The 42439-nt window shown below is 67.2% G+C and carries 48 protein-coding genes and 1 tRNA gene (1 of these 49 only partly in view); 19 read left to right on the top strand and 30 right to left on the bottom strand.

Translation table 11 applies throughout. The annotated features are described in order from the left end of the window. The 5 genes from ACP2AH_RS09270 to ACP2AH_RS09250 form a co-directional block, all read right to left on the bottom strand. Positions 1-199, bottom strand: a 199-nt coding sequence (locus ACP2AH_RS09270; RefSeq protein WP_425105533.1) for an RNA polymerase sigma factor region1.1 domain-containing protein, incomplete at its 3' end; no start/stop codon positions are given. Between the two features lie 175 nt (positions 200-374). Beyond that, complete coding sequence (gene dnaG, locus ACP2AH_RS09265; protein WP_425105532.1) at positions 375-2315, bottom strand: DNA primase; 1941 nt, start codon at positions 2313-2315, stop codon at positions 375-377. Positions 2316-2422: 107 nt separating this feature from the next. Continuing rightward, complete coding sequence (locus ACP2AH_RS09260; RefSeq protein WP_425105531.1) at positions 2423-2731, bottom strand: AzlD family protein; 309 nt, start codon at positions 2729-2731, stop codon at positions 2423-2425. Further along, positions 2728-3450: an AzlC family ABC transporter permease gene (locus tag ACP2AH_RS09255; RefSeq protein WP_425105530.1), complete on the bottom strand. Its 723-nt coding sequence runs from the start codon at positions 3448-3450 to the stop codon at positions 2728-2730. The genes ACP2AH_RS09260 and ACP2AH_RS09255 overlap by 4 nt, the downstream gene beginning before the upstream one ends. 41 nt (positions 3451-3491) lie before the next feature. Next, on the bottom strand, positions 3492-3947 hold the full coding sequence (locus ACP2AH_RS09250) for a GatB/YqeY domain-containing protein (protein WP_425105529.1): 456 nt from the start codon (positions 3945-3947) through the stop codon (positions 3492-3494). A gap of 253 nt (positions 3948-4200) precedes the next feature. On the opposite strand from ACP2AH_RS09250, the gene carA reads away from it, so the two are divergent. The 8 genes from carA (at position 4201) to ACP2AH_RS09210 (ending at position 14620) form a co-directional block, all read left to right on the top strand. Continuing rightward, positions 4201-5403 carry a glutamine-hydrolyzing carbamoyl-phosphate synthase small subunit gene (carA, locus tag ACP2AH_RS09245; protein ID WP_421700349.1) on the top strand — a complete coding sequence of 401 codons (1203 nt, stop codon included), beginning with the start codon at positions 4201-4203 and terminating at the stop codon, positions 5401-5403. Between the two features lie 169 nt (positions 5404-5572). Next, a complete protein-coding gene (locus tag ACP2AH_RS09240) occupies positions 5573-6007 on the top strand; it encodes a hypothetical protein (RefSeq protein WP_425105528.1) in 435 nt (144 codons plus the stop codon). 115 nt (positions 6008-6122) lie between these two features. Continuing rightward, positions 6123-7337 (top strand): putative DNA modification/repair radical SAM protein, encoded by a 1215-nt coding sequence (locus ACP2AH_RS09235; protein WP_425105527.1) that lies wholly within the window; start codon positions 6123-6125, stop codon positions 7335-7337. Continuing rightward, positions 7334-8839 (top strand): UdgX family uracil-DNA binding protein, encoded by a 1506-nt coding sequence (locus tag ACP2AH_RS09230; RefSeq protein ID WP_425105526.1) that lies wholly within the window; start codon positions 7334-7336, stop codon positions 8837-8839. The genes ACP2AH_RS09235 and ACP2AH_RS09230 overlap by 4 nt, the downstream gene beginning before the upstream one ends. 55 nt (positions 8840-8894) lie before the next feature. Beyond that, positions 8895-9392, top strand: a complete 498-nt coding sequence (locus ACP2AH_RS09225) for a cupin (RefSeq protein ID WP_425105525.1) — start codon at positions 8895-8897, stop codon at positions 9390-9392. Between the two features lie 192 nt (positions 9393-9584). After that, positions 9585-12905 carry a carbamoyl-phosphate synthase large subunit gene (gene carB, locus ACP2AH_RS09220; RefSeq protein WP_425105524.1) on the top strand — a complete coding sequence of 1107 codons (3321 nt, stop codon included), beginning with the start codon at positions 9585-9587 and terminating at the stop codon, positions 12903-12905. A 146-nt stretch (positions 12906-13051) separates the two neighbouring features. Next, positions 13052-13525 (top strand): transcription elongation factor GreA, encoded by a 474-nt coding sequence (greA, locus tag ACP2AH_RS09215; protein WP_371346845.1) that lies wholly within the window; start codon positions 13052-13054, stop codon positions 13523-13525. 18 nt (positions 13526-13543) lie between these two features. Next, complete coding sequence (locus ACP2AH_RS09210; RefSeq protein ID WP_425105523.1) at positions 13544-14620, top strand: glycosyltransferase family 4 protein; 1077 nt, start codon at positions 13544-13546, stop codon at positions 14618-14620. On the opposite strand, the gene ACP2AH_RS09205 is transcribed toward ACP2AH_RS09210, so the two are convergent. From ACP2AH_RS09205 to ACP2AH_RS09190, 4 genes are read right to left on the bottom strand one after another with little or no spacing between them, the layout of a single operon-like run. Continuing rightward, positions 14593-15651, bottom strand: coding sequence for an ELM1/GtrOC1 family putative glycosyltransferase (locus ACP2AH_RS09205; RefSeq protein ID WP_425105522.1), 1059 nt, complete (start codon positions 15649-15651; stop codon positions 14593-14595). The two genes, ACP2AH_RS09210 and ACP2AH_RS09205, sit on opposite strands and share 28 nt — an antisense overlap. After that, positions 15648-16286, bottom strand: a complete 639-nt coding sequence (locus ACP2AH_RS09200) for a methyltransferase domain-containing protein (protein ID WP_425105521.1) — start codon at positions 16284-16286, stop codon at positions 15648-15650. Before ACP2AH_RS09200 ends, ACP2AH_RS09205 begins: the two co-directional genes overlap by 4 nt. Positions 16287-16288: 2 nt before the next feature. After that, positions 16289-17185 carry a glycosyltransferase family 8 protein gene (locus tag ACP2AH_RS09195; RefSeq protein WP_425105520.1) on the bottom strand — a complete coding sequence of 299 codons (897 nt, stop codon included), beginning with the start codon at positions 17183-17185 and terminating at the stop codon, positions 16289-16291. After that, on the bottom strand, positions 17182-17658 hold the full coding sequence (locus ACP2AH_RS09190) for an Lrp/AsnC family transcriptional regulator (RefSeq protein WP_244375821.1): 477 nt from the start codon (positions 17656-17658) through the stop codon (positions 17182-17184). Before ACP2AH_RS09190 ends, ACP2AH_RS09195 begins: the two co-directional genes overlap by 4 nt. Positions 17659-17923: 265 nt before the next feature. On the opposite strand from ACP2AH_RS09190, the gene trxB reads away from it, so the two are divergent. Both trxB and ACP2AH_RS09180 read left to right on the top strand, forming a co-directional pair. After that, on the top strand, positions 17924-18901 hold the full coding sequence (gene trxB / locus ACP2AH_RS09185) for a thioredoxin-disulfide reductase (protein ID WP_425105519.1): 978 nt from the start codon (positions 17924-17926) through the stop codon (positions 18899-18901). Between the two features lie 47 nt (positions 18902-18948). Continuing rightward, positions 18949-19848, top strand: coding sequence for a LysR family transcriptional regulator (locus ACP2AH_RS09180; RefSeq protein WP_162841762.1), 900 nt, complete (start codon positions 18949-18951; stop codon positions 19846-19848). A 28-nt stretch (positions 19849-19876) separates the two neighbouring features. On the opposite strand, the gene ACP2AH_RS09175 is transcribed toward ACP2AH_RS09180, so the two are convergent. The 4 genes from ACP2AH_RS09175 to ACP2AH_RS09160 all read right to left on the bottom strand — a co-directional run bounded on the left by ACP2AH_RS09175 (position 19877) and on the right by ACP2AH_RS09160 (position 23706). Continuing rightward, positions 19877-20392: a DUF2380 domain-containing protein gene (locus ACP2AH_RS09175; protein WP_425105518.1), complete on the bottom strand. Its 516-nt coding sequence runs from the start codon at positions 20390-20392 to the stop codon at positions 19877-19879. Positions 20393-20736: 344 nt separating this feature from the next. Next, entirely contained in the window at positions 20737-21735 is a 999-nt protein-coding gene (gene msrP, locus ACP2AH_RS09170; RefSeq protein ID WP_421700337.1) for a protein-methionine-sulfoxide reductase catalytic subunit MsrP, read from the bottom strand. A 168-nt stretch (positions 21736-21903) separates the two neighbouring features. Continuing rightward, complete coding sequence (locus ACP2AH_RS09165) at positions 21904-22395, bottom strand: DUF992 domain-containing protein (protein WP_425105517.1); 492 nt, start codon at positions 22393-22395, stop codon at positions 21904-21906. 108 nt (positions 22396-22503) lie between these two features. Continuing rightward, positions 22504-23706 carry a pyridoxal phosphate-dependent aminotransferase gene (locus ACP2AH_RS09160; RefSeq protein ID WP_244375811.1) on the bottom strand — a complete coding sequence of 401 codons (1203 nt, stop codon included), beginning with the start codon at positions 23704-23706 and terminating at the stop codon, positions 22504-22506. Positions 23707-23849: 143 nt separating this feature from the next. Between ACP2AH_RS09160 and ACP2AH_RS09155 the strand changes: the two genes are divergently transcribed. From ACP2AH_RS09155 to ACP2AH_RS09145, 3 genes are all read left to right on the top strand, one after another. After that, positions 23850-24491: a glutathione S-transferase family protein gene (locus tag ACP2AH_RS09155; RefSeq protein WP_425105516.1), complete on the top strand. Its 642-nt coding sequence runs from the start codon at positions 23850-23852 to the stop codon at positions 24489-24491. Between the two features lie 129 nt (positions 24492-24620). Next, on the top strand, positions 24621-24968 hold the full coding sequence (locus tag ACP2AH_RS09150) for a hypothetical protein (protein WP_421700334.1): 348 nt from the start codon (positions 24621-24623) through the stop codon (positions 24966-24968). A gap of 187 nt (positions 24969-25155) precedes the next feature. Beyond that, positions 25156-26292: a PQQ-dependent sugar dehydrogenase gene (locus ACP2AH_RS09145; protein ID WP_425105538.1), complete on the top strand. Its 1137-nt coding sequence runs from the start codon at positions 25156-25158 to the stop codon at positions 26290-26292. 3 nt (positions 26293-26295) lie between these two features. On the opposite strand, the gene ACP2AH_RS09140 is transcribed toward ACP2AH_RS09145, so the two are convergent. Beyond that, positions 26296-26661 (bottom strand): DMT family protein, encoded by a 366-nt coding sequence (locus ACP2AH_RS09140; RefSeq protein WP_244375805.1) that lies wholly within the window; start codon positions 26659-26661, stop codon positions 26296-26298. A gap of 426 nt (positions 26662-27087) precedes the next feature. On the opposite strand from ACP2AH_RS09140, the gene ACP2AH_RS09135 reads away from it, so the two are divergent. Both ACP2AH_RS09135 and ACP2AH_RS09130 read left to right on the top strand, forming a co-directional pair. Further along, the gene (locus ACP2AH_RS09135; protein WP_425105515.1) at positions 27088-28335 is read left to right on the top strand and encodes a hypothetical protein; all 1248 of its coding nucleotides are present in this window, start codon (positions 27088-27090) and stop codon (positions 28333-28335) included. A gap of 151 nt (positions 28336-28486) precedes the next feature. After that, complete coding sequence (locus ACP2AH_RS09130) at positions 28487-29458, top strand: diacylglycerol/lipid kinase family protein (protein ID WP_425105514.1); 972 nt, start codon at positions 28487-28489, stop codon at positions 29456-29458. Here ACP2AH_RS09130 and ACP2AH_RS09125 read toward each other — a convergent pair. After that, on the bottom strand, positions 29437-30171 hold the full coding sequence (locus ACP2AH_RS09125) for an SIMPL domain-containing protein (protein ID WP_425105513.1): 735 nt from the start codon (positions 30169-30171) through the stop codon (positions 29437-29439). The genes ACP2AH_RS09130 and ACP2AH_RS09125 overlap by 22 nt on opposite strands. 247 nt (positions 30172-30418) lie before the next feature. On the opposite strand from ACP2AH_RS09125, the gene ACP2AH_RS09120 reads away from it, so the two are divergent. After that, a tRNA-Ile gene (locus ACP2AH_RS09120) sits at positions 30419-30494 on the top strand. Between the two features lie 78 nt (positions 30495-30572). On the opposite strand, the gene ACP2AH_RS09115 is transcribed toward ACP2AH_RS09120, so the two are convergent. Together ACP2AH_RS09115 and ACP2AH_RS09110 are read right to left on the bottom strand one after the other, a co-directional pair. Further along, positions 30573-30839 (bottom strand): hypothetical protein, encoded by a 267-nt coding sequence (locus tag ACP2AH_RS09115; protein WP_425105512.1) that lies wholly within the window; start codon positions 30837-30839, stop codon positions 30573-30575. A 31-nt stretch (positions 30840-30870) separates the two neighbouring features. Continuing rightward, positions 30871-31173 (bottom strand): DUF982 domain-containing protein, encoded by a 303-nt coding sequence (locus tag ACP2AH_RS09110; protein WP_425105511.1) that lies wholly within the window; start codon positions 31171-31173, stop codon positions 30871-30873. A 65-nt stretch (positions 31174-31238) separates the two neighbouring features. On the opposite strand from ACP2AH_RS09110, the gene ACP2AH_RS09105 reads away from it, so the two are divergent. Next, positions 31239-31505, top strand: coding sequence for a hypothetical protein (locus ACP2AH_RS09105; RefSeq protein WP_425105510.1), 267 nt, complete (start codon positions 31239-31241; stop codon positions 31503-31505). 48 nt (positions 31506-31553) lie between these two features. On the opposite strand, the gene ACP2AH_RS09100 is transcribed toward ACP2AH_RS09105, so the two are convergent. Then, positions 31554-32312 carry an HNH endonuclease signature motif containing protein gene (locus tag ACP2AH_RS09100; protein ID WP_425105509.1) on the bottom strand — a complete coding sequence of 253 codons (759 nt, stop codon included), beginning with the start codon at positions 32310-32312 and terminating at the stop codon, positions 31554-31556. Positions 32313-32746: 434 nt separating this feature from the next. Here ACP2AH_RS09100 and ACP2AH_RS09095 point away from each other — a divergent pair, with 434 nt between their 5' ends. Both ACP2AH_RS09095 and ACP2AH_RS09090 read left to right on the top strand, forming a co-directional pair. Continuing rightward, positions 32747-33535 carry a KilA-N domain-containing protein gene (locus tag ACP2AH_RS09095; RefSeq protein ID WP_425105508.1) on the top strand — a complete coding sequence of 263 codons (789 nt, stop codon included), beginning with the start codon at positions 32747-32749 and terminating at the stop codon, positions 33533-33535. A gap of 105 nt (positions 33536-33640) precedes the next feature. Next, on the top strand, positions 33641-33958 hold the full coding sequence (locus ACP2AH_RS09090) for a hypothetical protein (RefSeq protein WP_425105507.1): 318 nt from the start codon (positions 33641-33643) through the stop codon (positions 33956-33958). Between the two features lie 257 nt (positions 33959-34215). Here the strand turns inward: ACP2AH_RS09090 and ACP2AH_RS09085 are convergent, their stop codons facing one another. The 12 genes from ACP2AH_RS09085 to ACP2AH_RS09030 form a co-directional block, all read right to left on the bottom strand. Beyond that, positions 34216-34539 (bottom strand): hypothetical protein, encoded by a 324-nt coding sequence (locus tag ACP2AH_RS09085; RefSeq protein ID WP_425105506.1) that lies wholly within the window; start codon positions 34537-34539, stop codon positions 34216-34218. After that, entirely contained in the window at positions 34536-34826 is a 291-nt protein-coding gene (locus ACP2AH_RS09080; RefSeq protein WP_425105505.1) for a hypothetical protein, read from the bottom strand. The genes ACP2AH_RS09085 and ACP2AH_RS09080 overlap by 4 nt, the downstream gene beginning before the upstream one ends. Continuing rightward, positions 34774-35133 (bottom strand): hypothetical protein, encoded by a 360-nt coding sequence (locus ACP2AH_RS09075; RefSeq protein WP_425105504.1) that lies wholly within the window; start codon positions 35131-35133, stop codon positions 34774-34776. Before ACP2AH_RS09075 ends, ACP2AH_RS09080 begins: the two co-directional genes overlap by 53 nt. Next, positions 35133-35633: a lysozyme gene (locus ACP2AH_RS09070; protein WP_425105503.1), complete on the bottom strand. Its 501-nt coding sequence runs from the start codon at positions 35631-35633 to the stop codon at positions 35133-35135. Before ACP2AH_RS09070 ends, ACP2AH_RS09075 begins: the two co-directional genes overlap by 1 nt. Further along, complete coding sequence (locus ACP2AH_RS09065; RefSeq protein WP_425105502.1) at positions 35630-35851, bottom strand: hypothetical protein; 222 nt, start codon at positions 35849-35851, stop codon at positions 35630-35632. Before ACP2AH_RS09065 ends, ACP2AH_RS09070 begins: the two co-directional genes overlap by 4 nt. Positions 35852-35911: 60 nt before the next feature. Then, on the bottom strand, positions 35912-36094 hold the full coding sequence (locus ACP2AH_RS09060; protein WP_425105501.1) for a hypothetical protein: 183 nt from the start codon (positions 36092-36094) through the stop codon (positions 35912-35914). Between the two features lie 92 nt (positions 36095-36186). Then, on the bottom strand, positions 36187-36729 hold the full coding sequence (locus ACP2AH_RS09055; RefSeq protein WP_425105500.1) for a DUF2793 domain-containing protein: 543 nt from the start codon (positions 36727-36729) through the stop codon (positions 36187-36189). Between the two features lie 10 nt (positions 36730-36739). Beyond that, positions 36740-38050 (bottom strand): hypothetical protein, encoded by a 1311-nt coding sequence (locus ACP2AH_RS09050; RefSeq protein WP_425105499.1) that lies wholly within the window; start codon positions 38048-38050, stop codon positions 36740-36742. Next, the gene (locus ACP2AH_RS09045) at positions 38050-41412 is read right to left on the bottom strand and encodes a host specificity factor TipJ family phage tail protein (protein ID WP_425105498.1); all 3363 of its coding nucleotides are present in this window, start codon (positions 41410-41412) and stop codon (positions 38050-38052) included. The genes ACP2AH_RS09050 and ACP2AH_RS09045 overlap by 1 nt, the downstream gene beginning before the upstream one ends. Before the next feature lie 2 nt (positions 41413-41414). Next, positions 41415-41843, bottom strand: coding sequence for a hypothetical protein (locus tag ACP2AH_RS09040; protein WP_425105497.1), 429 nt, complete (start codon positions 41841-41843; stop codon positions 41415-41417). Next, a complete protein-coding gene (locus ACP2AH_RS09035; RefSeq protein ID WP_425105496.1) occupies positions 41840-42376 on the bottom strand; it encodes a DUF1833 family protein in 537 nt (178 codons plus the stop codon). Before ACP2AH_RS09035 ends, ACP2AH_RS09040 begins: the two co-directional genes overlap by 4 nt. Further along, a protein-coding gene (locus tag ACP2AH_RS09030; RefSeq protein ID WP_425105495.1) for a hypothetical protein crosses the window boundary here: on the bottom strand, positions 42376-42439 show its end. It continues 209 nt past the right edge of the window; the window shows 64 of its 273 coding nt (coding positions 210-273); the start codon falls outside the window, past its right edge — the gene reads right to left on this strand; the stop codon is at positions 42376-42378. The genes ACP2AH_RS09035 and ACP2AH_RS09030 overlap by 1 nt, the downstream gene beginning before the upstream one ends.

Here is a 42439-nt window from a genome sequence, read left to right as displayed (position 1 = left end):
AAATGTCTTCGATCTGGTCGGAGGTGTTCTGCTCGGAGGGGAGAACCTCGTTCAGCTCGTCATAAGTCACGTAACCGCGCTTCTTGGCGAGCTTGATCATCTTCCGGACGCCAGCGTCCGAAAGGTCCAGCAACGGGCTGTCCGGGGTGTCGCCGTCCTTCTCGGGGGCTTCCGTCGCTTCCGCTGCCTGCTTCGCCATGCGTTTGTGCTCCTCAAGCGCCGCAGACCTGCGTCCCGGCGTGCGACGGCGTCCTTGCGGCACCGCCCTTCGATCGTTCAACCCGGCGCCCCGCGCAGTGGCAGGCGAGAGACGCAAACAGGGCTACGCGCACCACGCGCCCGAAAGACGCGCGGGCGAGCAGCCCGAAGGGACCTTACATCGACCGCCCCGGTCGACCCGACGCGGCGCCGAACCCCTCTACCAAAGCTTCGGTTCCGTCAAGTGCCGCGAGCTGACTTTGTACGTCGAGAAAGCGCGCCCAATTCATTTCCGTGGGCTCTTCCGCCAGGCGTTTCTCGGCTTCTTTCAGTTCCTTAGATAGGGCATGGCCGCGCCGGTGCAAGACCAGCCGCTGGTGCCACCACAACTCCACATCGCTGCGGCCGGCATCGGAAAAGGCCGGCCAGTCGTGCCGGGCCACCGCCATGCGCCCCAGCCGCTCAACCAGCGGCGCCAGTCCCTGCGCCTCCAGCCGCGCGGTCAGCCGCTCCGGCGCTTCGGTGTCGCCGTCCATATGCGCGTCGAGCAAGGCGCGGCGCAGTTCCGCCGCCTCCTTGTTCTGCAGCGCAAGCCCGGCAAGCTCTTCCGCATATTGGTCGATCAGCCAGGAATGGTTGATGAGCGCGAACAGCAGCAGCGCCTCGTTGCGCGGCATTTCCGCCGCGGCCCCGCGCACCAGCGCCGAGCGGCGCATCGCCTCGCCGGCCGGTCGGCCCGGCCCGCCGCGACCGTTGCCCGGCCGGCGCGCGCCCTTTGCGCCGGCACGCCCGGAATAGCCGGAATAGTCATTGGCCGAGCGCCGCCCGCCCTCCCCGCCCCCCGAGGACGGGGCGAACAGGCGGCGGAAGCGCTCCATCAGCTCGGCGCGGTAATGCTTGCGCACCGTCTCGTCGCCGATCACCTTGACGATCTCGCCGATGCGCGCCTCCAGCGCCGCCCGGCGCTCGGGGGTGTCGACGCTCGCGGTCTCGATTTCGCGGGCCCACAGCACATCCGCCAGCGGCCGGGCCTGCGCCAGCACCGCGTCCACCGCCTCGCGCCCGCCAGCGCGCACCAGATCGTCCGGATCCTGCCCCTCGGGCAGCAAGCCGAAGGAGAGGCTGACGCCGGGCTTGAGGTGCGGCAGAGCGAGGTCCATCGCGCGGAAGGCGGCGCGCCGCCCGGCCTTGTCGCCGTCGAACAGCAGCACCGGCTCGGGCGCCATCTTCCACAACAGCGCCAGTTGCTCCTCGGTCAGCGCGGTGCCGAGCGGGGCCACCGCCCCGGCAAAGCCGGCCTCGACCAGGGCGATCACGTCGACATAGCCTTCCGCCGCGATAACGGCGGCGCCGTTATGCGCCGCCGTGCGGGCGTTGAAGGCGTTGTAGAGCAGCGCGCCCTTGTGGAAGAGCGGGGTCTCCGGCGAGTTGAGGTATTTCGCCGGCACGTCCTTCTCCAGCGCCCGCCCGCCAAAGGCAACGACGCGCCCGCGCAGATCGGTGATGGGGAACATCACCCGGTCGCGGAACCGGTCATAGGGAATGGCGATGTCCTCGGCCGAAATCAGCAGCCCGGCCTCGACCATATCTTCCACGGGGACGCCGCGCCCGCCCAGCGCCTCTTTCAGCGCGAAGCGGTCCGGCGGGGCGTAGCCGATTCGGAAGCGCTTCTGCACCGAAGGGCCGAGGCCGCGATCGGCGAGATAGCCCCGCCCCTTGGCACCGGCGCGGCCCTGTAGCGTCGCCTCGAAATACTGCGCGGCGAGTTCCATCACCTCATACAGCGTCTTGCGACGGCTCTCGCGCTTTTCCTCCTCGCGCGACTGCACCGGCATCGGCACGCCAGCCATGGAGGCGAGCCGTTCCACCGCCTCGGGAAAGGGCAGGCCCTCCACCTCCATCAGGAAGTCGAAATGGTCGCCATGCTTGCCGGAGGAGAAGCAGTGGTAGAAGCCCTTCTGGTCGTTGACATAGAAGGAGGGGGTCTTCTCCGGGTTGAACGGCGACAGGCCACGCCATTCGCGCCCCTGCTTCTTCAGCTGCACGCGCTTGCCCACCACCTCCGACACCGGGAGGCGGGCACGTATCTCGTCGAGGAACGAGGGCGGGTAGCGCATGGAGAGGTGAACTCAACCGTTAGGGCGGCCGGAAAGCCTAGCAGCATCAGAGGGCGCCGCGGCAAGAACCGTGCCCACGGTCGGCGCCGTCCCCGCTGTCCCCAGCCTCAGCTCGCTCCCATATAGGCACGCCAAAGCGCCGCCGCGAGGATGCCGAGGGCGATGGCCGGCAGCGCCTGGCGCAAAATCAGCCGGGCGAGAATGGCGACGCCGACCGCGACATAGCCCTCCGGCCCACCGCGCACCGTCGCCGGCACAACGAGGGCCACCAGCACCGCGCCGGCGAGATAGCGCAGGAAATTCTCGGTACGGGCCGACATCGGCACGAAGCCGACGAGGAAAATGCCGCCCGCCCGCGTCGCATAGGTGACGAGCGCCATGGCGAAGACGACGAGCAGCGCCTGCGAGGTGCTCATGAGCGCTTCAGTTCGTCTCGGATGAGGCCGGCCAGCCCGCCGGCGAGGCCGCCCACCATCACATGCCAGTTCGGCGGCAGGAACCACACCGCGCCCATGGCGGCAGCGCCCGCCACCAGCCAGGGCAGATCGTCCACCCGCCCGCGCCGCAGCCCGACCAGCGTGGTGGCGAAGAAGGCCACCAGCACCAGATCGAGCGCGTAGGTCTTCACATCGTCCAGTGTCAGCCCGCCGGCGACCGCGCCGATGATGGTCGCCACCACCCAGGTCACCCACATCAGCAGGCCGCCCCCGACGAGATAGCCGAGATCGCGTTCGCCCCTGCGCTCGGCGGCGATCAGCGCCGCCCAGTTGAGATCGCTCAGCAGCGTCATCGCGCCATAGACCTTCCACGGCGAGAGCCCCCGGCAGAGCGCCCGCAGCGAGGCGCCGAGCAGGATGTGGCGGGCATTGATGGCGAAGGTCGCCACAAGGAGCGGCAGCCACGGCACCGGGCTGGTCCACAGGTCGAGCACCGCGAACTGCGCCGCCCCGGCGAAGACGGCCATGCTCATCAGTGCCGCCAGCCAGCCCTCCAGCCCGGCCCCGCGCGCAGCGATGCCAAAGGCGATGCCGAACACGAAGACCGGCGGCAGCACGGCGACGATCGCCCGTGCCCCGCGTCCGCATCCCGCAAGGGTCAGCGTGGCCGGCGCGGGCGGAGGGGAGGCTGAAGACATGGCACCAACGCGCGCAAGGGGAAGCCGGCCGGGAGGCCGGCTCAGGCGGTGAGCAGCGCCTTGACCGTGCCGCTCGCCTTGCCGAAATCCATCACGCCGGTGTGGCGTTCCTTCAACGCCGCCATGGTGCGGCCCATATCCTTGAGGCCATGGGCACCGATCTCGGCGATGACGGCGGCGATGGCGGCCTGCGCCTCCGCCTCGGTCATCTGCACCGGCAGGAAGGACTGGATGATCACGGTCTCCTCACGCTCCTGCGTGGCGAGGTCGGCGCGACCGGCCTCCTCATAGACCTTTGCCGATTCCTCGCGCTGCTTGATCATCTTGGTCAGCAGCCCGAGCACTTCCTCATCGGAGAGCGGGTCCTTGCCATGGCCGCGCGCTTCGATGTCGCGGTCCTTGATCGCGGCATTGACGAGGCGCAGCGTGCCGAGGCGGCGCTTGTCCTGGGCCTTCATGGCCTCTTTCAGCGAGGTGTTGATGTCGTCGCGCAGCACGTCGGCCAGCCTTCCTGAAATCCGCGAGTCAGCATCTGCGCCCGATTCGGGGCTGCACGCCGCACGCGCCAATGGATGTTTCACCTGCGGGGTTTCGGCCCCCTCCGGCGGTCGCCGCCCGGTCGCGAATGGCGCCGCGCACCGGAGCCGGGCGCAGCCATCCGCAATTCGTGGGCCAGATACGCAGTGTGGAGGCTGGCATCCGGCGCGGCAACGGACTAATTAGGGCACACGATGACAGGGAACAAGATCAATGAACGGTAGCGCTGAACAGCACTCCGGCGATGACGTGTGGGCCGAGCCGCTCGCGACCGCCGTCCTCGTCCTGGCCGATGGCACGGTCCTCGAAGGCTTCGGCCTCGGCGCCACGGGCCACGCGGTGGGCGAAGTTTGCTTCAACACCGCCATGACCGGCTATCAGGAAGTGCTGACCGATCCGTCCTATGCCGGGCAGATCATCACCTTCACCTTCCCCCATATCGGCAATGTCGGCACCAATGAGGAAGACGTGGAAACCGTCTCCATGGCCGGCGCCTCCGGTGTGCGCGGCGTGGTGCTGCATTCCGCCATCACCGACCCGTCGAATTACCGCGCCACACGGCATTTCGACGCCTGGCTGAAGGCGCGCGGCATCATCGCCATTTCCGGCATCGACACCCGGGCGCTGACCGCGCTGATCCGCGACGGCGGCATGCCGAACGCGGTGATCGCCCACGCGCCGAACGGCCAGTTCGACCTCGCCGCGCTGAAGGCGGAAGCGGCCGCGTGGCCGGGGCTGGAGGGCATGGACCTGGTGCCGATGGTCACCACCGCCCAGCGTTTCAACTGGGACGAGACGACCTGGAGCTGGCCGCAGGGCTATGGCCAGCAGACCGCCCCGGCGCACCATGTCGTCGCCGTCGATTACGGCATCAAGCGCAACATTCTGCGCCTGCTCGCCCGCGCCGGCTGCAAGGTGACGGTGGTGCCCGCCACCGCCACGGCGGAGGAGATCCTGGCGCTGCAGCCGGACGGCGTGTTCCTCTCCAACGGCCCCGGCGATCCGGCGGCAACGGGGGAATATGCGGTGCCGGTCATCCGCGAGATCATCGATCGCGGCGTGCCGACCTTCGGCATCTGCCTCGGCCACCAGATGATCGGACTCGCCGTCGGCGGGCGGACGGTGAAGATGCACCAGGGCCACCATGGCGCGAACCACCCGGTCAAGGACATGACCACCGGCAAGGTCGAGATCACCTCGATGAATCACGGCTTCGCCGTCGACCGCGACAGCCTGCCGGCCAGCGCCACCGAAACCCATGTCTCGCTGTTCGATGGCTCCAATGCCGGCATTGCGCTGACCGACAAGCCAGTGTTCTCGGTGCAGTACCACCCGGAAGCCAGCCCCGGCCCGCAGGACAGCCATTATCTGTTCGACCGCTTCGTCGAGCTGATCGCCAAGAACAAGGCGGCGTGACACGCCGCCCGCGCAGACCCTCGCCGGCCGCCGCGCCGGTGAGGGTCATTGCGCTGGCATCAGGGCCTGTCACCATGCGGGCGGCGCGGGAGCCCGGCGGCGGCCCTGCCCGCGCCGCGCGCGGCCGGATGGCGACGCGCCAAAGGGCCGCCGCGTTCGGGAGCCCGCCATGAAGACCGCCCTCCTCCTCGCCTCGCTCAGCCTTTCCGTCCTCGCCACGGGCGCGGCCCGCGCCGACAGCCCGCCCAACCTCACCGGCACCTGGCAGCTCGCCGACGAGGACTTCGCCGCCGCCCGCGTCGGCACCAGCAACAAATATTTCGACGACCTGCCCAAGCCGACCTTCGGCACGCCCGCCCAGGCCTTCGTCTACACCATCGACGCGCAGGAAGGCCGCGCCTTCCACGGCCACGCCACCGGGCCGCAGGGCAAGAGCGAAGCGCTGGTCGGCGTCATCCGCTTCGACAACCGCGAAATCCTGATGTCCGGTGACAGCGGGACAGTGCAGGGCCGCCTTGTCGACGACAAGCTCGAACTGTGCTGGGTCGACGCGCTGCCGACCTGGAACGCGGTGTCCTGCGGTCTGTTCAAAAAGGCGAAGTGAGCCCGCTCGCCCAAGCGCGCCGCCCCGTTCCGGCGGGGCGGAACAGCCGACGGTATTTTTGGTGGGTTGATACGATCAAACAGGGAACATAAAGTGAACGTGGGAGGAATTCCACGTGGATGACACTCTGAAGACCAAGCTCGGCATCCTCGCCGACGCCGCGAAATACGATGCCTCCTGCGCCTCTTCGGGCGCGCGCGGGCGCAAGGCGGAGAAGGACGGCATCGGCTCGACCACCGGCATGGGCATCTGCCATTCCTACACGCCGGACGGGCGCTGCGTGTCGCTGCTGAAAATCCTTCTGACCAATTACTGCCTGTTCGACTGCGCCTATTGCATCAACCGGCGCTCCTCCAATGTGCGGCGGGCGCGGTTCAGCGTCGAGGAAGTGGTGGCGATCACGCTCGGCTTCTACAAGCGCAATTACATAGAGGGCCTGTTCCTCTCCTCCGGCATCATCCGCTCGCCCGATTACACGATGGAGCAGATGATGCTCGTCGCCCGCCGGCTGCGGCAGGACCATGGATTCGCCGGCTATATCCACCTCAAGGCCATTCCCGAGGCCAGCCCCTGGCTGGTGGAGCAGGCCGGGCTGTGGGCGGACCGGCTCTCGGTCAATGTCGAACTCGCCTCCGACATCAGCCTGAAGGCGCTGGCGCCGGAAAAGGACGCGCCCGGCATCAAGGCGACGATGGGCCAGATGCAGGAGCGCATCACCGAGGCGCGCGCGGAAAAGCGCCGCTTCGCTCCCGCCGGCCAGAGCACGCAGATGATCATCGGCGCCGACGCCACCACCGATGCGGCGGTGCTGGAGACCAGCGCCGGCCTCTATGGCGGCTATGGCCTCAAGCGCGTCTATTACTCCGCCTTCAGCGCCATTCCCGAGGCCAGCCGCGTTCTGCCGGTGAAGGCCGCGCCGCTCCGCCGCGAGCACCGGCTCTACCAGGCGGACTGGCTGCTGCGCTTCTACGGCTTCTCCGTCGACGAGATCGCCGCGGGCGGTGCGGGCGGCATGCTCGATCTCGACATCGACCCCAAACTCGCCTGGGCGCTGAAGCACCGCGAGCAGTTTCCGGTGGATGTGAACGCCGCCGACCGCGAGGCGCTGCTGCGCGTGCCCGGTCTCGGCGCCCGCGCGGTGGAGCGCATCCTCCGCGCCCGGCGCCAGACAAGGCTGACGCTCGACGATATCGCGCGCGTCAGTACGGGCGTGAGACGGGCGCGCGCCTTCCTCATCACCGCCGACCATCACCCGCTCAAACTCACCGACCGCGCCGATCTGCGCGCCCGCCTCGCCGCGCCGGCGCGCCAGCTGGAGCTGTTCGCGTGAGCGTGGCGGCGGCGCGCGGCACGCCGGGCGACATTCGCGAGGTGGCGCTGCGCTTCGGCGCCGACCGCGCCGGATTCCGTGCGGCCGTGCGGGCGCTGGTGGTGGCAGAGGTGCCGCCGGCGCACGTGGTGTGGCGGATGGCGGGGCCGGGCGAGCCGGCCATGGAGGCCGGCGGCACCGACCTGTTCGGCACCCCTGGGCCGGCGATCACGCCAGCCGAGGCGCCGGGAATGGCGTCCGGCGGCGCGCCGGCCCTCTCCCTGCCACGCGCCGTCGCGACGCTGGCCGATCTCGTGCTCTGCCACCGCGATCCCGCGCGCTTCGCCCTGCTCTACGCGCTGATCTGGCGCGTGACGCAGGGCGAGCGGCAGCTGGCCGACAACCCGGCCGACCCGCTGGTGCATCGTCTCGGGCGGATGGCGAAGGCGGTGCGCCGCGACATTCACAAGATGCACGCCTTCGTGCGCTTCAAGGCGCTGGGCACGGAGAACGGGCGCGAGCGCTACCTCGCCTGGTTTGAGCCGGAGCATTTCATTCTGGAGGCCGCCGCGCCGTTCTTCCGCACCCGCTTTCCCGCCATGGACTGGGCGATTCTCACGCCGCACGGCACGGTCGGCTGGAAAGACCACACGCTCGCCTTCGGCCCGCCCGCAAGCCGTCCCACTCTGCCGGAGGGCGACGGCTTCGAGGAAGGCTGGCTCGCCTATTACGCCAGCGCCTTCAACCCGGCTCGCGCCAACCCGTCGATGATGAGGACCGAGATGCCGAAGAAATACTGGCCGAATCTCCCGGAAGCGCGGCTGATCCCCGGCCTTCTTGAGAGCGCCCCCGCCCGCGTCGCCGAGATGCTGGCGCGCGAGGCCGCCGCGCCGCGCAAGCGCGACCCGCAAAGGGCGGTGGCGGCGATGGCGCAGCAGGCGCCAAGCAGCCTTGAGGCATTGAACGCCCTCATCACCGCCTCGCCCGCTTTCGTCGCCGGCGGCACCCGTGCCGTGCTCGGCGAAGGGCCGCTCCACCCGCGGCTCGCTTTGGTGGGCGAGCAACCGGGCGACCAGGAGGACGAGGAAGGGCGCCCCTTTGTCGGCCCGGCCGGGCAATTGCTGATGAAGGCGATGGCCGAGGCGGGGCTCAGCCGCGACGCGGTCTATCTCACCAATGCGGTGAAGCACTTCAAATTCGTGCCACGCGGCACGCGCCGCCTGCACCAGAAGCCGACCGCCGGCGAGGTGAAGCACTATCGCTGGTGGCTGGAGAAGGAGCTGGATTTCGTCCGCCCGCGCCTCGTCGTCGCGCTCGGCGGCACGGCGGCGCTGGCGCTGACCGGCACGGCGCTGGCGGTGACGCGCGAGCGCGGCCCCCACCGGTTGGGCGCGCATGAAGGCTATCTCACCTTCCACCCCTCCTATTTGCTGCGCCTGCCGGAGGAGGCTGCGCGCCGCGAGGCTTATTCCGCCTTCGTCGCCGATCTCGCGGCGGCGAAGGCGCTGGCGGAGGCGGCGTGAGCGGGGAACCGGGTGGCGCGGCAGGCGGTTGAGCCTGGCCAGACCGGAGAACGCCATGACCGTCCCCGAAGCCCGCCTGTTCCCGCCTTCCGGCGGCGTGCCGAACAATCCGACGCTTCCGGTCCTGATCTATCGCGCCGCCCTGCCCGCCAATGCCGACGAGATCGAGCGGCGCCTCACCGCCAATGGCTGGGACTGCCGCTGGCGGGACGGCGTGTTCGACTTCCACCACTTTCATTCCACCGCGCATGAGACTCTGGCCCTCGCCCGCGGATCGGCGCGTCTTCTCATTGGCGGCGAAAGAGGGGCGGAACTGGAGCTGACGGCCGGCGATGTGCTGGTGCTGCCCGCCGGCACCGGCCATAAGCGGATTTCCGCCAGCCCCGATCTCGTGATCGTCGGCGCCTACCCGCCGGGGCAGGATTACGCGATCGAAAAGCCCGACGCCGCCGCGCTCGGCCGCGCGCGCGATGCTGTTGCGCAGGTGCCCCTGCCGGCCGGCGATCCGGTCGAGGGGACGCAGGGGCCGCTCACGCGTCTGTGGAAGGGATGAGAGCCGCGCGCGGCGCGCAGGGCTACCTTCCGACTCAACTCTTCCCCCCCGAGGGAATCTGGTTTAAGGGAAGCCCCCAATTGCGGGGCGTGACCTCGCCCAGAAAGTTCAATCCGGGTCCGCCCAAGGACGCGTCGCACAACGCGTCCTTTTTCGTGCGCCCGGACCAATGCGCGAGCCGCACGGGATCCGATGCCGAAACGCACAGATATCTCCACCATCCTCATCATCGGCGCCGGCCCCATTGTCATCGGGCAGGCCTGCGAGTTCGATTACTCCGGCACCCAGGCGTGCAAGACGCTGAAGGCCGAGGGCTATCGCGTCGTGCTGGTCAACTCCAATCCGGCGACGATCATGACGGACCCGGATCTGGCCGACGCCACCTATATCGAGCCGATCACCCCGGAGATCGTCGCCAAGATCATCGCCAAGGAACGCCACGCGATCTCCGGCGGCTTCGCCCTGCTGCCGACCATGGGCGGCCAGACCGCGCTGAACTGCGCGCTGTCGCTGCGCAAGATGGGCGTGCTCGACGAATATGATGTCGAGATGATCGGCGCCACCGCCGAGGCCATCGACAAGGCCGAGGATCGCGAGTTGTTCCGCGACGCGATGACCAAGATCGGTCTCGACACGCCGCGCTCGCGCCAGATCAAGACCCTGCCGCAGGCGCTGGAAGCGCTGGAAGAAGTCGGCCTGCCGGCCATCATCCGCCCGAGCTTCACCATGGGCGGGCTCGGCGGCGGCATCGCCTACAACAAGTCGGAATATATCGAGATCATCGAGCGCGGCATCGACGCCTCCCCCACGAATGAAGTGCTGGTGGAAGAGAGCGTGCTGGGCTGGAAGGAGTATGAGATGGAGGTCGTCCGCGACAAGGCGGACAACTGCATCATCGTCTGCTCCATCGAGAATATCGACCCGATGGGCGTCCATACCGGCGACTCCATCACCGTCGCCCCGGCGCTGACGCTGACCGACAAGGAATATCAGCGCATGCGCGACGCCTCGCTCGCCGTGCTGCGCGAGATCGGCGTCGAGACCGGCGGCTCGAACGTGCAGTTCGCGATCGATCCGGAAACCGGCCGGATGATCGTCATCGAGATGAATCCGCGCGTCTCGCGCTCATCGGCGCTGGCCTCCAAGGCGACGGGCTTCCCCATCGCCAAGGTCGCCGCGCGCCTCGCCGTCGGCTACACGCTGGACGAGATCGCCAACGACATCACCGGCGGCGCCACCCCGGCCTCGTTCGAGCCGACCATCGACTATGTCGTCACCAAGATTCCGCGCTTCGCCTTCGAGAAGTTCCCCGGCGCCGAGCCGACCCTGACCACCTCGATGAAGTCGGTCGGCGAGGCGATGGCGATCGGCCGCACCTTCCAGGAATCGCTGCAGAAGGCGCTGCGCTCGCTGGAAACCGGCCTCACCGGGCTCGACGAGATCGAGATCGAGGGCCTTGGCCTCGGCGACGACAAGAACGCGGTGCGCGCCGCGCTCGGCACCCCGACCCCGGACCGGCTGCTCAAGGTGGCGCAGGCCATGCGCCTCGGCCTCGACGACGCCGCCATCCATGCCGGCTGCAAGATCGACCCGTGGTTCCTCGAACAGATCCGCGAGATCGTCGACACCGAGGCCAAGGTGCGCGCGCACGGGCTGCCAAAGACGGCGGGCGCCTTCCGCCGGCTCAAGGCCATGGGCTTCTCGGATTCGCGCCTCGCCGGCCTCGCCCGCCTTACCGAGGCCGAGGTGTCGGCACGCCGCCGGGCGCTCGATGTGCGCCCGGTCTATAAGCGCATCGACACCTGCGCCGCCGAATTCGCCGCGCCCACCGCCTATATGTACTCGTCCTACGAGATGCCCTTCGCCGGCGTCCCGGCCGACGAGTCGCGACCCTCGAACGCCAAGAAGGTCGCCATTCTCGGCGGCGGGCCGAACCGCATCGGCCAGGGCATCGAGTTCGACTATTGCTGCTGCCACGCCGCCTTCGCGCTGAAGGATGCGGGCTATGAGACCATCATGGTCAACTGCAACCCGGAGACCGTGTCGACCGACTACGACACCTCCGACCGGCTCTATTTCGAGCCGCTGACCGCGGAAGACGTGATCGAGATCCTGGAGCGCGAGCGCTCCGCCGGCACGCTGCACGGCGTCATCGTGCAGTTCGGCGGCCAGACCCCTCTCAAGCTCGCCCGCGCGCTGGAAGAGGCGGAGATTCCGATCCTCGGCACCTCGCCGGAAGCGATCGACCTCGCCGAGGACCGCGACCGCTTCAAGAGCCTGCTCGACAAGCTGAAGCTGCGCCAGCCGGCCAACGGCATCGCCTATTCCGTGGAGCAGGCCCGGCTGGTGACGGCCGAGCTCGGCTACCCCCTCGTCGTGCGCCCCTCCTATGTGCTGGGCGGGCGGGCGATGCAGATCATCCATGAGGAGAGCCAGCTCGGCGACTACCTCCTGGAGACGCTGCCGGGGCTGGTGCCGAACGACATCAAGGCGCGCTACCCCAACGACAAGACCGGGCAGATCAACACGCTGCTGGGCAAGAACCCGCTGCTGTTCGACCGCTACCTCTCCGACGCCATTGAGGTGGATGTCGACTGCCTCGCCGACGGCAAGGACACCTTCATCTGCGGAATCATGGAGCATATCGAGGAAGCCGGCATCCATTCCGGCGACTCGGCCTGCTCGCTGCCGCCCTATTCGCTCAGCGCCGAGACCATCGCGGAGCTGGAAGCCCAGACCCGCAAGATGGCGCTGGCGCTTGAGGTCGGCGGCCTGATGAACGTTCAGTACGCCATCAAGGACGGCAAGATCTTCGTGCTGGAGGTCAACCCGCGCGCCTCGCGCACCGTGCCTTTCGTCGCCAAGGTGGTGGGCCAGCCCATCGCCAAGATCGCGGCCCGCGTCATGGCCGGCGAGGCGCTCGCCTCCTTCGGTCTCAAGCCCTTCGCCGGCGACCATGTGGCGGTGAAGGAGGCGGTGTTCCCCTTCGCCCGCTTCCCAGGCGTCGACACGGTGCTCGGCCCGGAAATGCGCTCCACCGGCGAGGTGATGGGGCTCGACCGCTCCTTCGCCGTCGCCTTCGCCAAGAGCCAGCTTGGCGGCGGCACCAAGGTGCCGACCTCGGGCACGGTGTTCATCTCCGTGCGCGAGGCCGACAAGGCGCGCATCCTCGATACGGCGCGGCTTCTGGTCTCGCTCGGCTTCAAGGTGATCGCCACGTCAGGCACACAGCGCTTCCTCGCGGAAAACGGCGTGCCCAGCACCAAGATCAACAAGGTGCTGGAAGGACGGCCGCATATCGTCGATTCCATCAAGAATGGCGGGGTGCAGCTCGTGTTCAACACGACCGAGGGCGCGCAGGCGCTCGCGGACTCGCGTTCGCTGCGCCGCGCGGCCCTCTTGCATAAAGTGCCGTACTACACCACGCTATCGGGAGCGATCGCGGCGGCGCGCGGAATCAAGGCCTATATTGGCGGCGATCTGGAAGTGCGCGCCCTGCAGGACTACTTCTAACCCGGACCGGGCCCGATGGCGCCTCGCGGCGCCTCGGGTTCACGGCAGACCGGACCAAGCCCGCGCGGGCGTTTCATTGAGGCAGATGGCCCCGATGGAGCACCCGCGGGGGCTTCCTTTGCTTTTGGGAGGTCAAGAACAGACCAATGGACAAGATTCCGATGACCGCCGGCGGCCACGCCGCGCTGGAAGAAGAACTCAAGCGCCGCCAGCAGGTGGATCGTCCCCGCATCATCGAGGCGATCTCGGAAGCGCGCGCCCATGGCGACCTGTCCGAGAATGCGGAGTACCACGCCGCCAAGGAGCAGCAGGCGCTCAATGAGGGCCGCATCGCCGAGCTGGAAGACAAGCTGTCGCGCGCCGAGATCATCGATGTCGCCAAGCTCACCGGCGACACGGTGATGTTCGGCGCCACGGTCAAGCTCATTGACGAGGACACCGAGGAAGAGCGCGTGTGGCAGATCGTCGGCGACATGGAAGCCGACGCCAAGGCCGGGCGCATCTCCATTTCCTCGCCCATGGCCCGTGCGCTGATCGGCAAGAAGCTCGGCACGTCGGTGGAAGTGGTGACGCCCAAGGGCGCCCGCTCCTACGAGATCGCCGCCGTCCGCTTCGCCTGATCGCGGACAAGGCCTGACATGACGGAGAAGGCGGCGATCGAACCGGCACGGCTCGAAGTCGTGGCGCCGAATTTCAAGCGCCGCCTCTCCGGTGTCACCTCCACCCTTGAGCGCGTCCTGCCCTATCAGGCGCGCGAGGTTCCCATCGCGGCCTTCGGCCCGGGCCTCGCGGCGCATGTGCCGCGCATCGGCCTCGGCATGTTCCGGCACTTCTGGGGCCGGCCGGCGCGCCGGCCCTGTCGCATCTGGCACGCCCGCCGCAATGTCGAAATGCTCGGCGGCGTGGTGCTGCGCGATGTGCTGCGGATGCGGCTGGCGCTTGTCTTCACCTCCGCCTCGCAGCGCCGGCACACGCGCTGGAGCCGCTTCCTCATCGCCCGCATGGACGCGGTGATCTCGACGTCGGCCAAGACCGCCGACTATCTCAAGCGGCCCTCGACCGTCATCCACCACGGCATCGACATGGGCAGCTTCGCCCCCGCGCCCGACAAGGCGGCGGCACGGCGCGCGGTGGGCCTGCCTGAGAACCTCAACATGATCGGCTGCTTCGGCCGCATCCGCGCGCAGAAGGGCACCGACGTGTTCGTCGACGCGCTGATCCGCGTGCTGCCCGACCATCCCGGCTGGGGCGGCGTGGTGCTGGGGCGGGCAACGGCCGCGCATACCGCCTTCTTCGCCGAGCAACGCGCCAAGGTGGAGAAGGCCGGCCTCACGGAGCGCATCCTCTTCCCCGGCGAGGTCGCCACCTCGGACATCGCCCGCTGGTACCGCGCGCTCGACCTCTATGTCGCGCCCCAGCGCTGGGAAGGTTTTGGCGTCACCCCGCTGGAAGCGATGGCCTGCGCCGTGCCGGTCGTCGCCACCCGCGTCGGCGCCTTCGAGGAGCTGGTGGTGGAAGGCCGCACCGGCGCCATCATCCCGCCCGGCGATGTCGCCGCCATGGCCGAGGCGGTATGCGCCTTCGTGCAGCGGGACGACACCAGCCGCGCAGAGATGGCCGAGGCATCCCGCCGCCATGTCGTCGACAACCACTCGATCGAGACCGAGGCGCGGCGGATCAATGCCGTCTATGACGAGGTCTGGTCGCGGTTCTGAGCCAGCCCGAGCACCGGGGCGATGATGGCGGCGATCGCGCCGCGCACATCGAGCGTCGGCGGTTCCAGCGAGACCAGCGTGCGGGCGAACTGGTCCGCCTTCACCGTGCCGAGCGGCAGGATGGCGAGGCTCGGCGCGAAAGACGGCGCGGCCCAACTCTTCGCCGCCCAAGCGGAAATCGCCTCGCTGGCATAGCCGTCATGCACCTTGGCCGAGCGCAGGCCGATCACCGGCCGCTGCGCCGTGAGCCCTTCCACCAGCATGCTCATGGAATCTTCCGTCACCGCCACCGCATCGGCACCGAACAGCGCCCGCACCGAGCCCGGCCCGGCGGTGCGGTAGTCGATGAACTCGGCCAGAACGCCCTCCCCCGCCAGTGCCGCGAGGCGCACGCCGACCTCGTCCGGCGTGCGGCGCGAGGTGGTCACCCGCCAGCGCACGCCATACTCGCACGCCACGTCGCGCACAAGGCGCAGCAGCGCGTCCCACTCGCCCTCGGGCCATTCCTTGCGATAGGCGGTGCCGCCGACCAGCAGCGCGATCTCCGCGCCCTTCAGGTCGGCAAGCGTCGAAAGCCGGCGCGGGGTGGGATAGTCGGCGGGATCGACGATGGAGGGGATCGGCGCCCAGGCGGAACGCGGATTGCCGGCGGCGCGCGGCGAGGCGACGATCATCAGGCTGACCTCGCGGGTGTCATAGCCGCCAATGCCGCCGGAATAGACGAAGGGCACGCCGCCGAAGAACCGGCTCAGCAGAATGCCGGCGGCGATGGTCGGCCGGCCGGAACCGACGAGGACATCCGGCTTTTCCAGGTTCGACGCTTCAATGGCATACATGGAGCGCAGCCATCTGCCGGCGTCGCGGCCATAGCGGCGCATGACGAATTTGCGCACATCGTCATGCGCGAACCAGGTGGGGCGGATGTCGAGCCGCGTCACCTCGGTGGGCGCGAGCCGCCCGATGGCCAGCGCGACACCTTCCGCCTGGTTGAAATGACCCGGCTTCTTGTCGCGCAGGACCAGCAGCTTCACCGGGCGCCCCCGCGCGGCTTGGTGCCGAACAGCTTGCGATGCGCGGTGCGCGTCAGCTTCTGCGTGCGGTAGATCACCCGCTCGCGCGCCCGCACCGCAAGGCCGGTGAGCCCCCTCACCTCGCCGTCCCAGGTCTTGAAGGCGATACGGGCGCGGCGGTGGATCGGCATTTCGCGAATGGTGGGGAAATGCGGCTTTAGCCGCGCCAGCCACCACGCCGCGCCGTGCTGCGACACATGGGCGTTGCGCCCGTCGGACAGCAGCATCTTGGCCGGGCCGGTATCGATGACGAACAGGGCCTGCCTTGCGGTCGCGGCGATGGAGGCCAGCACGGCGTCGATTTCCTCGTCCGGTATGTGCTCCATCACATCGACATTCACCGCCAGTTCCACCCGCTTGTTCGGCAGGGTGGAAATGGCGGGAATGGCGGGGTCATAGCGGTGGATCTCGCCGATCCCCGCCTTGGCGGCGATGAGAAAGGCGAGGTTGCTCTGCCCGCAGCCGAAATCGATCAGCGAGGCGGGTTTCAGCGCCATGATGTGCGGCAGCATGTCCGCCAGCGCATGCCGCGCCGTGGCGCCGTAGCGGTGGCGGGCGTGGAGCTTCGCATATTCGTCGACGAGGCTGTGTGCCATCCCTAGGCTCCGAAAAGGCGACGCTTGAGCTTGCCGAAGAACCGCCGCAGCTTGCGCGCGCGCTTCTCCACCTTGCGGCCGAGCTTGGTCTTCAGCGGCGCATTGGCAAAGGGCGTGCGGGCGCGATAGGCCATGAACAGGTCGCGCCGCGGGTGATTGCAGTCGGTGTAGTTGGGCTTCACCTGGCCGATGAAGTGGACGATGCGGGCGCCTTCCCACACGGCGGGATCGGCCTTGTAGACGCCCTTCTCCAGCCGGTGGTGCATGTTCCAGCTCTCGTCGAGCGGCAGCCATTCCCCGCGCAGCGCGCCGTTGAGCGCGTCCTGGTCCATCATCGGCAGCGATGGCCGCGAGGCGATGAATTCGAGCGTACGTTCGGTCACGCGCTCCCGCCGCCAAGCGTCGAGATCGATCAGCAGCACGCCGCTGTTGAAATAGCGCATCTCGTCCGGCAGGCCGATGGCGCGGTTGCGGGTGATGTGGCGCTGCGGCACCAGCCGGGCGACATCGTCCACCGCCGCCACCGCGAAACCCTGCATCGGCAGGGTGGCCAGCGGCGCCAGCGGCGCGGCGATCAGCGTGTCGCAATCGACATAGAGCAGACGCCCCGTCGCCTCGGCCAGCGTCAGCGGCATGAGGATGCGGGCATAGGCGGTGCGCGAGAGGTGGTTGTTCACCGGCCCGGTGGCGAAATGCCGGACCATGTCGTCGTCAATATCGAGGAAATGCAGGTCCGGCCTGCCATAGCTGGCGGCCATCCGCCGCTTGTCCTCGTCCGACACGCGGTCGCAGAACACCCAGACGGCGCTCACCGCGTCGCCGGCCCGGTCGGCGATCGAGGCCAGGAGAACGGCGGTCAGCTCGACATAGGCCGTGTCGGTGGCGGTGGCGACGATCAAGGGACATTCCCTTCCATGGGCACCACCGCGGCGTCCTTCGACTGCTGCAGCGTCAGCGCGGTCTTCACATTGCGCACATTCGGCGCCCCGGTCAGTTCCAGCACGAAGTTCTGGAACGTCCGCAGGTCCGGCGCGACGCAGAGCAGAATGAAATCGGTCTCGCCGGACAGCATCCAGCACGCCCGCACCAGCGGCCAGCGCTCGACCTGCGCGGCGAAGGCTGAGAGGTCGGCCTCGGCCTGGCTGATCAGGTGCACCATGGCGAAGGCCATCAGGTCGAAGCCGAGCTTCTTCTCGTCGAGCAGCGCCCGGTAGCCCTTGATGATGCCTTCCTCTTCCAGCGCGCGCACGCGGCGCAGGCAGGGCGGAGCGGAAATGCCGACCCGCTGGGACAGCTCCACATTGGTGATGCGGCCATCGCCCTGAAGCTCGCGAAGGATGTTCCAGTCGATCGCGTCGATGCGGCGAACCAAGGGGGTGTCTCCGTGTGCGGCGGCCGGTGGGGGCGCCCTTGGCCGCGACGCGAGTGCCGCCGCCGGCCAGAGCAATTATCTTGCGCGCGAGCCCCGCGCAATCTTCCTTCTGGAAAACTAATGGATAGCACCCCCCTGCCTTGCGGTTGCCAAGGTCAGCTCCTACATTTTCGCATGGCTAACGCAGCGGCCCGTGCACGGCGCTCATGTGTGGGCCGCGTTCCCTGCCGCGCTTTCCCCCTGCCGCAACTTTAGTGAGCCTGCCATGTCGGCCTCTTCCGCCCGCCCGGCCAACCACGTCAAGGTCCTGATCATCGGATCGGGCCCGGCGGGCTATACCGCCGCCGTCTATGCCGCACGCGCGATGCTGGAGCCGGTGCTGATCCAGGGCATCCAGCCCGGCGGGCAGCTGACCATCACCACCGATGTGGAGAACTATCCCGGCTTCGCCGATCCGATCCAGGGCCCGTGGCTGATGGAGCAGATGCAGGTGCAGGCCGAGAAGATGGGCACCCGCATCGTCAATGATCTGGTGACGCGGCTCGACCTCTCCTCCCGCCCGTTCCGCGCCGAGACCGATTCCGGGGTGTGGATCGCCGAGACCGTCATCCTCGCGACCGGCGCGCAGGCCCGCTGGCTCGATCTCGATTCCGAGCAGGCCTATCGCGGCCACGGCGTTTCCGCCTGCGCCACCTGCGACGGCTTCTTCTATCGCGGCAAGGAAGTGATGGTGATCGGCGGCGGCAACACAGCGGTCGAGGAAGCGCTGTTCCTGACCAATTTCGCCTCCAAGGTCACGGTGGTGCACCGGCGCGACAGCTTCCGCGCCGAGAAGATCCTGCAGGAGCGCCTGTTCGCCCATCCCAAGGTGGAGGTGGTGTGGAACGCCGCCCTGCATGAGGTGAAGGGCGAGCAGGAACCGCCCCACGTCACCGACGTGGTGCTGAAGGACGTGATCACCGGCGCGCTGTCCGAGCGACGGGCCGACGGCGTGTTCATCGCCATCGGCCACGCCCCGGCGACCGATCTCGTACAGGGCCAGCTGACGCTGAAGCCCAGCGGCTATGTCTGGACGGCCCCGCACTCCACCCAGACTTCGGTGGAAGGCGTGTTCGCCGCCGGCGATGTCGCCGACGACATTTTTCGCCAGGCGGTAACCGCCGCCGGCATGGGCTGCATGGCAGCGCTGGAAGCCGAGCGCTTCCTCGCCGCTCGCGAGCCGCTCGCCCAAGCCGCCGAATGAACGAGGGCACCCGTCGGATGGACAACAAGGCCAATCGCGCCCGTGACATGGACTGGGACAAGCTGAAAGTGTTCCACGTCGCGGCTGAAGCGGGTTCGTTCACCCATGCGGGTGAAGCGCTCGGCCTGTCGCAATCGGCGGTGAGCCGGCAGGTCTCGGCGCTGGAACAGGAACTCAACATCCCGCTGTTCCACCGCCATGCGCGCGGGCTGATCCTGACCGAACAGGGCGACCTGCTCTACCGCACCGCGCATGAAGTGTTCATGAAGCTGGAAGCGGCGCGGGCCAAGCTGACGGATTCGCGCGAGAAGCCGAATGGCGAGTTGCGGGTCACCACCACCATGGGCCTCGGCACCCATTGGCTGACCGCGCGGATCGGCGAGTTCCTCGAACTCTACCCCGATATCCGCATCACCCTCATCCTCACCGATGACGAGCTCGACCTCGCTATGCGCGAGGCGGACGTGGCCATTCGCCTGCGCCAGCCGGTGCAGCCGGACCTGATCCAGCGCAAGCTGTTCACCGTGCATTTCCACGCCTTCGCCTCGGCGGAATATCTCAAGCGCAACGGCCATCCGCGCTCGCTCGACGAGCTCGACAAGGACAAGCACCGCATCATCCTGCTCGGCGGGCCGATCCCCTCCTATTTCCAGGGGCTGAACTGGCTGGAACGGGCCGGGCTGGAAGACGATCAGGAAGGCCGCGTGCCCTCGCTCTCGGTCAACAATGTGCTCGGCCTCAAGCGTGCGGTGGAACGCGGCGTCGGCATCGGCATCGTGCCGGATTATCTGCTGGAGGATTCCGCCACGCTGGTGCAGCTCTTCCCCGAGCGGACCACGCCGACGCTGGAAGCCTATTTCGTCTACCCCCAGGAAATGCGCTCGGTGGCGCGCATCCAGGTGTTCCGCGACTTCCTGGTCGCCAAGGCGCAGCGCTGGAGCTTCTGAGCGCGCGTGAGCGCGCTCCTTGCCGACCTCACGCCGGCGGCAGGGCCTGCGCCACCTCGCGGGCGACATAGTCGCCCGCATGCTGCCAGCCCGCGTCATTATCGCCGCGAAAGCTGAGCAGCCGCTCGAACAGCAGCTTGCCGGTCGCGGCATCCAGCACCGCCACCCGCATCGACAGCACAAGCGTGCTCATCTTGTGCACGCTGCCCACCAGCAGAAAGCGCGCGCCTTCCGCCTTCGCCCGCTGGCGCAGCGCCTCCACCCCTTGCGCATCGAGCCGGCAGGCCCCGTCGCAGCCGAGCGGCAGGCTGCGCAGCTTGCCGTCCTGCCCAACGCCGCCGCGCACCTCCTGCGTCAGCGCGATCCGCCGCGTCTCATGCGCGCCGCGCTGGTCGGCGGGCTCTCCGGACGAATCGGTGAAGCCGATATCGGCCACCGCCACCAATTCCGGCGCAGCGGCGCGGGAGGTGGGCGCGGCGAGCGACACGGCAGCGAGCGCCAAAAGGGCGATCGGCAGACGCGGGGCACGATGGGAAACCGGCATGGCACTGCTCCCTGAAACATCCCGCTCTGCGGCGGATAGGTCGCAAATATACGCGGCTCCGCCCTTTTGAGACAGGCGAAACGACTCACGGAGGTAATGCGCCCGCCCAATTCGCAGGCAGTGACAGCGTTAAGAAACGCCCGATGCAATTACGCATGCCTGCCATGCAGGCATACATTATTGCAGAATGCCCGCGATATGAGCATAACAGCACCAGACGCCGAGGCGCCTTGCGTTTCGGCTGTTCCCCTCTGGAAGGTTCGCTGCTTCGGCAGCGAAAACTTTGGCCGGGCCCTTTTGGGACCCGGCCATTTTTCTTTCGGACGGAGGCGTGCCGCAGCGCCTCACATGAACAGCTTCTCGCCCGACATTCCCTTGTAGAGACCCGCGACCTGCTCGCCATAGCCGTTATAGAGCAGCGTCGGCCGGCGCTCGCCGGTGCCGATGTCGCGCTCGGAGGCCTGGCTCCAGCGCGGATGCGGGACCTCCGGGTTCACATTGGCCCAGAAGCCATATTCCCGGCCCTGCACCTGCTCCCACAGCCCCACCGGCCGCTCCGCGACGAAGGAGATGCGCACGATCGACTTCACCGACTTGAAGCCGTATTTCCACGGCAGGGCGAGCCGCAGCGGCGCGCCATACTGGTTGGGTGCCGGCTTGCCGTAAATGCCAGTGACGAGGAAGGCGAGGTCGTTGTTCGCCTCCGCCATCGTCAGCCCGTCAATATAGGGCCAGGGGTAGATGAAGCGCCGCTGGCCGAGCGCCACTTCCGGGTTCATGAAGGTCTCGAAGCGCACATATTTGGCGCCGGAGAGCGGCTTGGCATAGGCCACGAGGTCCTTCACCGGGAAGCCCGTCCAAGGCACCGTCATCGACCAGGCCTCGACGCAGCGGTGACGATAGATGCGCTCTTCCAGCGCCATGGCACGGATGAGATCGTCGATCCCGACCTCGCGCGGCTGCTCCACCAGCCCGTCGATCTTCACCGTCCACGGCCGGCGCGGCATGCGCGCGGCCACATCGGCGATCTGGTAGGCGGAACGCTCCGAGCCGAACTCGTAGAAATTGTTGTAATTGCCGGAAATCTCCTCCGGCGTGATCGGCCGGTCACCGGCCGTGAAGGCGGTGTTCTTCTTCGCGGGGTAAAGGTCGCGCGTGGGGTCGTTGGCGGGATCGCCCGGGGCCGGGGCAGCGTCGGCGAAAGGCGCGAGCGCGGCGGACAGGCCGGCGACGCCGAGCAGCCCCACCCCGGCGCCCAGCAAATTGCGGCGCGAGAGATAGGTGGCTTCCGGCGTGACCGCGCTCTCCGGCAGTTCCCAGGACCGGCGACGGCGTATGTGCATGGCAGGCTCCTCTTGGATGCTGCGAAGAGTACGCCGGAAGCCCGCCCTTTATTTCACCCGCCGCGTCAACTTCTCGTGCGGATATGAAAAAAGCCCGGCGGGGTGCCGCCGGGCTTTTCTGTCTCTGGACGGCGCCGCGGCGCCGTCCGGATCACTTGGACACGTGGCTCACTTGGAGACGAGGTGCAGATCACCCACGCCGAGCGCGACGTTCACGCCGGTCTGGCCTTCGACGCTGATCGGCTGCAGGGCGATGGTCTTGTTGGAACCGCCGACCAGCACGTTGCCGGCCACGCCGACGCCGAGCGCCACGCTGCCGGACACGCCGACATAGGTGCCGTCGAGATCGGTCGAGCGCACGCCCTTGGACGGAGCGAGCACGGTCCACAGCAGGATGTTGCGGCCGGTGATGCCGATATCCAGGCCCCAGCGATGGATCGAGCCCTCATAAGCGAACTTCTTGCCGCGCACGGTGGTGAAGGTGCAGTCCAGCGTGCGCTTGGAGCCGATGATGAAGCTCACCGACTTGGAACCCGTGCAGGCCAGCGAGCCAGCCTCAACGCGCTTGGTCTGGGCCGAGGCCGGCGCGGCGGCCAGGGTGGCGGCGCCGGCAACGAGCGCGGTGGCGAGCAGGCCGCGCGACAGAACAGTACGGAACATTCAATTCTCCTGACGATGACGCGCTGCCGGCTCTCGGGAACCGGCGCCCCCGCCCTATGGCGCTTGCCGGCCGGGGCGCGCCGCCCGGCCGGTCAGCACCCTCTTACCTCAACGAAGCGAGCCGCAGAAGCGCTGGATTCGCAGGCACGCCTCTTCCAGATCCTTGGTCGAGGTGGCGTAGGAGATGCGGAAGGCCGGGCCGAGGCCGAAGGCCGAGCCATGCACCACCGCGACGCCCTCGGCCTCCAGCAGTTCGGAGGCGAAGGCCTCGTCCGTGTCGATGACCTTGCCGGCCGGCGTCGACTTGCCGATCAGCCCGGCGCAGGAGGGATAGACGTAGAACGCGCCTTCCGGCTTCGGGCAGGTGAGGCCCGACGCCTGGTTGAGCATGGAGACCACGAGGTCGCGGCGCTCCTTGAACACCTTGTTGTTGGCGGCGATGAAGTCCTGCGGCCCGTTCAACGCCTCGACCGCCGCCCACTGGGCGATGGAGTTGGGGTTGGAGGTCGACTGCGACTGCAGCGTGCCGATGGCCTTGATCAGCGCCTCCGGCCCGGCGGCGTAGCCGATGCGCCAGCCGGTCATGCAATAGGCCTTGGAGACGCCGTTCATGGTCAGCGTGCGGTCGTAAAGCGCGGGCTCGACCTGCGCCGGGGTGACGAACTCGAAGTCGTCATAGACGAGGTGCTCATACATGTCGTCGGTGAGGATCCACACATGCGGATGCTTCACCAGCACATCGGTGAGCGCCTTCATCTCCTCGCGCGAATAGGCCGAGCCGGTCGGGTTGGACGGCGAGTTGAAGATCAGCCACTTGGTCTTCGGGGTGATCGCCGCTTCCAGCGCCTCGGGCTTCAGCTTGAAATTGTCTTCGAGCTTGGTCTCGACCGGCACCGGCGTGCCGCCGCAGAACTGGACGATATCGGGATAGCTGACCCAGTACGGCGCCGGGATGATCACCTCATCGCCGGCGTCGACGGTGGCGACGAGCGCGTTGAACAGCACCTGCTTGCCGCCGGTGCCGACCGTGACCTGGCTCGGCTTGTAGGTGAGGCCGTTCTCGCGCTTGAACTTGGCGACGATGGCCGCCTTCAGCTCGGGAATGCCGTCCACCGCGGTGTAACGGGTCTGGCCATCGCGGATCGCCTTGATGGCGGCTTCCTTGATGTTGTCGGGCGTCTCGAAATCGGGCTCGCCGGCCGCGAGCGCGATCACGTCACGTCCGGCCGCTTTCAGCTCCCGCGCCTTGTTGGAAATGGCGATGGTCTGGGAGGGATTGATGCGCTTCAGGGCGGCGGATATCAGGCTCATGGCCGGTCTCCCTTGAGGGTTTTGCGCGCGACAACTAGTCGAGCCCTTGCGCCCCGGCAAGCGATTCCCTACCTGCGGGCGGCACCCGCGCTGCGTTTTCCTGACGCGGCCTTCCACCAGACCTCTCTGCCGGGAATTCCTGCATGCTGAAGCTCCATGCCATGCAAAGTTCCGGCAACTCCTACAAGGTGCGGCTGCTGCTGGCCCGGCTCGGCCTGCCATTCGACCTCATCGATGTCGACCTGCTGCGCGGGGAGAACCGGACCCCCGACTTTCTGATGAAGAACCCGGAAGGCCGGGTGCCGCTGCTGGAACTGCCGGGCGGGCGCTATCTGCCGGAATCAAACGCCATCCTGTTCTATCTCGCCGACGGCACGCCGCTTCTGCCGAACGATCCGCTGGGCCGGGCGGAGGCGCTGCGCTGGATGTTCTTCGAGCAGCACAGCGTCGATTCCTCCATCGGCCATGCGCGTTTCTGGCTGAAGCTGGTGCGCGGCGGGCGCGACCTGCGCACCCACGACATCGACCGCTGGCTGGAGGAGGGCTATGCCGCCCTCGGCGTAATGGAGCGCCACCTCGGGCGCCGGCCCTTTTTCATCGACGGCACGCTCAGCGTCGCCGACATTGCCCTCTACGCCCATACCCATCTGGCGCATGAAGGCGATTTCGACCTGCGCCCGTTTCCGGCGGTACGCGAATGGCTGAAACGGGTCGAGGCGCAGCCCGGCCATGTGGCGATCGACTGGCGCCCCGCCCCGATTCTTCAAGAGGTTAACGGGGCTTAACCGCTTGCCCTGAAATCGCCCCGAAATGGCACCGGGTCGCCCAAACCGGCGTCCCCGGCCGGCCGCCTTCCCGCACGAACTTACCGTCAGCCAAGGGCACCCGCCCGGACCGATTGAAGGGAGTTCGCCATGACCGATCCGATGTCGAACCAGTTCCCCGCCGCCCTGCCGCACACCGGCACCGTGGCGACCAAGCGCTATACGGCCGGCCGCCGGCTGCGCCGCGCCGCGCTGGAAGCCGGCGTCGTCCTGTCGCTGACCGTGGCCATCGTCGCCGTGCTGTGCCTGTTCGGCCTGCAGCGCGCCTCGGCCTTCGAACTGGTGCAGGGCACCGCCTCGGATGAACGCCTCGCCATCGGCGCGGTGCTGCTGGCCGCCTTTGTCGGCCTCTCCGGCCTCACCACCTTCATGCTGCGCAGCACGCTGCAGGCCGCCGGTGAGGCGAGCCCGCAGGAGTCGCGGCGGGGCCGTGGCTGAGCTCCCCCGCCGGGCAGGTTCGGCGTCGGCGCCCTGACCTAACGGCATCGTGCGCGACAGGCGATTGGCCTGCCGCGCCGTGTGTTCTAACCATACGGCTCGCAACCGAACCCCGGAGCGCGCCGTGCCTCATCCTTCCCTCTGCTGGCGCCTCGCGTCGCGTCGCACCGCTTTCGCCTTCGCTGGCCTGCTGGCGGCACTGATTCTCGCCACCGCCGCGCAGGCACAGCAACCGGAAAGCGCGCCGATCGAGGCCCCCTCCTCCATCGGCCCGCTGAGCGTCGAGACCGTCGCCGCCGGCCTGCGCAGCCCCTGGGGTCTCGCTTTCCTTCCCGATGGCCGCATGCTGGTGACCGAGCGTCCCGGCTCGCTGCGCCTCGTCAGCCCGAGCGGCACCGTCTCCGCCCCCGTCGCCGGTGTGCCGCCGGTGTTCGCGCGTGGCCAGGGTGGTCTGCTCGATGTCGCGCTGGCCCCGGATTTCGACCGTAGCCGACTCGTCTATCTCGCCTATGCCGAGCCGCGCGAGGGCGCCTCCGGCACCTCGGTGGCGCGCGGCCGGCTGATGGAAGAGAATGGCGATGCGCGCTTGGAGAATGTCGAGGTCATCTTCCGCCAGTCTCCGGCCGCCGGCGGCAGCAACCATTACGGCGCGCGGCTCGTCTTCGCCCGCGACGGGACGCTGTTCGTCACCCTCGGCGACCGCTACTCCCAGCGCGAGCAGGCGCAGAACCTGTCCAACCATCTCGGCAAGATCGTCCGCATCGCCGGCAATGGCGACGTGCCGGCCGACAACCCCCTCCGCCAGAAGAACGGCGCCCGGCCGGAAATCTGGAGCTATGGCCACCGCAATGTGCAGGGCGCGGCGCTCGACCCCGCCACCGGCCGGCTCTGGACCATCGAGCACGGTGCGCGCGGCGGCGACGAGCTGAACCACCCCGAAGCCGGCAAGAATTACGGTTGGCCGGTCATCTCCTATGGCCGCGACTATTCCGGCACCGCCATTGGCGAAGGCACGGAAAAGGCCGGGATGGAACAGCCGGTGAAATATTGGGACCCGTCCTTCGCTCCCTCCGGCCTCGCCTTCTACACCGGCACGCTGATGCCGAAATGGAAGGGCGATCTGTTTGCCGGCGGCCTCGCCGGCACGCGGCTGGTGCGGCTGCGGCTCGACGCCGCGCGCGGCAACGTCACCGAGGAGGAGGTGCTGCTCACCGACCTCAACGCCCGCATACGCGATGTGCGCCAGGGACCGGACGGCGCGCTGTGGCTGCTTACCGACGATCCCTCGAATGGCCGCCTGCTGCGCGTCGCCCCCGCCGACTGAGGCTCACGACCATTTCTGGAAGATGAAGAACGCCCCGAGCGCGATCAGGGCGAAGCCGATCAGGTGGTTCCAGTGGAACGGCTCCTTCAGCCACAGCACGGAGAAGCCGGCGAACACCACCAGCGTGATCACCTCCTGCATGGTCTTGAGTTCGACCGTCGAATAGACGGCGGAGCCATAGCGGTTGGCCGGCACCGCAAGGCAATATTCGAAAAAGGCGATGCCCCAGCTCGCCAAGATGGCGATGAGCAGCGGCGAGGATTTGTGCTTGAGGTGGCCATACCAGGCGAAGGTCATGAAGATGTTCGAGGCGAACAGCAGCACGATCGGCGTCAGCGTGGGCGGCAGCAGCGACGAGAAGAACGGCATGGGGGGAATCCGGTTGCGATGCGCCGAGCATCACCGCCTGCCCGCCGCCGTCAATGGTGACGCACATCGTGGTCATGGCGCGGCCGGGAACGCGTTGCGGCAAGAGCGGCCGCGGCCGGACGGTCGCGCGCGACCTGACGGGCGCCGGCGGCCCTATGACGAAGCCTTTCTCGACCTTCACAAGTAAGTGATACGTATTTGCTTCAGCATTACTTGGAAACCGAACGCCGGTCGCAAAATACCGACAACGGCAACGTGGTCTGTGGAATGCCAGATTCCAGCCGTTCACGCGCCGTCATCTCTGCAACTTTTGCCCGAAACGCCGCCTTTTTCTAGCGGCGCCGGGCTCAACGCCATGACGCCACCTTCTGGAACAGGGAGAGCGTTATGAAGCGAAACGAGACGGCACGACATGGATTGGCCCTGTTGAGCACCGGCGTGCTCGCGGCCTGCCTGGTGATGGCGACAGCCCCGGCCGATGCCCGCCTGGGCGGGCTGGGCGGCGGCCGTGATGGCGGCTCATCAGCCGGGGGCAAGAGCGATGGCGGCGGCAAGAGCGCGAGCGGCCGCAGCAAAAGCGATGGCGGAAGCAGGAGCGCGAGCGGTCGCAGCGGCGGGCTCGGCGGCTCGGTGGGCCGGGCGGCCTCCGGTGTTGGCCGCTCCGTCGGCGGCGCTGTTTCGGGTGTCGGCCGGGCGGCCGGCGGCGCACTGTCGGGCGTGGGTGACGGCGTCAGCCGCGCCGGCGATGCCGCCAGCGCCAGCAGCGGCGGCACCGGCCTGGGCGGCACGGTCGGCGGGGCGGTGAGCGGCGCCGGTCGCGCAGTGTCGGGTATCGGCAGCGGCGTCTCCGGCGCCACGAGCGGCCTTGGCGGTGCGGTCAGCGGGCTCGGCTCCGGCCTCGGCGCGGCGACGAGCGGCGTCGGCGCGGTGGATCAGCGAGGCGATGCGACCACCTCTCTTACTGGGCGTGCACCGGTCGCCGCCAATGTGGTCGGCCTGCAGATACAACTGCTCAAGCCCGGCCAGCGCCCGCTCGGCTTCGGCCGCAGCACCAGCGGCAACATCGCGGATGTGAACGCGAATGTGCTGGGCCGGCGCGGCGTCAATGCCGATGTCGCGGTCAGCACGTCGCGCCAGCGGCCACTCGGCGCCGACGCGCGCGTCGGCGCGCTTGGTCCGCGCGGCGTCAACGCCAATGCCGACGCGACGCTCGGTGACCGGCGCACCGCCTCGCGCAGCCTGGCCGATGCCAATATCGGGCTGAACGCGCTCGGGCCGCGGGGGCTGAACAGCACCAACCGCGCCACCATTGGCGGCCGGCAGGCCGTGGATGTGGCAAGCCGCACCACGCTCGGCGGCCCGCGCGGCCTGCGCGCCAATGCGGATGTCGATGTCGGCGGCGAGACCACCGCCGCGGTGGGTGTCGATATCGGCATCGGCGGCGGCGGCCCCGGTGGCCCGGGCGGTCCGGGTGGCCCCGGTGGTCCGGGTGGTCCGGGCGGTCCGGGCACTCCCGGCGGCCCCTCGGCCGGTGGCGGCGGCGCGGCGACGGGCGGCAACGCCAACCGCTCCGACATGGCGGCGAAAAAGACGCGCTGCACGGGCGTCCTCTCCGAGCCGCGCGCCTATGATGCCGGCATTGTTGCGCTGTGCCGCGACCTCGTCGGCGGCTAATCGACAGCATCGGAGGCCGCCCCGGATCCCGGGGGCGGCCTTCACCTTTATCCCAGCCGTCTCCACCCCCGGCGCCTTTCCCTAGGGAACGTCTTTGCTCTGCCGCGATTGCAGAGGAGTATTCCGTGGCTCCTCCAATCCGGTTTTCCCCATGGCCCAGCTTCTCGTCCTTCTCAACGCCAATGCCGGCACGCTGCTGGACCGCGACGCGGAGGAGGTTCGGCGCCACATCGCCGATGCGCTCGATGGCGGCGGCCGCACCGTCGAGGTTCGGCTGCTGCGCGGCAAGGAACTGGTGAAGGCCATCCGCGCCTCCGGCAGCGGCGAGCATGACACCGTCATCGTCGGCGGTGGCGATGGCAGCGTCAGCCTCGCGGTGCAGAGCCTCGAAGGCTCCGGTAAGACGCTCGGCATCCTGCCGCTCGGCACGCTCAATCTCCTCGCCACCGATCTCGGCATGCCGCGCGACCTCGACGCGGCCTTAGCGGCGCTCAGCGACGCGCAAGTGGGGGAGATCGACCTGGCGACGCTGAACGGGCGCCGCTTCCACACCATTTCCGGCATGGGCTTCTTCAGCCAGATGGCCCGCGCCCGCGAAACCGCCCGGCGCTGGAAGCTCTGGCGCTTTTTCGCCGTCGCCATCGCCGCCGTCTTCGCCCTGCGCCGCAGCGGTCGTTTCGATCTCGACGTGACGGTGGACGGCACCGACCACCATTTCCAGGCATTCGCCGCGCTTGCCTCGATCAACCGCTTCACCGGGCCGGGCTGGCGCCGCCGCCGGCTGGACGAAGGCGTGCTCGAACTGCATGTGGCGGAAGATCGCGGCGGGCTCGCCCTGCTGAAGGCCGGCGCCGACATGGTCACCGACAATTGGCGCGACAATCCCGGCATCATCAGCCTGACCGGCCGGGAAATCGTGCTGCGCCGCGCCAACCGCGCCCGTGTCTGGGTCTCGACCGATGGCGAACTCGGGCGCGAGGAGATGCCGCTGACCTACCGGATCGTGCCGCGCGGGCTTAAGGTTCTCATCCCGCCGGCCGCCGAGGGCGAAAGCGCCGTCGTCGAGGCCACCGAGGCGGCCACGACGCATGCCGAGGCGCTTCAGAGCGGCTCGATCTCGTAGACCACGGTGACGCCGGCGCGCACCTGCGTCTCGCCGGCTTCCACCGGCACCGAATCCATCTTTTCCGCCCGTGCGGCCATCATCATGCGCGGCATGGGCTGGGGCGCGGCATCGCTGTTGATCGACACCACCCGCACCAGCCGCACCCCGGCGGCGCCGGCGATGATCTCGGCCTGATGGCGGGCGTCCTTCACCGCCTCTGCGCGGGCGGCATCCTCCAGCTTGCCGGGCTCGGCGAGGTCGAAGGCGAGGCCGTTGATCTGGTTGGCGCCATTGGTCACCAGTTGGTCGAGCAGATCGCCGAGCCTGCCGAGATCGCGCAGCCGCACGGTGACGGAATTGGTCACCTGATAGGAGGCGATGCGCAGCGGATCGCCTTCCTTCTTCTGCGGCGCGTATTGCGGCTGCACGGAAAAGCCGGAGGTGGAGACATCGCGCGCCTCGACACCGGCGGCCTTGATCGCGGCGATCATCGTCGCCACGGCGGCGGAATTCGCGTCGAGCGCCTCGCGCGCGGTCTTGCCCTCGCTGACCACGCCGGAGGTGAGCGTCGCCCGGTCCGGCACCGCGCTGGCCGTGCCCTCGCCGGAGACCGCGAGCGTCGCCCGCCGGGCATTGGGCGCGAGGTCCTGCGCGGCGAGAGGCGACAGGCTGGCGAACAGCGCGGCGGTGCCGAAAACAGCGGCGCAGGCGGTGGCGCGGAGGAGCTTCATTGCATTTCTTCCCTGATATCGGCTCGGACAGCGGCTTGGCGCCAACCCGTCCTCGCGCCGGCAGACTGACGATGCGGCACGCCAGAGCACCCCGCGAAGGCGGCGGGAATGCGGCGGCCGGCGAAGCCTGCCGGTGGAAGCGCCCGCCGCCCGCACGCCGGGGTGGACGGCGAGCGCAATGCGGTTGGCGCCGACGCCACGCTTTGCTAATTTCCCCCGCCCGCCGCGCCACCGCGCGCCGCCGGCCGGGCCTGTAGCTCAATGGTTAGAGCCGACCGCTCATAACGGTCTGGTTCCCGGTTCGAGTCCGGGCGGGCCCACCAATCATTTCAATGGGTTGCCTATGGGCACCCTGCCCTCGACATCTCTTGCGCCAATAAAACCGCCAATAAAACCCCTGATCATGCGCCTTCTGGCGGCTCCTCCCGCTCGAACTGCGCGCTGACCACCTTGTCGGTGCAGATCCACAGGTGGCTCATCCCCGAATCGGCGAAAGGGTAAGGACCGCTCGGCTCGCGCTCCCCGCACACGCGGCAGCGCATCCGCTTGCGGACATCGTGGATGGTCTCGCCCGGGCGCGCCCACAGCTCCATCACAGAGGCGCGGACATAGACGCCTCGGTGGCCGCAGCGGCATTGAAATCCGACCAAGGGGCTGGGGTCACGCATGAGAACATACTGAGAACATCCCCGCCGAGTGTCAACGCCGCCGCTTGTGCCGGGGATTGCCCTCCGGACGCCCCGCAGCGGGCTGCATTGCAGTCTCTGCAGCTAGGATGCCGGCCTCGGCCGAAGCAGCAATGAGCGCGCTGCGGAATGCCTCTGCGGCGCCATGCCCGCCCAGCGCGTCGAGGGCCGCCACCTGCGCCGCGCGGTGCGCCGACGTGTCCATCATCTCAGACGGCCACTTGATCAAAAGGAAATTGGCGGCGCCTTCCAGGTCGCCGAGTGTGCGGCGTGTGGCGTTGCCCTCCCAAACATGAACGGGTGCGATCGGTATCATCCTGACTCAACGCCGATCCGGCCTTCGGGTTGCCGGACGATGCGCGAATCGCCGATAGCAGCCGCATGCAGCCCTACGAGATCGTGCGGAAGAAACTCATCAAGGCCGAGGGCGAGTGGCGGGTAGCGCCGGAGCCGCCCCCGGCAGACGCGCGCACATGGACCGGCAACCTCGCCTTTGTGCCTGGCACCGTGGCGGAGGTTCGGAAGAAGGTTGACGCGATCAAGATCAGCTTCGCCGCCGATGTTCTGCCGGCCGAAGGCGGCGCATGGGTGTGGGCGGGCATCAGCGATCTGGAGAAGATCGTCCGCACTCTCAGGACGGCGGGTTAACGAGCGCAACAGGGGAGAACCTCTCGCCTGAAGGATCCCCCTATACTTCTATCTCTGGAATGTTGCCCCGGGAAAGCGCTGCGCGTAGTGAGGCGGAATAATTCTTCCATGACCGATCGCGATTCCTGTTCCACAGTCAACAATGCGGCCACCGGAAATAATTCCGGTTTCAATATTAATGTGATCAGAACTTATTTTCACTTCAGTTCCAAGCAGATTAAATTTTCCATTAATAACCGCCTCGCTTCCCCGAAAATCCATTTCAAGAGCGACACGCCTAGGAGCCGACCTAACAACAGCATAGTTGTGTCGATATTCAAAATCCCAAAAATCATCTATTCTGAATGTAATTTCATTATCTACAACCTCAAAAATACGAAAAAACTTCTCGTCATAAAGCTGAATGCTAACCTTCACTTCTCCATCGACGATCTTAGCCGATATAATCGGAACGCCGTAAAATGCCAAGATCGTTGGGGTATTCTCGAAGTATGCCCCACCCACTTTGAAGACAAGTTCCGTCTGATCGTAGACAAGGGCGCCCCTAACCATACCCGATCTAATGTTAGATGGGTTGTGCTTGATCGCGTACTGCCTATCCAACCTCAAGTTAGCTACGGCGGGATGGCAGTTCCCGCATAAAGCCATCATATGCTCCGGCTCAAAATGCTGCCTTTCGCGCCATGGAACGATATGGTGATACTCGATGTAAGGATGTCCGCATTTCGCACATCCAAACCCAGCCTCCCGACGAAGTTGGCGCTCGACACCGCGAGGGGTATCTGGCCTGCGCTTGAACCCTGTCATTGCGTCCCTCTTGCTTCGAGAATGCAGACCTAATGTGGCCACTGTGATGCCGGGAACCTCAGTATAGCCCGACGCACGCCATATGCCCTGCCGGCCGAGAGCGGCGCATGGGTATGGGCGGGCATCAGCGATCTGGAGAAGATCGTCCGCGCTCTCAGGACGGCAGGCTAGGGAAAATAGCGCTTGCGCGGATTGGGGACAGAGCGCCCCTAGGTAAAGCCTAGGTTGCGGTGGCAGCAATTTTGGCTAATGGTATCAGACGCACCCCGAATCGGGAGCGCAAAAGGAAAGAGCCGGGCTGACATCCCGGCCCTTCCTCGTGTCAATCACGGCCCGAAGCCTAGATATCCACGCTATCAACAATGCCGCTTCTAAGCTGCATAGCGGGCAAGGTCAAGGAATTTCGGGCCATATAAAGAAAGGTGCATACCTTTATGGCCTTGCAGCAACACCTGGATCTTATCCCCCGTCAGGCGGCGGGAGCCGTCATTCATCAGCGCCCAACTGACGGCTACATCAACGCGACCGCCATGTGCCAGGCGGCAGGCAAGAGGTGGTTCGATTACAGCCGCCTCGAAACTACTGGCGCTTTTATATCGACCCTGTCCTCCGAAGCGGGGATCCCCGCTTCGGTGATCGTCCAATCGGTACGAGGGGGAGACCCACGCCTTCAAGGAACGTGGGTCCATCCCCAGATCGCCATCCATCTCGCTCAGTGGCTGTCGCCGCATTTCGCGGTACAGGTCAGCCAGTGGGTGCTCGACTGGATGTCCGGCAGGGCGAAGCCAGTCCAGCCGGTCGTTCCTTACCATCTCCGCCGCTACATCGCGAACCAGCACAACCTGCCGGTCGGGCATTTCTCGATCTTGGCGGAGATGATCACCAGTCTGATCGGCCCCATGGAGATGATGGGCTACACGCTTCCCGAGCACCTGCTTCCTGACATTTCTGAAGGCCGCATATTTTGCCGATGGCTTCGGGAAAGCCATGGGGTCGATACGGATGCGTTGCCGACATACATCCATGAATATGAGGACGGCCGCCGCGTGAGAGCGAAGGCCTACCCCGAGCACCTGCTCCCTGCATTCCGGCGGCACTTCCGGGAAGAGTGGCTGCCCAAGCACGCAGAGCAGTACTTCCGGAGCCGCGACAGTGAGGCCCTTGCATACCTGCCTAAGCTACTCGGCCCGATCCGGTCTGCGCAGCTGAAGAAGGTGGGGTGATCGCAATGGGCAGCTTCATTGTTACGTCCAACTTGCCACCGGATACGCCGCGCCCCAAGGAGGGCGCCGCCGCATCGCCCTCGCCTTACAACTGACGAGGCAACAATGGCACACACATATTGCGTGACATTTCGGATCGCCAACAAGACGGTGGCGGGCAAGACTTACGACGAGCGGCGGGAGGCACTTATTGCAAGCGCCCGTGCTGAGAATCTAGGCTTCTGGGAAGAGACTACTTCCTTCATGCTTGTTGAATCAGACCTGTACACGTCGGCTCTAGCAAGAAGACTGGTTGAAGGACTTAGCAAGAAGGACGATATACTTTTCATCTTTGACCCGTCCGACAAGTCAGGAAACTATTTTGGCCCGATTGAATACGCTGACGTTTTGCGGTCTTTCTTCCCTAAGGCCAAGAGCCTATAACAGAACCGAAATGAGATATTAGATCATGAGCGACGCGAAAGTTATACACATCGGCGAGAACTCTCCCGAACAAGTTGCGTTCAAGCTTCTGCAAATTATCGCTTCGAACGAAGGTAAAACACTCCAAGCCACTTCATCTGGCCCAGCCAGTGCAGATAGACAGTGGGTGCTAGATACTTACGCGAAGTGTCTGGACGTTGTCCGACAGCCTCACCTCCGTCGATAGCATCACCACATTTGATGATTGCGGGGCGGCGTTATGCACCGCCCCGCGGCCGGTGCGTGACCTGTGGCGCAAATGCCTTGTCGAGGCGGCCGGTGATCTGATCGAGCCGGCCAAGGATTTCCTCGCGCATCTGTTGCAGGTTATCGCTGCGGGCATAGTGCTCGGCGGCATAGAGCTTGTGCTCGGAGAGCAGCTTGTCGAGCAGGCGGATTTCCGCCTGCAGCGCGGCGATCTGGCTCGCGAGCGGCCGGGCGTCCTGCTGAATGCGGTATTCGATCCGCAACCAGACACCGACGATGGCGCTAAGAATGGTCCCGATCCCGAAGACCATGTCGAAGGTGACAGCGCCGGTCATTTGCCCGCGCCCCCGAACCCTGCGTCCACGTGGTCGTAGAACGCCGCGCAGCGCGCCATGCGGGCATCCTCGCCATCGGCGACGATCTCCCAGCGCTTTTGAACCCAGCGCCATTTCTCGCCATCCTTCGGCACGACGCGCGGCATCTTCTCCCGGCATTCGGCCGGGAAATCGGGAAGCGTGACGCCAGCCGCCACGGTTCCGCTTGCCGTCGAGGCCGCGATCAGGCGGCCCTCAGTTGTCGTGCAGCCAGCGAAGGTCAGAGCCGTCAACGCGAGCGCCGTCATCACCACGGTCCTGCGCAACCAGGTTCTCATAGTCAGCTTGTGCACGGGCGGCCTCCTGTTTGGCGATTTCGGCACGCTCCAGCGCCGCACGCATGGCGGCGTCCGAGGCCGCGCGCTGGCGGGTGAGTTCGCTGATCTGGGCTTGAAGGGCCGTTCGCTCGGCCAGCTGCACGTAACCCTCGCGCGCGGCGGCAGCGACGGCCGGGTCGTCGATGAACCGGTCATAGGCGGACATCGCCGAGAAGGTCAGGAAGGCGCCAGCCGCAGTGCCGGCGCCGATCTTGAGGGTGTCGAAGATCCCGAACATCAGCGCAGCCCCTCAAGGCACACCTCAAGCTCGCCGAGGCGCTGCGCGTCGCCCCATTCGCGCCGGAGCACAAGGCCGCGCACCACCTTCCCGCCGGCGCGGTTGAAGGCGGTCATAGCCTGGCAGCTTTCCCGGTAGCGGCCTTCGCGGGCGAGCCGCGCGGCCGTCGAGCGGCAGACGGTCCCGGTGCCGACATTGTAGGCGAGCGAGATCGCAGCGGCCTGCCAGCCGATCGGCTTGCGATCGAACCCGGCGATGCAGGCTGTGAGGGGCACATAGAAGTCTTTGTGCACCCGCTCCTGCAGCATCGCCTCGCATTGTGCCGGCGTCGCGGTCATGCCCGGGCGGATGCCCTTGGTCTCGCCATAGCAGAGCGTCCAGACACCCACGATGTCGGGATAGGCCCGCGTCTCCAGCCCCTCCCACGGCTTGATGACCGCGACCGAAAGCGCAACGGCTGTCGCCGCGCCGGCAATCGCGGCCTTGGCGCGCTTGCTCATGGCTTCTCTCCGATGTTCGATTGGGCAAGAAGCCGCGCAATGAGCGCGGCCATGACGACGATGGCGGTGATGGCCGCGAGCACGCCGGGCGCCAGCGGCACGAGTTCGCCGAGGAAGGGCAGCGCGGCCTCGAGCCCGGTCAGCAGGCCAGCGAGCAGCATCAGCCGCACACTCCAGGCGCGCGTCAGCACCGCCCGCCAATTGTCGACGAGGCGCATGGTCTCTCTCCGAGGTCGGGAAATGAAAAAGGCCGCCCGGAGGGGCGGCCCTGAAGGCGGCTAGTGTCGCCTGGCATCTCGTGGCGGCGCTTCGTCGCTGGCGGCGTCGGCGATGTGCTCGGCAAGCGCCAGCACGAGCATGGAGGCGAGATAGGCGGCGAGCCTCAAGTCTGGGTCGTCGCGCATTGTGTCTTGTAGGCGCTGCGCCGTTTGGCGCAGGGCGAGCAGTTGGTCGATTGGCATGCCCCGTCCCCCCTTTGGGTTGCAACGAGGGCAGGATCACACGCCAGGAGCAGCCGATATTACCATTGGTAATGGCGGGGGCGGCAGGCCTCTTAAGGGATCGCCTGCCAGCCCGCGTCATAGACATAGAGGCCGGTGCCCGCCCGGTAAGCCAGCCAGCCTGTGCCAGGCGGCGTGAACTGCCACGCCGCGCCGGTCCACTGCGCGAGGTTGCCCGCTCGCCCGGCCCAGGCGCCCGTCGGCGCGGCGCCGAGGGCGTACATATCGCCCGTCACCGGCGATCCGGGCGGGGCGTTGCCAACGGCCTGCACGCGGTAGCAGGGCAGCGCGGTCTCAAGGATCGCGGCCTTGGTGATCAACTCGCTCACCTTGGACGCGAGATAGCCGGCGGTGAAGCGGGCCGGCGCGTCATAGCGGATGGTGTAGCTCTGCCCCGCCTGCGCGGCGCCTGACCACGGCGCGGCCAGGGTGAGGGAGGTGTAAGGGCTCACCGGCGTGGCACCGATCGTCACACTTTGCCCGGCAAGCTCCAGCCGGTCGCCGGCCATCACCTCATTCCACATCACGCCGGCACCGGTCACAACGGTGCCGCCGGCGGCCACCGAGACGGTGCCGGTCGTGTAAAAATCTGCCATGTCGGGGTCCTCAGAAGTCCGAGACGTTCATGGTAGCGAACGCAGTCAGCGTGCTCGAAGCGGCGCCAAGCCAGGTGTACTTGTCACGAGCAGAGACGAAGGCCGTTAAGCTGTCTTGCGGAACCCATTTATCCGTTGTGGTATTGAATATCCGCTTGTCAAACTCGCCTGAATATCCGCATCCACACCACCAGTCTCCTGTGGCGTTCTTGTAATGAAGAAAGAACGCAAAGGGTAATCCTGCGCCAATGGGCGGGGGAGACGGTATGTTGTACACACCAAACGGTCTGGATGCTGGTATTTGCTCATACGCCTTGATATATGGTGTCAGTCTATTCGAACGAAAGATGTAATCCGTCTGAGACGCCAAATCGAAATGCACATCGTGCTTAGTGACGACCAAGCCGGTTGCCGGCGAGTAGTGCCAACGTCGCACGCCCTCGGTCGAATCCACCCCACCACGATAGGCGGGGTCCGTCGCAACAACCGCGAAACGGAAATTCGTGACACCCATCCCGCCGGTCAGCATGATCCGGCTCGGATTGATCCAGTAAGCCGAACACGCGATGCCACCGGCATTGGTGGTGAAATAGACGATGACGGGCGGGTAATGCGGATACGACCCTTCAAGATCGACGAAGCCAACCACCGGCCCCGAGCCTGTAGCCAGCACGGGGTCTGCCATGGGATCGGAGAGCGCTAGGCCTGAGCTCGCACATTGGCCGGTCTCCGCGATCTGGAAGACGTTCTTTTTGGTCGCAACCGTCATGTCATCAAGGCCGGCGGTCTCGATCACGGCGCCCGGCCGCGACACAAACAGGCCTCGCCCATGCAGCGGGTGATTGCCGAGGATGAAACCGTTCGTTCCGGAATCCTCCGGCGATGAGGCGTTATTGCCGAAGATGAAATAGACATAGTCGACGCCGCTCAGCTGCGGCGACAGAAGTATGAATGCGGTGCGAAGGCTGACGCCGCACTGCCGGTATCCGCGCTGATAAGCCTGCGTTCGGGTCACGCCGCCGGAGATGTACTGAAGTGAGCCGGCCCCGCGTCGCGCCCAGGCGAGAACGGGGCGGACAAGGCTACCGTTCGACGGGAGCAGCTTCACTCTTCGTGTGGCGCCACCGGCATAGTTCACGGTTAGGTTCGAGAGTGAGGCGGCCGGCACCACATTGTTGTCGATCAGGCGGAAGGCATTAGGCCAGGTGCTATCGAAGGTGACGTAGCGCTCATCGAGGTTGATGTTCTCGACATCATGACCGGGCAGGCATGTCCGCAGCCGCGTGACGCCGCCCAGGTTTCCCAGCAGAAAATCAGCCATCAGCTTGTGCCGGTGATCGTGCCGTTGGTGATATCGATCCGCAGCTTGGCGCCGGGGCCGCCTTTGATGAGGCCAGCGGTCAACTCGCCCGCGTCCACGCTGATCGCACTCAGCGTGCCGGCGCTGATCTTCTCCGCCGTGATAGTGCCGTCTTTGATGAGCGTGCCGGAGATCGTGACGCTTGTGCCATCGATGACGAAGGGGCTGATCATCGTGCCGGAGGCCGAGTTGAAGACCCCGAAACGCTGCGCATCGACGCTAATGACAGAATAGGCCCCGCCCGATCCGTCGGAATAGGCCGCGATCCTCATCGCCGCCTTGCTTGTCGACAGGCCGGCATCGACTCTGGCAACGATCTCGTAAGCTGCAAGCGCGCCCCCCGGCACAACAGCGGCGGTCCATCTCACATTGAGATTGGCTCCAATGTCCCCAATCTGTGCCTCAAGGGCGGCGATGGCATCGGCGATCGCCGAACCCGGCCCGACAGCAACCGTGATCGCCTCGGTATAGGAGGCGGTCACGCGATCGGCCGTCGCCGTCATCTGGAAGCGCCATTCCTGGCTATCCAGCCAGGCCCGTGCATCAAGCTCGGCCTGCAGTTCTGCCAGCCGTTCAACAACGGCACGAGTGGCAGCGTTCGCTTCCGCGTTCCGCGTCGCGACGGTCTCGCGCAGTCCCGGCACCAAATTGTCGAGTCCGACGGTCACGTTGTCGGCCGAGAGCGGCGGTGCGATGACCGGGATCTGCGTATAGGTGCCCGGCCGGCCGGCGGCGTTGGCGCCAGCAACCCGCAGCCACAGATTCTGCGGGAAGATCGTCACCGAGAAACTCGGCTCGCGCGTCTCCGGCAGTGGCGACCAACTGGCGCCCTCATCGTAGGAGACGGCGGAAATGTAGGAGGCCGCGCCGGAAACCGGGTTCCATGTCGCCTCGAGCCGCCGCGGAAGCTCATTGCCGACGATGCGCGCCGAAAGGCCCGTCACCAGCCCCGGCACCGTGGGCGTGGAAAGCGCCGGCCCGGTCGGCAGCGGCGGCACCTCGGTGGCGTCTTCGTCATAGATCGTCGGGTCGTCGAGCCAGGTCTCCAGCGCCACCTGCTCGCCGCGCGGCACGCCACCAATGACGAGGCAGCGCACCTGCCGGTCGGTGCCGACGCCAAGGGCGAAACTCGCCCCCGCGCCGCCGGCGGCCCGCGCCAGCGCGGCGTCGAGCGCTCCCTGCGAGGCTTCGACAACGGCAAGGTCCGGCCCGTCGAGCACCGCCACACCGTCGCTCTCGCCACGGGCGCATTTCACCGGCCCCCATTGGCGGCCGGTGCGGGTGCGTACCTTGATGTAGTGCTGGCCCGTGCCCCAGGCCGGCGCAGACGACAGAAACAGGCTGGTGCCGCTGCGGCGCACCACCTCGCCGGATGCGCCCCACCCATGGGGGAGAGACGACTGCACAGCGATCGAGGAGCCGATCGCCAGCAGCCGCCCGTCATGCTCGGTCGCGAAGCGCACCTTCACCCGGCGCCCGTTGAGCGTGCGCCAGAAATGGTCGCAAACCAGCTGCGCCTGCGTCCGCTTGACGATGCCGGCGACGCGCCGTCGTTCCGGCCGCAGCGGCGTGGCGCCGCGCGGGGCGGTGACGGTTGCCACCTTCCACGTCGTTTCGTCGATATATTCAAGCACCACGCCGTCCGGCCCCGTCGCCGGCATCAGCTCATATTTGAGCGAGAGGCTGTCGCGCACGATCTCATTGTCGGTCAGCAACATGTCCGGCATGGGCGACCAGTCCTCGCGGGTCAGCGAGAGCAGATCACCCAGCCAGCGGGTGCGGGCACGTGCCGGGGCGAGAATGGTGTCGAGCACATCGAGGCAGGCCTGCCCGTCACGCAATTCGTAGTCGAAGGTTTCGTCTCGCGCGTCGTTGAGTGCCGCGAGGTCGACAAAGGCCTGCAGGTCGATCTTGGAAAGCGGACGCTCGCCGCCATAGGTGGCGTTTGTCGCCATGTCGAGCGCCGCCCAGGCCGGCCGGCGCGTCGGCTGGTCCGCCCATTCCGTCCCGGTCCACACCGGCAGGATACGGGTCGAGATCACAGACAGCTGCGACAGCGCCTCATTGCTCAGCTGATTGGTGGCCTTCGCCTTGATGGTGATCGTGGCGACGGGGAAGCTCTGAGGGCCGGTGATGATGGCGCGCAGCCCGTACCAGTTCACCTGGTCCTGTATCTTCGCGTCGGGGAAGTCAGGCGTGGTGCGGCGCGCGCGCACGGCATAGCGCCCCGGCGCCACCTCGGCCCGCAGGGTAAAGCGGATCGGTGTCGGCACCGCCAGCAGGTAGTTCTGCGAGACCAGTGTCGCCCATGGCCCGGTCGCTGTGCCGGCCTCGCTGACCGGCTGGTACTCCGCAAGCACGCCAAGGGACTGGCCGGTCATTTTGCCCTCGCCATTGAGGGTGTAGAGGCCGTTGGGCATCACGAAGTCGAGCGCGATCTCCGTTGCCGATGAGCCGGCCGAGTTGACGATGAACCCGCCCGTCCAGGTGCCGAATTGCAGTTCCTGCCCCGAGACTTCCGACGAGGTCTGCACATTGAGCGGAAAGTTGGTGATGGTCGCGCCCGGCTCATGCAGGGCGATATCGACGCCGCTGAATCCACTGGTGACCCCGCCGCTGGCCGTCCACAGCACCGTGTCGTCGAGCAGGATCTGCTCCACCTGGTGCCGGCCCTGGCCGAGCGAGAGCACGACATGGCGATATTCGGCGAGGCCCTGGAAGCTGTTCCACGGCGCCGTGGCATAGTCGAGAATGCGCTTGCTGCGGCCATAGGCCACCGGCACCGTCTGCAAGGGCCGGGCGCTGTTGATGCCCCGGCCCCAGCCATAGATCGGGTCTTGCGCGCCGTCCTGCTGCCCGCCGGGCGCGCTGCGCATCAGCGTCTGCAAGGCCGCTCCAGCACCCACGGCGACCGCCACCCCGGCAACAGAAGCGACGACACCGGCGGCGGCACTCCCCGCCGCCAGGACGCCACCCGAGACCAGCGATCCGGCAACCGCCGTGCCAATCCCCGGCGCCAGCGCGGAAATGGCGACCATGCCGAGCAGGGCAATCAGGTTCTTTGTTCCGCCGGCGCCGCCACGGGGGCGGGAAAGGAATACGATCTGGTCGCCCTTGCGGATGCGCTGACGCCAGTCTGCCCGCATCACCGGGCCGGTCTCGCCGCCGCGCGTCCGCACGCAAATGGTCGCCCATTCGTTGATTGGCCAGCCGGCCCGGGCGATGAACCGGGCGAGGCTCTCGCGCGGCTTGGGCGCCAGGCGTGCGACTTCGCCGCCCGGCAGCATCACATGCAGCACCGGGGCGAGGGTCTTGGCGGTCATGATCAGTCCGAACTCGGCTCGAAGAACTGGACACGCCCCCAGCCACGGGCGCGCAGGGTGGCGACGTCTTCGGCAACGACGCCAAGTGTCTGGTCGCAGTGGATCACGCGGCGTTCGGGGGCGAGCCACACGCCGATATGCGCGGCGCGCTTGAGGCTGCCGAGACAGGCGAGAGAGCCATCCGCCGCCGTCACCAGCCCGGCAAGCGGCGGCGCCACGTCTCGCCAGTTCTCCCGCTCGGGATGGCTGGCAATAGCCGTGATCATCCACGCCCACGACGGGTCGGGCGGCACCTCAACGTGCGGCAGCACGCGCCCGAACAGCCGAAGCTCCACCAGCGCCGCCACATGCCAGCAGGTGCGCTCCGGTGTCCAGCGATGGCCGAGCAGCGAGGTCAGAAAGGCGGTGCGCTCGCCGGCGGAGGTAATCATGGCACCAGCCCCGGATAGTCCTCCAGCGTGTAGACCTCGCTCGGCACCTTGCGATCGCCGAAATCGACGATGGTGGCCGTGCCCTCGACGCCCGTGGAGTCCTTGGTGATATCGGTCAGCACCAGTTCGATCGGCCCATAGCTCGGCGCATCCGGGAAGTCGGAGCGGTAGCCGCGAATGATCACCTTCAGGTCCGCGCGATAGGCCGTGGCCTTGTCGAGATAGACCACCAGTTCCCCGCTCACATCGTCGAGCCGCAGCCGCGCCAGCGGAACGCGCCCTTCCGACATGGAAGGGTGCTCGCACTCGAAAGCCGCCGCCGCAAAGGTGACAGCCTCGCCCGCGTCGAAGGCCGCGCCGTCCTCGATGGTGAAAGACCGGTCCATCACGTCGAGCACATAGCGCAGCGGGATCGGCTGGTCGGCCTCATCGGTGAAGCCGGGATGCTGGAGCTCCACGGTGATGAACTGCTCCCCGTCGATCACGCAGCAGGCTTCGCCCTCCGCCCATGCGTCGGTGTAGGTTGCGGCCATCACATGGTCTCCGGAAACCAGTCGGCGGAGAGCGTGGTCACCAGCGCCGCGCGCTCGGTCTCG

The organism is Ancylobacter sp., from assembly GCF_965249975.1.
Classification (GTDB): Bacteria; Pseudomonadota; Alphaproteobacteria; order Rhizobiales; family Xanthobacteraceae; genus Ancylobacter.
The sequence above is the reverse complement of the archived record's forward strand: the minus strand, read 5'-3'. Positions and strand labels throughout refer to the sequence as shown.

Excerpts from the sequence above, each read along its gene's own strand:
- ACP2AH_RS09115 (WP_425105512.1), bottom strand. The coding sequence starts at position 30,839 with ATGCGTGACCCCAGCCCCTTGGTCGGATTTCAATGCCGCTGCGGCCAC.
- ACP2AH_RS09055 (WP_425105500.1), bottom strand. The coding sequence starts at position 36,729 with ATGGCAGATTTTTACACGACCGGCACCGTCTCGGTGGCCGCCGGCGGC.
- trxB (WP_425105519.1), top strand. The coding sequence starts at position 17,924 with ATGTCGGCCTCTTCCGCCCGCCCGGCCAACCACGTCAAGGTCCTGATC.
- ACP2AH_RS09095 (WP_425105508.1), top strand. The coding sequence starts at position 32,747 with ATGGCCTTGCAGCAACACCTGGATCTTATCCCCCGTCAGGCGGCGGGA.
- ACP2AH_RS09150 (WP_421700334.1), top strand. The coding sequence starts at position 24,621 with ATGACCGATCCGATGTCGAACCAGTTCCCCGCCGCCCTGCCGCACACC.
- ACP2AH_RS09080 (WP_425105505.1), bottom strand. The coding sequence starts at position 34,826 with ATGACGGCGCTCGCGTTGACGGCTCTGACCTTCGCTGGCTGCACGACA.
- carB (WP_425105524.1), top strand. The coding sequence starts at position 9,585 with ATGCCGAAACGCACAGATATCTCCACCATCCTCATCATCGGCGCCGGC.
- ACP2AH_RS09200 (WP_425105521.1), bottom strand. The coding sequence starts at position 16,286 with ATGGCACACAGCCTCGTCGACGAATATGCGAAGCTCCACGCCCGCCAC.
- ACP2AH_RS09035 (WP_425105496.1), bottom strand. The coding sequence starts at position 42,376 with ATGGCCGCAACCTACACCGACGCATGGGCGGAGGGCGAAGCCTGCTGC.
- ACP2AH_RS09060 (WP_425105501.1), bottom strand. The coding sequence starts at position 36,094 with ATGCCAATCGACCAACTGCTCGCCCTGCGCCAAACGGCGCAGCGCCTA.
- ACP2AH_RS09180 (WP_162841762.1), top strand. The coding sequence starts at position 18,949 with ATGGACTGGGACAAGCTGAAAGTGTTCCACGTCGCGGCTGAAGCGGGT.
- ACP2AH_RS09240 (WP_425105528.1), top strand. The coding sequence starts at position 5,573 with ATGAAGACCGCCCTCCTCCTCGCCTCGCTCAGCCTTTCCGTCCTCGCC.
- ACP2AH_RS09040 (WP_425105497.1), bottom strand. The coding sequence starts at position 41,843 with ATGATTACCTCCGCCGGCGAGCGCACCGCCTTTCTGACCTCGCTGCTC.
- ACP2AH_RS09175 (WP_425105518.1), bottom strand. The coding sequence starts at position 20,392 with ATGCCGGTTTCCCATCGTGCCCCGCGTCTGCCGATCGCCCTTTTGGCG.
- ACP2AH_RS09210 (WP_425105523.1), top strand. The coding sequence starts at position 13,544 with ATGACGGAGAAGGCGGCGATCGAACCGGCACGGCTCGAAGTCGTGGCG.
- ACP2AH_RS09255 (WP_425105530.1), bottom strand. The coding sequence starts at position 3,450 with ATGTCTTCAGCCTCCCCTCCGCCCGCGCCGGCCACGCTGACCCTTGCG.
- ACP2AH_RS09260 (WP_425105531.1), bottom strand. The coding sequence starts at position 2,731 with ATGAGCACCTCGCAGGCGCTGCTCGTCGTCTTCGCCATGGCGCTCGTC.
- ACP2AH_RS09045 (WP_425105498.1), bottom strand. The coding sequence starts at position 41,412 with ATGACCGCCAAGACCCTCGCCCCGGTGCTGCATGTGATGCTGCCGGGC.
- carA (WP_421700349.1), top strand. The coding sequence starts at position 4,201 with ATGAACGGTAGCGCTGAACAGCACTCCGGCGATGACGTGTGGGCCGAG.
- ACP2AH_RS09050 (WP_425105499.1), bottom strand. The coding sequence starts at position 38,050 with ATGGCTGATTTTCTGCTGGGAAACCTGGGCGGCGTCACGCGGCTGCGG.
- ACP2AH_RS09090 (WP_425105507.1), top strand. The coding sequence starts at position 33,641 with ATGGCACACACATATTGCGTGACATTTCGGATCGCCAACAAGACGGTG.
- ACP2AH_RS09075 (WP_425105504.1), bottom strand. The coding sequence starts at position 35,133 with ATGTTCGGGATCTTCGACACCCTCAAGATCGGCGCCGGCACTGCGGCT.
- ACP2AH_RS09130 (WP_425105514.1), top strand. The coding sequence starts at position 28,487 with ATGGCCCAGCTTCTCGTCCTTCTCAACGCCAATGCCGGCACGCTGCTG.
- ACP2AH_RS09105 (WP_425105510.1), top strand. The coding sequence starts at position 31,239 with ATGCAGCCCTACGAGATCGTGCGGAAGAAACTCATCAAGGCCGAGGGC.
- greA (WP_371346845.1), top strand. The coding sequence starts at position 13,052 with ATGGACAAGATTCCGATGACCGCCGGCGGCCACGCCGCGCTGGAAGAA.
- ACP2AH_RS09125 (WP_425105513.1), bottom strand. The coding sequence starts at position 30,171 with ATGAAGCTCCTCCGCGCCACCGCCTGCGCCGCTGTTTTCGGCACCGCC.
- ACP2AH_RS09165 (WP_425105517.1), bottom strand. The coding sequence starts at position 22,395 with ATGTTCCGTACTGTTCTGTCGCGCGGCCTGCTCGCCACCGCGCTCGTT.
- ACP2AH_RS09160 (WP_244375811.1), bottom strand. The coding sequence starts at position 23,706 with ATGAGCCTGATATCCGCCGCCCTGAAGCGCATCAATCCCTCCCAGACC.
- ACP2AH_RS09100 (WP_425105509.1), bottom strand. The coding sequence starts at position 32,312 with ATGACAGGGTTCAAGCGCAGGCCAGATACCCCTCGCGGTGTCGAGCGC.
- ACP2AH_RS09140 (WP_244375805.1), bottom strand. The coding sequence starts at position 26,661 with ATGCCGTTCTTCTCGTCGCTGCTGCCGCCCACGCTGACGCCGATCGTG.
- ACP2AH_RS09155 (WP_425105516.1), top strand. The coding sequence starts at position 23,850 with ATGCTGAAGCTCCATGCCATGCAAAGTTCCGGCAACTCCTACAAGGTG.
- ACP2AH_RS09225 (WP_425105525.1), top strand. The coding sequence starts at position 8,895 with ATGACCGTCCCCGAAGCCCGCCTGTTCCCGCCTTCCGGCGGCGTGCCG.
- ACP2AH_RS09110 (WP_425105511.1), bottom strand. The coding sequence starts at position 31,173 with ATGATACCGATCGCACCCGTTCATGTTTGGGAGGGCAACGCCACACGC.
- dnaG (WP_425105532.1), bottom strand. The coding sequence starts at position 2,315 with ATGCGCTACCCGCCCTCGTTCCTCGACGAGATACGTGCCCGCCTCCCG.
- ACP2AH_RS09085 (WP_425105506.1), bottom strand. The coding sequence starts at position 34,539 with ATGACCGGCGCTGTCACCTTCGACATGGTCTTCGGGATCGGGACCATT.
- msrP (WP_421700337.1), bottom strand. The coding sequence starts at position 21,735 with ATGCACATACGCCGTCGCCGGTCCTGGGAACTGCCGGAGAGCGCGGTC.
- ACP2AH_RS09070 (WP_425105503.1), bottom strand. The coding sequence starts at position 35,633 with ATGAGCAAGCGCGCCAAGGCCGCGATTGCCGGCGCGGCGACAGCCGTT.
- ACP2AH_RS09065 (WP_425105502.1), bottom strand. The coding sequence starts at position 35,851 with ATGCGCCTCGTCGACAATTGGCGGGCGGTGCTGACGCGCGCCTGGAGT.